The 57,671-nt window shown below is 70.9% G+C and carries 50 protein-coding genes and 1 pseudogene (2 of these 51 only partly in view); 15 read left to right on the plus strand and 36 right to left on the minus strand.

Annotated features, from left to right (window positions below; translation table 11 throughout):
* From ACIA47_RS08535 to ACIA47_RS08545, 3 genes are all read left to right on the plus strand, one after another.
* Positions 1 to 534 carry the end of an immune inhibitor A domain-containing protein gene (locus ACIA47_RS08535; protein WP_396706582.1) on the plus strand. It extends 2,262 nt beyond the left edge of the window, so 534 of the gene's 2,796 nt are visible here — the last part of the coding sequence; the start codon falls outside the window, past its left edge; the stop codon is at positions 532 to 534.
* Between the two features lie 332 nt (positions 535 to 866).
* Positions 867 to 3,320 carry an immune inhibitor A domain-containing protein gene (locus tag ACIA47_RS08540; RefSeq protein ID WP_396707330.1) on the plus strand — a complete coding sequence of 818 codons (2,454 nt, stop codon included), beginning with the start codon at positions 867 to 869 and terminating at the stop codon, positions 3,318 to 3,320.
* Positions 3,321 to 3,531: 211 nt separating this feature from the next.
* On the plus strand, positions 3,532 to 4,464 hold the full coding sequence (locus tag ACIA47_RS08545; RefSeq protein ID WP_112638703.1) for an alpha/beta fold hydrolase: 933 nt from the start codon (positions 3,532 to 3,534) through the stop codon (positions 4,462 to 4,464).
* A 4-nt stretch (positions 4,465 to 4,468) separates the two neighbouring features.
* On the opposite strand, the gene ACIA47_RS08550 is transcribed toward ACIA47_RS08545, so the two are convergent.
* Both ACIA47_RS08550 and ACIA47_RS08555 read right to left on the minus strand, forming a co-directional pair.
* On the minus strand, positions 4,469 to 4,834 hold the full coding sequence (locus ACIA47_RS08550) for a hypothetical protein (RefSeq protein ID WP_030334177.1): 366 nt from the start codon (positions 4,832 to 4,834) through the stop codon (positions 4,469 to 4,471).
* Positions 4,831 to 7,707 carry an SseB family protein gene (locus ACIA47_RS08555; protein ID WP_396706585.1) on the minus strand — a complete coding sequence of 959 codons (2,877 nt, stop codon included), beginning with the start codon at positions 7,705 to 7,707 and terminating at the stop codon, positions 4,831 to 4,833. The genes ACIA47_RS08550 and ACIA47_RS08555 overlap by 4 nt, the downstream gene beginning before the upstream one ends.
* 152 nt (positions 7,708 to 7,859) lie before the next feature.
* Here ACIA47_RS08555 and mycP point away from each other — a divergent pair, with 152 nt between their 5' ends.
* Positions 7,860 to 9,083, plus strand: coding sequence for a type VII secretion-associated serine protease mycosin (mycP, locus tag ACIA47_RS08560; protein WP_396706587.1), 1,224 nt, complete (start codon positions 7,860 to 7,862; stop codon positions 9,081 to 9,083).
* A gap of 190 nt (positions 9,084 to 9,273) precedes the next feature.
* Here mycP and ACIA47_RS08565 read toward each other — a convergent pair whose 3' ends face one another.
* Complete coding sequence (locus tag ACIA47_RS08565; protein WP_112585712.1) at positions 9,274 to 9,567, minus strand: WXG100 family type VII secretion target; 294 nt, start codon at positions 9,565 to 9,567, stop codon at positions 9,274 to 9,276.
* 21 nt (positions 9,568 to 9,588) lie between these two features.
* Positions 9,589 to 9,909 (minus strand): WXG100 family type VII secretion target, encoded by a 321-nt coding sequence (locus tag ACIA47_RS08570; protein WP_091395516.1) that lies wholly within the window; start codon positions 9,907 to 9,909, stop codon positions 9,589 to 9,591.
* Positions 9,910 to 10,200: 291 nt separating this feature from the next.
* Here ACIA47_RS08570 and eccE point away from each other — a divergent pair, with 291 nt between their 5' ends.
* The 4 genes from eccE (at position 10,201) to rarD (ending at position 14,159) form a co-directional block, all read left to right on the plus strand.
* Positions 10,201 to 12,162 carry a type VII secretion protein EccE gene (gene eccE / locus ACIA47_RS08575; protein ID WP_396706590.1) on the plus strand — a complete coding sequence of 654 codons (1,962 nt, stop codon included), beginning with the start codon at positions 10,201 to 10,203 and terminating at the stop codon, positions 12,160 to 12,162.
* A 61-nt stretch (positions 12,163 to 12,223) separates the two neighbouring features.
* Positions 12,224 to 12,610 carry a phage holin family protein gene (locus ACIA47_RS08580; protein ID WP_091395522.1) on the plus strand — a complete coding sequence of 129 codons (387 nt, stop codon included), beginning with the start codon at positions 12,224 to 12,226 and terminating at the stop codon, positions 12,608 to 12,610.
* 128 nt (positions 12,611 to 12,738) lie between these two features.
* Entirely contained in the window at positions 12,739 to 13,236 is a 498-nt protein-coding gene (locus tag ACIA47_RS08585; RefSeq protein ID WP_396706592.1) for a GNAT family N-acetyltransferase, read from the plus strand.
* Positions 13,233 to 14,159 (plus strand): EamA family transporter RarD, encoded by a 927-nt coding sequence (gene rarD / locus ACIA47_RS08590; RefSeq protein ID WP_396706594.1) that lies wholly within the window; start codon positions 13,233 to 13,235, stop codon positions 14,157 to 14,159. Before ACIA47_RS08585 ends, rarD begins: the two co-directional genes overlap by 4 nt.
* Positions 14,160 to 14,271: 112 nt before the next feature.
* Here the strand turns inward: rarD and ACIA47_RS08595 are convergent, their stop codons facing one another.
* Complete coding sequence (locus ACIA47_RS08595; RefSeq protein WP_396706596.1) at positions 14,272 to 14,988, minus strand: anti-sigma factor family protein; 717 nt, start codon at positions 14,986 to 14,988, stop codon at positions 14,272 to 14,274.
* A complete protein-coding gene (locus ACIA47_RS08600; RefSeq protein WP_091395533.1) occupies positions 14,985 to 15,500 on the minus strand; it encodes a sigma-70 family RNA polymerase sigma factor in 516 nt (171 codons plus the stop codon). The genes ACIA47_RS08595 and ACIA47_RS08600 overlap by 4 nt, the downstream gene beginning before the upstream one ends.
* A gap of 227 nt (positions 15,501 to 15,727) precedes the next feature.
* Here ACIA47_RS08600 and ACIA47_RS08605 point away from each other — a divergent pair, with 227 nt between their 5' ends.
* Complete coding sequence (locus tag ACIA47_RS08605) at positions 15,728 to 17,854, plus strand: PhoX family protein (RefSeq protein WP_396706598.1); 2,127 nt, start codon at positions 15,728 to 15,730, stop codon at positions 17,852 to 17,854.
* A 102-nt stretch (positions 17,855 to 17,956) separates the two neighbouring features.
* Here the strand turns inward: ACIA47_RS08605 and ACIA47_RS08610 are convergent, their stop codons facing one another.
* A complete protein-coding gene (locus tag ACIA47_RS08610; protein WP_203121609.1) occupies positions 17,957 to 18,739 on the minus strand; it encodes an IclR family transcriptional regulator C-terminal domain-containing protein in 783 nt (260 codons plus the stop codon).
* A gap of 154 nt (positions 18,740 to 18,893) precedes the next feature.
* Between ACIA47_RS08610 and ACIA47_RS08615 the strand changes: the two genes are divergently transcribed.
* A complete protein-coding gene (locus ACIA47_RS08615) occupies positions 18,894 to 20,123 on the plus strand; it encodes an MFS transporter (RefSeq protein WP_396706600.1) in 1,230 nt (409 codons plus the stop codon).
* On the opposite strand, the gene ACIA47_RS08620 is transcribed toward ACIA47_RS08615, so the two are convergent.
* The 26 genes and pseudogenes from ACIA47_RS08620 to paaA form a co-directional block, all read right to left on the minus strand.
* Entirely contained in the window at positions 20,099 to 21,184 is a 1,086-nt protein-coding gene (locus tag ACIA47_RS08620) for a polyprenyl synthetase family protein (RefSeq protein WP_203121613.1), read from the minus strand. The two genes, ACIA47_RS08615 and ACIA47_RS08620, sit on opposite strands and share 25 nt — an antisense overlap.
* A gap of 90 nt (positions 21,185 to 21,274) precedes the next feature.
* Entirely contained in the window at positions 21,275 to 22,828 is a 1,554-nt protein-coding gene (gene nuoN, locus ACIA47_RS08625) for an NADH-quinone oxidoreductase subunit NuoN (RefSeq protein WP_203121616.1), read from the minus strand.
* Positions 22,829 to 22,880: 52 nt separating this feature from the next.
* Positions 22,881 to 24,416 (minus strand): NADH-quinone oxidoreductase subunit M, encoded by a 1,536-nt coding sequence (locus ACIA47_RS08630; protein WP_145794932.1) that lies wholly within the window; start codon positions 24,414 to 24,416, stop codon positions 22,881 to 22,883.
* A gap of 64 nt (positions 24,417 to 24,480) precedes the next feature.
* Positions 24,481 to 26,406 (minus strand): NADH-quinone oxidoreductase subunit L, encoded by a 1,926-nt coding sequence (nuoL, locus tag ACIA47_RS08635; RefSeq protein WP_396706603.1) that lies wholly within the window; start codon positions 26,404 to 26,406, stop codon positions 24,481 to 24,483.
* Positions 26,407 to 26,418: 12 nt separating this feature from the next.
* Entirely contained in the window at positions 26,419 to 26,736 is a 318-nt protein-coding gene (nuoK, locus tag ACIA47_RS08640; RefSeq protein WP_203121620.1) for an NADH-quinone oxidoreductase subunit NuoK, read from the minus strand.
* Complete coding sequence (locus ACIA47_RS08645) at positions 26,736 to 27,506, minus strand: NADH-quinone oxidoreductase subunit J (RefSeq protein ID WP_203121622.1); 771 nt, start codon at positions 27,504 to 27,506, stop codon at positions 26,736 to 26,738. The genes nuoK and ACIA47_RS08645 overlap by 1 nt, the downstream gene beginning before the upstream one ends.
* Positions 27,503 to 28,144, minus strand: coding sequence for an NADH-quinone oxidoreductase subunit NuoI (gene nuoI / locus ACIA47_RS08650; RefSeq protein ID WP_203121624.1), 642 nt, complete (start codon positions 28,142 to 28,144; stop codon positions 27,503 to 27,505). The genes ACIA47_RS08645 and nuoI overlap by 4 nt, the downstream gene beginning before the upstream one ends.
* 1 nt (position 28,145) lies before the next feature.
* Entirely contained in the window at positions 28,146 to 29,498 is a 1,353-nt protein-coding gene (gene nuoH, locus ACIA47_RS08655; protein WP_203121626.1) for an NADH-quinone oxidoreductase subunit NuoH, read from the minus strand.
* Positions 29,495 to 31,996 (minus strand): NADH-quinone oxidoreductase subunit G, encoded by a 2,502-nt coding sequence (locus tag ACIA47_RS08660; protein ID WP_203121628.1) that lies wholly within the window; start codon positions 31,994 to 31,996, stop codon positions 29,495 to 29,497. Before ACIA47_RS08660 ends, nuoH begins: the two co-directional genes overlap by 4 nt.
* Complete coding sequence (gene nuoF, locus ACIA47_RS08665; protein ID WP_396706607.1) at positions 31,996 to 33,312, minus strand: NADH-quinone oxidoreductase subunit NuoF; 1,317 nt, start codon at positions 33,310 to 33,312, stop codon at positions 31,996 to 31,998. The genes ACIA47_RS08660 and nuoF overlap by 1 nt, the downstream gene beginning before the upstream one ends.
* On the minus strand, positions 33,309 to 34,499 hold the full coding sequence (gene nuoE / locus ACIA47_RS08670) for an NADH-quinone oxidoreductase subunit NuoE (RefSeq protein WP_396706609.1): 1,191 nt from the start codon (positions 34,497 to 34,499) through the stop codon (positions 33,309 to 33,311). The genes nuoF and nuoE overlap by 4 nt, the downstream gene beginning before the upstream one ends.
* 52 nt (positions 34,500 to 34,551) lie before the next feature.
* Positions 34,552 to 35,877, minus strand: a complete 1,326-nt coding sequence (locus ACIA47_RS08675; RefSeq protein WP_091395578.1) for an NADH-quinone oxidoreductase subunit D — start codon at positions 35,875 to 35,877, stop codon at positions 34,552 to 34,554.
* Entirely contained in the window at positions 35,874 to 36,611 is a 738-nt protein-coding gene (locus tag ACIA47_RS08680; protein ID WP_396706611.1) for an NADH-quinone oxidoreductase subunit C, read from the minus strand. Before ACIA47_RS08680 ends, ACIA47_RS08675 begins: the two co-directional genes overlap by 4 nt.
* Positions 36,608 to 37,285: an NADH-quinone oxidoreductase subunit B family protein gene (locus tag ACIA47_RS08685; protein ID WP_030486262.1), complete on the minus strand. Its 678-nt coding sequence runs from the start codon at positions 37,283 to 37,285 to the stop codon at positions 36,608 to 36,610. The genes ACIA47_RS08680 and ACIA47_RS08685 overlap by 4 nt, the downstream gene beginning before the upstream one ends.
* A 14-nt stretch (positions 37,286 to 37,299) precedes the next feature.
* Positions 37,300 to 37,665 (minus strand): NADH-quinone oxidoreductase subunit A, encoded by a 366-nt coding sequence (locus tag ACIA47_RS08690; RefSeq protein ID WP_007454588.1) that lies wholly within the window; start codon positions 37,663 to 37,665, stop codon positions 37,300 to 37,302.
* A 134-nt stretch (positions 37,666 to 37,799) separates the two neighbouring features.
* A complete protein-coding gene (locus ACIA47_RS08695) occupies positions 37,800 to 39,077 on the minus strand; it encodes a geranylgeranyl reductase family protein (protein ID WP_396706613.1) in 1,278 nt (425 codons plus the stop codon).
* Between the two features lie 139 nt (positions 39,078 to 39,216).
* The gene (locus tag ACIA47_RS08700; RefSeq protein WP_091395588.1) at positions 39,217 to 39,441 is read right to left on the minus strand and encodes a hypothetical protein; all 225 of its coding nucleotides are present in this window, start codon (positions 39,439 to 39,441) and stop codon (positions 39,217 to 39,219) included.
* Between the two features lie 86 nt (positions 39,442 to 39,527).
* A complete protein-coding gene (locus ACIA47_RS08705; RefSeq protein WP_396706615.1) occupies positions 39,528 to 40,238 on the minus strand; it encodes a demethylmenaquinone methyltransferase in 711 nt (236 codons plus the stop codon).
* Between the two features lie 759 nt (positions 40,239 to 40,997).
* Positions 40,998 to 42,062: pseudogene (locus tag ACIA47_RS08710) on the minus strand (cell wall anchor protein); the annotation flags it as partial.
* 374 nt (positions 42,063 to 42,436) lie between these two features.
* Entirely contained in the window at positions 42,437 to 43,627 is a 1,191-nt protein-coding gene (gene mqnC, locus ACIA47_RS08715) for a cyclic dehypoxanthinyl futalosine synthase (RefSeq protein ID WP_196920655.1), read from the minus strand.
* 74 nt (positions 43,628 to 43,701) lie between these two features.
* Positions 43,702 to 44,103 carry a hypothetical protein gene (locus ACIA47_RS08720; RefSeq protein WP_396706618.1) on the minus strand — a complete coding sequence of 134 codons (402 nt, stop codon included), beginning with the start codon at positions 44,101 to 44,103 and terminating at the stop codon, positions 43,702 to 43,704.
* The gene (paaE, locus tag ACIA47_RS08725) at positions 44,100 to 45,209 is read right to left on the minus strand and encodes a 1,2-phenylacetyl-CoA epoxidase subunit PaaE (RefSeq protein ID WP_396706620.1); all 1,110 of its coding nucleotides are present in this window, start codon (positions 45,207 to 45,209) and stop codon (positions 44,100 to 44,102) included. Before paaE ends, ACIA47_RS08720 begins: the two co-directional genes overlap by 4 nt.
* A complete protein-coding gene (gene paaD / locus ACIA47_RS08730) occupies positions 45,206 to 45,727 on the minus strand; it encodes a 1,2-phenylacetyl-CoA epoxidase subunit PaaD (protein ID WP_396706623.1) in 522 nt (173 codons plus the stop codon). The genes paaE and paaD overlap by 4 nt, the downstream gene beginning before the upstream one ends.
* Positions 45,724 to 46,449, minus strand: coding sequence for a 1,2-phenylacetyl-CoA epoxidase subunit PaaC (gene paaC, locus ACIA47_RS08735; RefSeq protein WP_396706626.1), 726 nt, complete (start codon positions 46,447 to 46,449; stop codon positions 45,724 to 45,726). Before paaC ends, paaD begins: the two co-directional genes overlap by 4 nt.
* A gap of 115 nt (positions 46,450 to 46,564) precedes the next feature.
* On the minus strand, positions 46,565 to 46,849 hold the full coding sequence (paaB, locus tag ACIA47_RS08740; RefSeq protein ID WP_091395615.1) for a 1,2-phenylacetyl-CoA epoxidase subunit PaaB: 285 nt from the start codon (positions 46,847 to 46,849) through the stop codon (positions 46,565 to 46,567).
* Positions 46,846 to 47,922 (minus strand): 1,2-phenylacetyl-CoA epoxidase subunit PaaA, encoded by a 1,077-nt coding sequence (paaA, locus tag ACIA47_RS08745; protein ID WP_112585670.1) that lies wholly within the window; start codon positions 47,920 to 47,922, stop codon positions 46,846 to 46,848. The genes paaB and paaA overlap by 4 nt, the downstream gene beginning before the upstream one ends.
* A 371-nt stretch (positions 47,923 to 48,293) precedes the next feature.
* On the opposite strand from paaA, the gene ACIA47_RS08750 reads away from it, so the two are divergent.
* Together ACIA47_RS08750 and ACIA47_RS08755 are read left to right on the plus strand one after the other, a co-directional pair.
* A complete protein-coding gene (locus tag ACIA47_RS08750; RefSeq protein ID WP_396706631.1) occupies positions 48,294 to 49,280 on the plus strand; it encodes a hypothetical protein in 987 nt (328 codons plus the stop codon).
* Positions 49,280 to 50,242 (plus strand): hypothetical protein, encoded by a 963-nt coding sequence (locus tag ACIA47_RS08755; RefSeq protein ID WP_396706633.1) that lies wholly within the window; start codon positions 49,280 to 49,282, stop codon positions 50,240 to 50,242. Before ACIA47_RS08750 ends, ACIA47_RS08755 begins: the two co-directional genes overlap by 1 nt.
* 101 nt (positions 50,243 to 50,343) lie before the next feature.
* Here ACIA47_RS08755 and ACIA47_RS08760 read toward each other — a convergent pair whose 3' ends face one another.
* The 3 genes from ACIA47_RS08760 to ACIA47_RS08770 are packed head-to-tail and all read right to left on the minus strand — an operon-like array spanning position 50,344 to position 53,594.
* Positions 50,344 to 51,195 carry a menaquinone biosynthetic enzyme MqnA/MqnD family protein gene (locus ACIA47_RS08760; protein ID WP_396706635.1) on the minus strand — a complete coding sequence of 284 codons (852 nt, stop codon included), beginning with the start codon at positions 51,193 to 51,195 and terminating at the stop codon, positions 50,344 to 50,346.
* On the minus strand, positions 51,147 to 52,613 hold the full coding sequence (locus tag ACIA47_RS08765; protein WP_396706637.1) for an MFS transporter: 1,467 nt from the start codon (positions 52,611 to 52,613) through the stop codon (positions 51,147 to 51,149). The genes ACIA47_RS08760 and ACIA47_RS08765 overlap by 49 nt, the downstream gene beginning before the upstream one ends.
* A 42-nt stretch (positions 52,614 to 52,655) precedes the next feature.
* Positions 52,656 to 53,594: a winged helix-turn-helix domain-containing protein gene (locus tag ACIA47_RS08770; protein WP_396706639.1), complete on the minus strand. Its 939-nt coding sequence runs from the start codon at positions 53,592 to 53,594 to the stop codon at positions 52,656 to 52,658.
* Between the two features lie 132 nt (positions 53,595 to 53,726).
* Here ACIA47_RS08770 and ACIA47_RS08775 point away from each other — a divergent pair, with 132 nt between their 5' ends.
* From ACIA47_RS08775 to ACIA47_RS08785, 3 genes are all read left to right on the plus strand, one after another.
* Positions 53,727 to 54,977 carry a DUF222 domain-containing protein gene (locus ACIA47_RS08775; RefSeq protein WP_396706641.1) on the plus strand — a complete coding sequence of 417 codons (1,251 nt, stop codon included), beginning with the start codon at positions 53,727 to 53,729 and terminating at the stop codon, positions 54,975 to 54,977.
* A complete protein-coding gene (locus ACIA47_RS08780) occupies positions 54,977 to 55,348 on the plus strand; it encodes a hypothetical protein (protein ID WP_396706643.1) in 372 nt (123 codons plus the stop codon). Before ACIA47_RS08775 ends, ACIA47_RS08780 begins: the two co-directional genes overlap by 1 nt.
* 239 nt (positions 55,349 to 55,587) lie before the next feature.
* On the plus strand, positions 55,588 to 57,671 hold the 5' portion of the coding sequence (locus ACIA47_RS08785) for a HelD family protein (protein ID WP_396706645.1). Its footprint extends 187 nt past the window's final position; the window shows 2,084 of its 2,271 coding nt (coding positions 1-2,084); the start codon lies at positions 55,588 to 55,590; its stop codon lies beyond the right edge, outside the window.

A 57,671-nucleotide genomic window follows, 5' to 3' on the forward strand; every position in this document is an offset into this window, starting at 1 on the left:
AAGGGCGGGTTGCTCATCGTCGACTCGCACTTCGACCCGTTGCGGCGCACCGGTGAGGCGGCCGTGAAGGACCCGTCGGTGACGGACAACCTGCCCAGCCGTCCGCAGTCGTCGAACGCGGCCTTCACGTTGCAGCGGACGTACCCGTTCACCGAGTGCCTGGAGGCGGCGGACGAGCCGTACAGCGCGTACTGCACGAAGTTCAAGGGGCTCCCGCCGGTGAAGGCGTTCACCGACGCCAAGGGCTACTACCCGGGCATCGAGATGCGTGATGGCGCTGCCTACGCCCGGGACAACGACGCGTCGGTGGTCCTGCCGTCGCGCGACAACGCGCCGTACACCACCCGGGTCACCAACCCGGACGGCAGCCCGGCGCCGGAGTTCTACGGCGTGACCCTGGGCGGTGGCGCGATCGTGCTGGGCACCGGCAACCCCGGCGACCAGGGCGTGAACTACGGCGTCTCGCTGACGATCAAGAAGGCTGCCGGGGACAACTCGTCGGCCATGATCTACGTGACCCCGGCCAAGAAGTAACGGTTTCACGGATCGGGAACTGACGGTGGGGCCGGTGGCGGAGACGCTGCCGGCCCCACTGTCGTATGTGCGATCGGCTTGATCGAGAAATGTCGTTGTATACGTTGGCGCCCGGTGCCGCGCTGGTCAGCGCGGCTGATGAACCGGCGGGGTGTGACGGTGAAAAGCATTCCCAACAAAATCTTGCAACAAATCGACGCGTTCGTCTTCCCACCCGTCCCGCCAGTAACTATGTTCACCAATGGTCCCACTAGTGGGATCGATCTCCCACCGGCCCGTACCCCGTTGGGCCGGTTCCCTCAAACCGGAGGTACCACGTGCGCAAAGTCGCAGTGGGTCTGCTCGGGCTCTCACTGACGGCGACAGGCCTGGCTTTCGGCCCGTCCGCCTCGGCGGCGCCTCAGCCCAAACTGCCGGCCGCAGCACCGGCCGCTGCCGAACCACAGGCGCTGAAGGATGAACTCCCCGACAAGCTCGAGGAGAAGCGCCGCGCACTGCGTGAGCAGGGGCTCAGCGACGTGCTGAGCGGTCGGAGCAAGCCGATCGAGCGCAACGGAAGCACTGTCGTCAAGGTCGGCGAGGTCGCCAAGGCGGCCGGACTGGGCGCCAACGCCCGCACCACCGCTGGCGCAAAGCAGACCAAGGACCAGTACGTCGAGCTCAAGCGCGAGCGGACCGACAAGATCTTCGTGATCCTGGCCGAGTTCGGGGACGAGCGGCACCCGTCCTACCCGGACAAGGACATGAACCCGGACATCGCCGGACCGACGACGTTCGAGGGTCCGCTGCACAACAAGATCCCCGAGCCCAACCGGGCCGTGGACAACTCCACCATCTGGCAGCCGGACTTCAGCCCGGAGCACTTCCGCCAGCTCTACTTCGGCACCAACCCGGGCGACGAGTCGCTCAAGCAGTACTACGAGGCCCAGTCCTCGGGTCGCTACACCGTCGACGGTGAGGTGACCGACTGGGTCAAGGTCCGGTACAACGAGGCCCGCTACGGTCGCTCCGACGACCCGATCCCGGACCCGGAGCCCGGCCAGGAGCCGGACCCGCAGGATGACCGGGCCGTCTGCGCCGACAACGTCTGCCCGAACACCTGGAACCTGATCGCCGACGCCGCCAACCAGTGGGTCGCCGACCAGAAGGCCAAGGGTCGGACGGACGCCCAGATCGCCACCGAGATGAAGTCCTTCGACCAGTGGGACCGGTTCGACTTCGACGGCGACGGCGACTTCAACGAGTCGGACGGCTACATCGACCACTTCCAGATCGTCCACTCCGGCGGCGACCAGGCCGACGGTGACCCGCAGCAGGGTGAGGACGCGATCTGGAGCCACCGCTGGTCGGCGTTCAACAGCTCGCCCGTCGGCCCGCCGAACTTCCCGATCGGCGGCACCCAGATCGGCAACACCGGCGTCTGGATCCGCGACTACACGATCCAGCCGGAAAACGGCGGCCGCAGCGTCTTCTACCACGAGTACGGGCACGACCTGGGCCTGCCGGACGACTACGGACCGGCGGACAACAGCAACGAGCACTGGACCCTGATGGCCCAGAGCCGGCTCGGCGCCAAGAACGACGTCGGCATCGGCGACCGGGGCGGCGACCTCGGCGCGTGGAACAAGCTCCAGCTCGGTTGGCTCGACTACGAGGTGATCGTGGCGGGGCAGAAGCGCTCGCTGGAGCTGGGGCCGCAGGAGTACAACTCGGACAAGGCTCAGGCCGCCGTGGTCGTGCTCCCACAGCGGGAGTACACGTTCAACTACGGCGCGCCGTTCGAGGGCGCCAAGCAGTACTTCTCCGGCAATGAGGACGACCTCGACAGCAAGATGACGAGGACGTTCGACCTCACCGGCAAGTCCGCAGCGGCGATGTCGCTCAAGGGCAAGTACAGCATCGAGGCCGGCTACGACTACCTCTACTTCGAGGCGTCCACTGACGGCGGTAAGACCTGGATCGACCTGGACGGCACCGTCAACGGCACGCCGATCGGCGTCGACGGCGCGGGCCGTCCGGCCCTCGCCGGCACCAGCAAGGGCACCTGGGCCGACATCAACATCCCGCTGACCTCGGTCGCCGGCAAGGTGGCCCAGGTTCGCCTGCACTACGTCACCGACGGTGGCGTCTCCGAGGGCGGCTTCTTCGGTGACGCGATCACCGTGACCGCCGACGGTCAGACCGTGCTCAGCGACGGCGCCGAGACCGACGCCGGCTGGGCGTTGGAGAAGTTCCAGGTGGTCGGGGCGACCTACACCCGGCTGTTCGACAACTTCTACATCGCCGGCAACCGGTCGTACGTCTCGTACGACAAGTACCTGAAGACCGGCCCGTACTTCTTCGGCTACGCGAACACCCGCCCGGACTGGGTGGACCACTACGCGTACCAGGAGGGCCTGCTCATCTCGTACTGGAACACCCGCTTCTCGGACAACAACACCGCCCCGGCGTCGGAGTCCAACCCGGGTGGTCACCCGGGTGAGGGTCGCAACCTGTACATCGACGCGCACCCGCGCCCGATCTACAACCTCACCGGGGATCCGTGGCGGGCCCGCGTCCAGGTGTACGACGCACCGTTCAGCCTGAAGAAGGCCGACTCGTTCACCCTGCACCTCAACAGCCAGCCGCAGTACATCCGTGGCCAGGCCGCTGAGCCGCTGTTCGACGACACCAAGAAGTACTTCTACGAGGAGCTGCCGAACCACGGCGTCAAGCTCCCCGCTACCGGTGTCAAGATCAAGGTTCTGGAGCAGGACGGCACCTCGATGAAGATCCGGGTCAGCTGACCACTGATCCCGCACCAACCAGCGACGCCCGGGCAGGTCATCTGCCCGGGCGTCGCGCTTTGTGCGCCACCTCCCGGATGCCCCGGAACGGCTTTCTCCACTGACAGTCCACCCGGTGCCCCTGGTCCTGGTCCGGGGCAACCCGGGGCTTTCCCCTGTTCAAAGCGACCGCCAGGGTCGCCTGCGGCAACCGGGTCCTAGGCTGTCTGCCATGACCGACCAGCGCGGCGGGGCCGTCGACGAGTCCTGTGTCCTCACCGAGGGGCCGTGGACGCACCGTTTCGTCGGCGCCAACGGCAGCCGGTTCCACGTGGTCGAGGGCGGCACCGGGCCGATGGTGCTCTTCCTGCACGGCTTCCCAGAGCACTGGTGGGCCTGGCACCAGATGCTGCCGGCGATCGCCGACGCCGGCTTCCGGGCGGTCGCCGTCGACCTACGCGGCTACGGCGCCAGCGACAAACCACCCCGGGGGTACGACGGCTACACCCTCGCCGCCGACATCGCCGGACTGATCCGCGCGCTCGGCGAACGATCCGCGACGATCGTCGGCAGCGGACTCGGTGGCATGGTGGCCTGGACGGTGGCCTCGTTCCACCCGTCCCTGGTTCGCCGGCTCGTCGTGCTGGGGGCGCCGCACCCGCTGCGACTGCGCGCCGCCATCTTCGCCGACCCGCGCGGACAGTTCACCGCCTCCACCCCGGCGTTGAAGTTCCAGCTACCCCGCTACGAGCACGTCCTGACCCGTGATGGGGCTGCGGCCGTCGGCGAGATCATGCGCCGCTGGGGCGGCCCACAGTGGGTGGCCGGGCCGGACTTCGAGGCGTACGCCGAGCGGTGCCGGGAGGCGATGTGCATCCCGCAGGCCGCGTTCTGCGCGCTGGAGGGTTACCGCTGGGCGTTCCGCTCGCTGCTGCGACTGCACGGCTACCGGTTCGTCCGGCTGATGCAGAAGCCGCTGTCCACTCCGACCCTGCAACTGCACGGCGCCCTGGACACCGCCTCCCTGCCCCGCACCGCGCTGGGCTCCGGCCGGTACGTCGTAGCCCCGTACGAGTGGCGACTGCTGGACGGGGTGGGGCACTTCCCGCACCTGGAGGCACCGGAGCTGGTGCTCGGTGAAATCCTGCGGTGGGCGAAGACCTGACCGGTCAGACCCGCTGCTCCCGTAGGTCGGTGACCTCCGCGGCCGGCGCCCAACCCTGGTAGACGCCGAAGTCGAAGACCTCCAGCCGCATCGCCTCGGCCACCGGCCAACGACCGCCCGTGTACTCCACCCGCAGCCAGGCGTCGTGCTCGCCGAGCACGATGAACGGCTGCCCCTTCCAGGTGCAGGTGGTCCGCACGTACGCCAGATCCTCGATCTCGCTCGCCGGCAGCACCCGGACGTAGCGGCCCGCGCGGACCTCCTCGAAGCCCTCGCCCGGCTCGGGCTGGTAGAGGCGGATGTCGTCGCCGTCCGGGCTGGCCTGGTATTCCCGGCCCTGCCAACGGGCCACGTAGCCGTCGCGCATCACGCCTCCCCGACCCGTCGCCAGGTGACCGAGTCGGTGTCCAGCTCCGCGACCACCCGCTCGCTGCCGTCCGCGCCGATGCGCCAGAGTTGGGCGCCGTGCGGCAGCCGTGCGCTGTCCACCTTGAACTCCGCCACCACGTCGCTGCTCTCACCCGGGGCGAAGCCGTTGCCCCGGAACGGCGGACGTTCGATGACCCAGCCCTCCATGGCCCGCATCGCCGGCTCGTTCTGGCCGCCGTACGGGATGCGGTAGAGGCTCGGCCGGTGCGCCGGCCAGCGCAGCACGTAGATCTCCTCGGCGTCCGGGGCGAACGGCGAGCCGGGGTAGCTGAGGCCCAGCGCCTCGTGCAGCTGTGCCGGTGTGGTCAGGTGGGACAGCTCACCGGCCCGGTGCACGAACCCGGACACCCGGTCGTACCCACGATCCAGGTAGTACGCGAGCTGGCTGGGGGCGATCGCTTTCTGCATGACCGTCGGCCGGGTCGGGTCGACCGCCGCGGGGGCGTACCGGGGACGGGCGGCGGGTTCGGCCACGGCGGGCGCTTCCACCTGGTCCACTTCCAGGTCGTCACCGAGCCCCACCTCGGCGGCCCAGTTGGCCAACGCGACGATCTGCTCGCCGGGCAACTTGGCACCCACCGGCGTGCCCGGGTTGACGGCGAACGACCAGTCCTCGTCGGGCCAGCGCCGGATCAGTTGGGCGAACTTCACCCGGACCGTGTCGACGTCGCCCTCGGCATGGTCGGCGAGGCGCTCCGACGAGGTGTAGACCACCACGTACGTCTCGCCGTCGAGCTGCCCCGTCCGCCAGACGAAGCCGGGATCTCCCGGGCGGCTTCCCGGCACCGACTCCGGTGCCGCCGGCAGCAGCACCCGGGCCAGCAGCAGGGTGGACAGGAAGGTGTCGGTGCTGCCGGAGCCGGCGGCGCTGAGCAGGTCCTCCTCGACCGTGTTGGCCGGCTCGAACTCGACCGGCGGCGGCTCGTCGGCCGGCGGGTGCGCAACGTCGTCCGCGATCACGCTCGCGCCGCTGCCCTCGCCGCTGGCCTGGTCCGTACCGGCCGGCCCGGCCGACGAAACAGCACTGTCGGCGCGGTCGTCACGGAGCGGGGCGTCGACGCGGCCGTCGATTCGGGTGTCGCCCAGGCCACCGCCGGCAGCGCCGGCCTCTGTCGGAATCACGGCGTGCGGGGCGGACGGGCTCGCGGCGGGCTGACCGGGGCTGAACGACGCGGGCCCGGATGGGGTGGAACCGAAGGACGACGGACCGAACAGGTCCGGGTCGGAGGGCGTCGAGCCGAACGGTGGCGGGGCGGCCTCGGCGGGGCTGGGTGACGACGGACCGAACAGGCCCGGACCGGGGGGTGGCGAGCCGAACGGTGGCGGGGCGGCCTCGGCGGGGCTGGGCCGCCGGGGCGCGTCGACCGGCGCGCTGCTCTCGACCGGGTCGGTGAGGTCGCGGGACTCGATGATGGTGCCCTCGATGACGATGGGCGTGAAGCCGCGGCGCGGCGCGGGCGGCCCGGAGACCGGTTCCGCGACGGACACCGGCAGATCCTCCGCCGGGTCGAACCGGCCCGCCCGGTCCTGGGGAATCGCCTGCGTCTCCTCCGCCGATGGCCGCCCAGGCGCACCGGCCAGGGGAGGCTCACCGGTCATCCGGAACGCGCGGGTGGGCTCCTCGGCCAGCGGGTTGTGCCGGCGCGGCGGCAGCGGCTGGGTGATCTCCTCGCCGGATGATGGCGGCGCGTCCATCCGGCGGGACGCGCCGAGGCCGCCCTCCGGCCGTCGTATCGGCTGGGTGGCTGCCGGGTCCGCCGCCATCGGAAAGGCCCGCGTCGCGGTCTCGTCGGACGGCGCGTCGGCCGGGCGGCGGCGAGGGAAGGGCTGGCTGCCTCGCCCGAACCGGGTCGGCGGGGCCGCCCGCTCACCGGGGCGTCCCCCGCTCGCGGCCGGGTCGCGGGCCGGGCTGGGGTCGAAGAAGGAACGCCGAGGCGCGGCCTGGGGGCCACCGTTGCCGTTACCCGGGGCGGGGCCGTCGACGTCGCCCGGCCGGGTCGCTGCCGGCCAGCCCACGCCCGGCCCGGCCTGGTCGGTGGTGGGGCCGGCGGTAGCCAACGGGGTGAACCGGGACGGACGGCCGGTGCGGGGCAGCGCTCCGTTGCCCGGCGCGGGCCGGGGCGGCTCGGTCGGGTGCCGCTGACCGGCGGCGGGCAGGCCCTCCTCGCCCCCTCGGCGCGGCGGCTCGGCGGGGACGGGTGGCCGGGGCGCCGGACCCGGCACCGGCGGGGCACCCACCCGAGGGGCCGGGCTCCGCGCCGGCCTTCGGGGTGTGAGCGGAGCACTCTCGGGCCCGGAAGAGGCCGCCGCCGTCACCGGAGGCGATCCAGCGGCTGGCGCGGCGTCCCGCGGCGGCACGCCGGGCCGGGTGCGAGCCAACGTCTCGGCCCGCTCGAGACGAGCGCGGGCACCCATGGCGCGGCCGGGCAGTCGCACGTCGCCTCGGGACAGCTGCGACACGAACCAGGCCGGCAGGTAACCCTCGACCGGCAGGCCCGGATTGACGGCGAGCCACCACTCGTGGTTGGGCCAACTGGCCGCGAGATCGGCGAAGGGGATGCGTCGATTGCTGCCGGCGTGATCGCCGAGGCAGGCCCGCAGGGCGGCGGCGGAGGTGAAGGCCAGCACGTGGGTCCGGCCGCCGGTGGTCCAGGTGCCCCATCCGGCCGGTGGCTGGCCGGGCTGCGTCGGCGCGGAGACCGGCAGCAGCACATCGGTGCGGGACAGAAGCCGGAAGTAGAGCTCCTGGTCGTTGGCGCGCAGCGCATCGCGCATCGCCACCTCGGCCTCCGTGGCCGGCTCCCATGCGGTCACGGCCACCTCCCCTTCCGAGAACAGGCCACAGGTATCGCGTACAACCTACAAGGTGGTACCAAGATCACAATGGCTGGCCGCCGGCGGTCAGCCAGGGCGTGGAGGAGGGGATAACATCCCGTTCCGGAGCCGACACGATACGGAGGGTGTCGATGTCCCGATCGCTCACGCGCCCGGTCCTCGCAGGTCTGGCCGCCAGCCTGTTGACCGTACCGGCCCTTCCGACCGTCGCCGCCACCGCCGGGCTCCGGGCGGCACCGGCCTGCGCGACAGCACTCGCCCCCGTCCGGCCGGTCGCGGCCAAGCCCTGGCCACAGCAACGGTACGACCCGGCGCGGCTCGCGCCGCTGGCCACCGGCGCCGGGGTGACCGTCGCGGTGGTCGACTCCGGGGTGGACCGGGTGCACCCGCAGTTGGTTGGGCGGGTGCTGGCCGGTGCCGACCTGCTCGACCCCGGCGGGGACGGCGGTCGGGACTGCGCCGGGCACGGCACGGGTGTGGCGAGCATCATCGTCGCGGCACCCCGCCCCGACGTCGCCTTCCGCGGCCTGGCACCGGGTGCCCGAATCCTGCCGGTGCGGGTGAGTGAGCAGCAGGTGGTGCAGGGGCGGGAGTCGGGGCGTACGGTCAGCGCCGACGAGTTCGCCCGGGCCATCCGGTGGGCCGTCGACCATGACGCCGACGTGGTGAACCTGTCCGTGGTGCTGTACGCGGACGACCCGGAGGTTCGTTCGGCCGTGCGGTACGCGGTCGACCGGGACGTGGTGCTGGTGGCCGCCGCCGGCAACCTGCACGGCAGCGGGGACCCCCGACCGTTCCCCGCCGGCTACGACGGGGTGCTCGGCGTTGGCGCGATCGGGGCGGACGGCGGGCGGGCGACGTTCTCGCAGACCGGCCCGTACGTCGACCTCGTGGCCCCGGGCAGCGAGGTGCTTACCGCCGCACCCGGTGCCGGCCACCATCGGGTCGAAGGCACCAGTTACGCGGCGCCCTTCGTGGCCGCCACCGCCGCGTTGCTGCGGGAATACCGGCCGGAGCTGACCGCCGCCCAGGTGGCGGAGCGGATCATCGCCACCGCCGATCCAGCTCCGGGCGCGGGCCGGGGCGGCGCATACGGCGCTGGAGTGTTGAACCCCTACCGGGCGGTCACCGAGACCAGCGGCGGCCGTGCGGCCGGCGCGCGGCCGGTCGCCGCGCTCGGCGACGATCGGGCCGACCCGGCGCAGCTCGCCCACCAGGCCCGCCGGGCCGCCGCACGGGACCGAGCCCTGCTGGTCGGCGCGGTGGCCGGCATCACGGCGGTCACCGTGGCGCTGTTCGCCCTGGTGGTGCCCCGCGGCGCCCGCCGACGCTGGCGCCCGGCCGGCCCTGCCTGACCCAGCCCGCGCCCGCGCACGGCCCGAGCTTGCCCGCGCACGGCCTGAGCTTGCCCGCACACGGCCCGAGCCCGCCCGCACACGGCCCGAGCCCGCCCGCACACGGCCTGAGCCCGCACGACCCCGACCTCCGGCCGGCTGCGGGCGGAGCGCTGACCCGGACACGGTCAGCGCTCCCGGCCCACATCGCTCACTGGAACAGCCCGGTGTTCTTCTTCTCGGTGTCCAGGTAATCGGTGGCGGAGTCGTTCACCGCCAACCTGATGTCACGCAGCATCCCCTGCAGGTCCTGCGAGGCCGAACGCCACCGCGCCTGCCGCTGCTCGTAGGCCTGCCGCGCCTCGCCCGTCCAGCTCGCCACCAGCGGGGCGGCGTCGCGTTCGAGTTGGCCGAGTTGCGCGTCGAGGGTGTTCAACGCCTTCTGAATGTCAGCGCCGGCCTGCTGCAGCGCGGCGAAGTTGACGACCAGCACACCATGGTCCATCGGATTCCCTCCCCAGCGGGATCAGAGCGGCAACTGGATGCCGCCGCGGTTGGTGCCGGCCACCCGGCTGGCGACCTCGTCGTCGGACGCGTGGTACTGCCGACCGGCGGTGCGGATCGCACCGGCGGTCTCGCGCAGCGCGCGGTGCAGCGCCGCCTGGTCCTGTGACCACTGCTGCTTGACCTGCTCGAACGATCGGCCACCAGCGCCACGCCAGGCCTGCTGCAACACCTCCAGCTCGGCCAGCAGGCCGGTCAGCATGGACTGCAACGACTGGTCCACCTGCTCGAACTTCGCGGCAGTCTGCTGCATCACCGCTGCTTCTGCCTTGGTTTGGGACATCCGGACGTCACCTCGTCTCTCGGATCGCACCTGGGCTTCGACGCGCCCACCCCCGGGGCGACGCGTCGTCGCTTGGCCCGGTCGTCGAGCACTGAGACACGGGTCAGCGAAGGACTTCGTGGCTGACGGTAGCGACCTCGTAGCGGTTCTGCTACCCCACCAGCTTCCCCTGTGGACAACCGAGGTCGCCATCGGTCGCTTACGATGTGCCGCAGCCACGTCGCGGCGCGTGACGGGCCGCCGGAGGGCGGCCGGCCGCCCGACCCGGTCCCCACTGGTCGAGGAGGCACGGTGCCGGCGATCACCACCGGAGGGCCGCACCCGCCGACCCCGGTCGGGTCCGAGGCAGGTGCCTCCCCACGGGTGGGCGGGCCGGGCCGACCCACCGACCGCGGCCCGGGGTCGGTCGATCAGCGCAGCCCCCGTCGCCGTTCGCCGGTGGCCCGCTGGGTCGCCCTCGGCCATCGTGCGGCTGCCGCAACGCGAGCCGGCCAACTGGTCACCGCGCAGGTCGCGGCGGCGCTCGTGCTCGTCGCCCTCGGCCGGCCCGCACCGGTCGTCGCGGCGGCCGTACTGGTGGCCGTGCTGCTGGTGGCCGCCGCCTGGGTGCCGGTGCGGGGGCGGTGGCTGTTCGAGTGGCTGGGCACCGCCATCGGGCACCTCACCCGCCGGCGGGGGTTGACCGGGCCGGCCGACGCGGCCGAACTGCTCGACCTGGTCGCCCCGGGCACAGTGGTTCGCTCGACCGAGTTGACCGGCGGGCCGGCGGCCGTCCTGGAGGACACCACCGGCATGGTCGCGCTTCTGGAGCTCGGCGACCCCGGCGACCTGCTGGGCGACGTGTCCCAGGCGATCCCCGCCCCGGCCGCGTTGCTCCCCCCGACCGGGCCGGACCAGCCCCCGCTGCTGATCCAACTGCTGCTCGCCGGTGCGCCGGCGCCGGTGCCGAGCGCCGGTGGCACTGTCGGCACGTCGTACCGGCAGCTCACCGACGGGCGGCTCGCCGGGCGCGAGCGGGCGGTGGTGGCGGTCCGGGTGCTGCGGGTGAACGGTTGGTCCGAGGAGGACCTGCGCCTGGTACTCGCCGGCACGGTCCGCCGGATCGTCCGCCGGCTCGGGCCGTTGGCCGCGCGGCCGCTCGGGGTGCCAGCGGCGCTACGTGTCCTGGGCGAGCTGGCCCACCACCACGGCGAACCGGTCCGGGAGTCCTGGCCGGCGATCCGGTCCGGCGCTCTCGTCCAGGCCACCTTCCGTCTGCTCCACTGGCCCGACGCGGGCGCTGCGGCCGGACGCCGGCTGGTGCCCCGCCTGCTCGCGCTGCCGGCGACGGCCACGACCGTGTCGATCTGCTCAGGCCCGTCGCCGACGATGTCGACGTCGTCGGGTCCGCCGGCGGCCAGCGAAGTGCCGACCGAGCTGACCGTACGCCTGGCCGCCGCGACGGCGGCCGAGTTGACGGCGGCCACCGAGGCGCTGGTGCGCCTGGTGACCGACCTGGGCGGAAAGCTGCGACGGCTCGACGGCGCCCACCTGAGCGGGCTGGCCGCCACGCTGCCGTTGGCGCTGACGGCACCCGGGGCGCAGCCCCGCCCACCGGCGCCCGGAGCGCGACCCGGCCCGGTGGCGGACGACTGGGAGCTGCCCCTGGGCGACGCGGGAATGATGGTCGGCACCAACCGGCACGGCCGAGCCGTCACCGTGCGACTGTTCCGGCCGGAGAGCACCCGTGTGTTGCTGGTCGGCGGGGTGCGGGCAGCCCAACTGGTGGCCCTGCGCGCCCTGGCACTCGGCGCCCTGGTGGTGGTGCAGACCGCCAGGCCACGCGCCTGGGAACCGTTCATCCGAGGGGTTGGCGCGCCGGGCGGCACGATCCCGTTACTCCCTCCCGGTCGGCCGGTCGCCGACGGGGTGGGCACCGCGCTGCGTCCGTTGCTGCTGATCGTCGACGCCGGGCCGGTGGCGGCCGAGGCCGTGCCGGGCCCGCCGTGGCGGGCCACCGTGGTCGTACGCGATGAGCTGACCCCGGCCGATGTGGACGCGTTGAGCCGCGCCGACCTGGCGTTGCTCCAGCCACTGACCTCAGCCGAGGCCACCCTGGCCGGAGCCGCGCTGGGGCTGGGCGGCTCGGCCGAGTGGCTGACCCGGATCCGGGAGGACATGGTGGCCGTGGTCAACCGCCGGGCGCTGCGCTGGGCACTGCTCTCCCCCACTCCGATCGAGGCGCAACTGATCGGACCGCCGACGCGCGGCTGATCCACCGGGACGGCCAGCCGGCGGGTTACGTCGGTGCGGTGTCCGTGGCACGATCCCCGCCATGGGTTTTCTAAAAGGTCTGCTGATTCGGCTGGCCAGCACAGCTCTGGCTTTCTGGCTGGCCACGCTCCTCATCCCGGGCATCTCCCTGGATTCGAACTCGGCCACCGAGACGGTGACCACGCTGCTCCTGGTGGCGGTGATCTTCGGCGTGGTCAACGCGGTTCTCCAGCCGATCATCAAGACCGTCGGTTGTGGCTTCTACCTGCTGACCCTGGGTCTCATCGCCCTGGTGGTGAACGGGCTGCTCTTCCTGCTCACCAGCTGGATCGCCGACCAGGCCGGGCTGCCGTTCTCGGTGGACGGTTTCTGGCCGGCAGCCGTGCTCGGCGCCCTCTTCGTGAGCATCGTGACCTGGATCCTCGGCGCCGTCCTCGACCGGGACTGACCGCCGACCAGCCAGCACCGACCCGGTCCGTCCGGGGCTCCGACCTCGGCCGGGGCCCCGGCCGGCCGATGACCAGAGTTCGGGAATTTGGCGGCCGGACCGCCCATCTCGGCGGTTAGCGTCGCGGCATGTTCTCGCTGACCTATCCCGACGGCCACCTGCTCAGCACCGATCCGGCGCGGATCGACCTGGACCTGGTGCACCACTGGTTGTCCACCGACGCGTACTGGGCGCTCGGACGAGACCGGGAGACCACCGAGCGGTCGTTCGCCGGCTCGCTGCCGTTCGGCATCTACCGGCCGGAGGACGGCCGCCAGGTCGCGGTGGCCCGGGTCGTCACGGACGGCGCCACCTTCGCCTGGCTCTGCGACGTGTACGTCGACCGCTCCGCCCGGGGTCGCGGGCTAGGCGGGTGGCTGGCCGGCGCGGTCCGCGACCACCTGGATGAGCTGGGCGTACGCCGGATCCTGCTCTGCACCAACGACGCCCACCAGGTGTACGCGGGGGTGGGCTTCACCCCGCTGGACGCGCCGCAGCGGTGGATGCAGCTGGACCGGCGGCCCCCGGTGACCCCGATCACCGGAAAGGAACAAAGCAGCACTACGCCCCTTACGGTGGAAGCGTGACGCCACTCCGCCTGAGATACCTCTACGGCCTCGGCGCGTACCTGCTCTGGGGTTTCTTTCCGCTCTACCTGAAGCTGCTGCGACCCGCCGGCCCGCTGGAGATCCTGGCCCACCGGATCGTCTGGTCGGTGGTCTTCGTGGCCCTGCTGCTGGCGGCGCTGCGCAACGTCGGTTTCCTGCGGGCGCTGCTGCGCCGCCCCTGGGCGGTGGCGGGGATCGTCGCCGCCGCCGCGCTGATCGCTGTCAACTGGGGCACCTACATCTACGGGGTCAACTCCGACCGGGTGGTGGAGACCGCGCTCGGCTACTTCATCAACCCGCTGGTCGTGGTGCTGCTCGGGGTGACGGTGCTGCGGGAGCGGCTGCGCCCGGCGCAGTGGGTGGCGCTGGGGATCGGCGCGTCGGCGGTGGCGGTGCTCGCCGTGGACTACGGCCGGCTGCCGTGGCTGGCGTTGACCCTGGCGTTCAGCTTCGCCGGCTACGGCCTGGTCAAGAAGCGGCTCGGGTTGCCCGCGGCGGAGGGGCTCTTCGTCGAGTCGGCGGTGCTGGCGTTACCGGCCCTGGGCTACCTGGCCTGGCTGACGGCGAAGGCCGACCTGACCTTCGGGCACGTCTCGGCCGGGCACACCGCGCTGCTGGTGCTGGCCGGCGCGGCCACGGCGATTCCCCTGCTGCTGTTCGCCGGGGCGGCCAACCGACTGCCCCTGAGCAGCCTCGGCATGATCCAGTACCTGGCGCCGATCCTTCAGCTCGGCTGCGGGGTGCTGATCTTCCACGAGCCGATGCCGCCGGCCCGGCTGGCCGGCTTCGCGCTGGTCTGGCTGGCCCTGATCGTCTTCACCGCCGACGCCGTCCGGACCTCCCGCCGCACCCGCCACCCCCACCAACCGACCTCCGTCCCCACCCCTGTCCCCACCCCCTGACCCCGCGATCTTGCAGTTTCGGTCGTCGATATGCCTGCCATGCCCCTTATGGAAGGGCAGAAAGTGCAAGATCGCGGATGACCGGGGGTGGGGTGGGGCGGGGCGGACCGGGTTAGGGGACGGCGTAGGTGAGGAGGGGGGTGCCGTCGGCCTTCTGCAGCTCCACGCTGACCAGCTCGGCGTCGGTGAACCTCGTCGCACCGGTGAAGCTGAGGTCGTCGCCGGGAGCCGCCAGCCAGGAGCCGATCTGCTCGGTGGCGCCGTTCGGACCACGCGCCACCAGCCGGAACGGGTACGCCTTGCCGTAGCTCGTCCGCGCGTCGTACCCGCAACGCATCGTCACCTCGGTGCCCCACTTGGTGCCGGTCAGCCCGAGGTCGGCGTGCACCGGCCCGGCGGCGGCCACCGGTCGCATGGCCACCATCGACACCCGCGGTGCCGGGTTGCCCTGCGCGCCGGGCGGCCCGGACTGGTCGACCGGTCGAGGCAGCGCCACTGCGGTGCCCACACCGACCAGCAGCGCCAGCCCGGCGGCGGCCAGTGTGGTCAGTGCGTACCGTCGCCGGTCCGCGGCGCGTTCCCGACGACGGCGCTGGCGGGCCTCGTCGAGCAGCGCGGGCACCCGAGGCGGGCCCGGCGGCGGCAGGATCTGCTCCAACCCCGCCGGGTCGAGGCGCCCGAGCAACCCGGGCAGGACGGCGATCTCGGCGACCGCCTCCCGACACGAGGCGCAGTCGCCCAGATGCCGCTCGTAGGCCGCCCGTTCGGCGGGGGCCAGGGCGCCCAGCACGTACGCGCCGTCGTCGTACGCGAACTCGCACCGGGTCATCCCGTCACCCCCATCTCGGCCAGGACCAACCGTAGAGACCGCAGCGCGTAGTGGGTGCGGGATTTCACGGTCCCTGGCGGTACGCCCAGGCGGGACGCCGCCTCGGCCACCGACCGCCCCTGGTAGAAGCACTCCACCAGCACCTCCCGGTGGGTCGGGCTGAGCCGGTTCAGGGCCTCGGCGACGGTCCACGCCTCCACCGCCCGTTCGGCCTCGTCGATCGCCTCGGGCGGTTCGGGCAGATCGTCGGTGAACACCTCGCCGACCCGGGTGGATCGCCGCCGCCAAGCGTCGATGGCCAGGTTGCGGGCGGTGGTGAACAGCCAGGACCGCACCGATCCGCGCGTCGGGTCGAGTGACTCCGGATGTCGCCAGGCCCGCAGCAGCGTCTCCTGCACCAGGTCCTCGGCCCGTTGCCGGTCCCCGTTGACCAGCCGCAGGGCATGGGCGTACAGCGCCTCCGCGTGCTCGTCGTGTAGCGCGCGGAGCAGTTGGGCGTCGTGGTCGCTGATGGCGGTCTCCTCGCTTCCGGCGCGCGTCCGGCGGTGCGTTCGCTCGGGAATACGTGCTGTCACGCCGATCGGTTCAGCCCGAGGTCAGACCGGTTGCGTGTCGGTTGCCACCGACGAAGGTGTTCATGCCCGGTTCACATCGCGTCTGACGAGCGCTCACCGCGTCCTCCTAGCGTCCGGCTGGTACGCCGCCTGTCGTGCCACCGACTTTTCTGGAGGCCTCCCCCATGAGCGACCGTCCCCGGCTGCTCCCCCTGTTGAACGGCACCCGCCATGGCACCCGTGATGCCATGACCTGCCTGTACCGGTGCGGAAACGCCTGTGACCACCCGGTCCCGAACACCTCCGACAACGCGTACTTCGGTGACGTGGTGAACGCCGAGGTGTCGCGGCGTGGCGTGGTCCGGGCCGGCGCGGTCGGCGCCCTGGTGCTCGGTTTCGGCGGCGCGGCAGCCGGCGCGCTCGCCGGGGCGGCCCCGGCCATGGCGGCCCCGACCGCCCCGGACGCTCCGGAGAACTTCGGGTTCGGTCGTCCCAGCACCGGGGTCGGCAGCGGCGCGCTGACCTTCAAGCCGATCCCACCGAACAAGCTGGACACCCTGGTCGTGCCGAACGGCTACGACCACGCCGTGGTGATCAAGTGGGGTGACCCGGTGCTGCCGGGTGCGCCGGAGTTCGACCTGCACCACCAGACCGCCGCCGCGCAGTCCAAGCAGTTCGGTTACAACAACGACTTCGTGGGCGTGCTGCCGCTGGACAAGCAGGGCAAGCGGGCGCTGCTCGTGGTCAACCACGAGTACACCAACGAGGACCTGATGTTCCCGGGCTTCCCCGGCCTGGACGGGCTCTCCGTGGAGCAACTGCGCACCGCCATGGCCGCGCACGGCATGTCAGTGGTGGAGCTTGAGCGGGTCGCGGGCACCGGGCAGTGGAAGCCGGTCGGCAAGGGCCCGCGGCCGTACAACCGGCGAGTCACCGCCCTGGGCACCAAGTTCGACCTGACCGGGCCGGCCGCCGGCTCGGCCTGGCTGAAGACCGCCGCCGACCCCAGGGGCCGCACTGTCGTCGGCACGCTGAACAACTGCGCCGGTGGGGTGACCCCGTGGGGCACGGTGCTCTCCGGCGAGGAGAACTTCAACCAGTACTTCGTGGGCGCCGACGCCGTTCCGGCCGAACTGAAGCCGAAGTTGGACCGTTACGGCATCAGCACCGCCAGCCGCTACCCCAGCGGCAGCCGCAAGTGGGAGCGCGCGGACGAGCGCTTCGACCTGGCGAAGCACCCCAACGAGGCACACCGGTTCGGCTGGGTCGTCGAGATCGATCCTTTCGACCCGGAGAGCCGTCCGCGCAAGCACACCGCGATGGGCCGGTTCAAGCACGAGGGCGCCAACGTGATCGTCGCGAAGGACGGGCACGTGGTCGCGTACATGGGCGACGACGAGCGGTTCGACTACCTCTACAAGTTCGTCTCGGACAAGAAGTTCATGAAGGGCAACTCCTGGGCCGCCCGCAAGCACAACCTGACCCTGCTGGAGTCCGGCACGCTCTACGTGGCGATGCTCGACCAGACCAGCGCCGCCGAGATCGACGGCTCGGGCAAGCTCCCCGCCGACGGCGCGTTCAACGGTCGGGGTCGCTGGATCAGGCTGGTCAGCGGCAACCGGTCGTTCGTCGACGGGATGACCGCCGCGGACGTGCTCACCTTCACCCGGCTCGCCGGCGACAAGGTCGGCGCGACCAAGATGGACCGCCCCGAGGACGTCGAGCCGAGTCTGCTCACCGGCAAGGTGTACGTGGCGCTGACCAACAACACCAACCGGGGCGTCGGCAGCAACCCGAAGGCGGACGAGGCCAACCCGCGCAACGCCAACAAGCACGGGCAGGTCCTGGAGCTGGTCGAGGACCGCAACGACAACACCTCGGAGACCTTCGCCTGGTCGCTGCCGATCGTCTGCGGCGACCCGACCGATCCGTCGACCTTCTTCGCCGGGTACGACAAGACCAAGGTCTCCCCGATCTCCTGCCCGGACAACGTCGCCTTCGACGCCACCGGCAACCTCTGGATCTCCACCGACGGCAACGCGCTGGGCAGCAACGACGGCCTGTTCGCCACGGCTGTGGAGGGTCCGGAGCGGGGTCACCTCAAGCAGTTCCTGACCGTGCCGCTCGGCGCGGAGACCTGCGGCCCGTTCATCACCGGCGACAACCGCTCGGTCTTCGTCGCCGTGCAACACCCGGGCGAGATCACCGGAGCCTCGGTGGAGAACCCGGCCTCGAACTGGCCGGACGGTGACTACGCCAAGCCGGGCGTGGTGGTCACCTGGCGCCTCGACGGCGGCCCGGTGGGCAGCTGACGTCGCACCCGCGGCCGAGCGGCCGCTGACGTTGCTCCGGCGGTTTGGCGCTGGACCGCCCCGAGAGGCCCTCTCCCAGCCCGGGAGAGGGCCTCTCGGCGGTCAGCTGTCGGTGGCGATGCCGTCGGCCACGCCGCGGGCCACGGTGAGCAGCTTGGCGCGTACCACCCGGGCAGAGGTCATCATCTCGCTGGCCGGCAACGCGCAGGCCAGCACGACCCGGCGTTCCATGTCCTTGTCCGGTGCGACGAGCACGGCGGCGCAAGCCACCCCCTGGCGGAACTGCCCCATCTCCAGTTGCATGCCGCGCCGGTCGCCCGCGGCCAGGTCGGCCTCGAAACTCTCGGTGGTGGTGAGCGTGGCGGTGGTGAACGGGCGCATGCCGTACTCGCGCAGATAGCGGTAGCGCTGGTCGGTCGTGAGGGTGGCGAGCAGCGACTTGCCGAGCGCCGTCGCGTGCGCCCCCTCGTCGAAGCCGGGGACCAGATCCTCCAGGTAGGGCGAGCGGTGCCCCTCGGCGACCGCGGTGAGGGCCACCTGACCGCCGACGAACCGACCGAGGTAGTGGCTGTAGCCGGTGTCCAGCGCGGCCCGCCGCAGCGTCTCACCGACCGCCGGCGGGCCCCGGAACGCCGTCACCAGCTCCCGGTACCGGTCGGCCACCTCCAACCCCACGATGTACGTGCCGTCCTCGCGACGGATCACGTAGCCCTCGTAGGCGAGCGTGCGGACCAGGTGGTAAGTGGTGGCCACTGTCAGCTCGCAGCGCCGGGCGATCTGCTTGACGGTCAGGCCCTTCGGGGCGCGACCGACCGACTCCAGCACCCGTAGCGCTCGGGACACGCTGCGAATCAGGTCCGAAGGTTCTGCCAAGGGGTCGCGCACAACCACCTCCGCCGCCGGGGACTTACACCATATGAAAAACAGGCCCGGTGCGAAATGCCTGTTCGGGTCGAGGATGCCAGATCACCATCCACAGCTTGTGCCCCGCCGGTCACCAGGAGTGCGGTGAGCGGGGCTCGCGTAGGTTTGCCGAACGATGACCGACACCTCCAATTTTCCCGATCCGGCCGTTGCCCAACCCCGTCCGGTACGGGCCAGCGTCGGCGCAGTCGTCACCACAGTGGCCTGCGTACTCCCCGTCTTCCTGCTCGGCGGTCTCGCCGTGCAGATGGGCACGGACCTCGGCTTCTCGCCGGCCGGCCTGGGCCTGGCCGTCTCCGTCTACTTCGGGGTCAGCGCGCTGGCCTCGGTGCCCTCCGGGCGGTTGGTCGAGCGGTACGGGCCGGCCCTGGTGGCCCGCTGCGGCATCCTGCTGGCCGCCGGGTCGATGCTGGCCGTGGCCGCCTTCGCCCGGTCGTACCCGGTGCTGGTCGGCCTGCTCGCGCTCAGCGCCGCCGCGAACGCGCTCGGCCAGTTGGCCAGCAACGCCGCGCTGGCCCAGCACGTGCCGGCCCGGCGGCAGGGGCTGTCGTTCGGTGTCAAACAGGCCGCTATCCCGGTCTCCACCCTGCTGGCCGGGGTGGCGGTGCCCACCATCGCGCTCACCGCCGGCTGGCGCTGGGCGTTCGTGGTCGCCGCCGTGGCCGCGCTGACGACGCTGGCCGCCGTACCCCGGCAGTTGCCCGGTTTCGCCCGGCGGGCCGGTGCCAGGCGCGCCGGTCGGGCGACGGCGGCGCTGGTGGTGGTCGGCGCTGCGGCGACGTTGGCCTCGGGCGCGGCCAACTCGTTGGGCACCTTCCTGGTGGACTCCGCCGCGGCTCGGGGTCTGTCGCCGGGCCTCGCCGGCCTCACCCTGACCCTGGGTAGTGCGGTCTGCGTGGCGGCTCGGGTGGGCGCCGGCTGGTGGGCCGACCGCCGCGAGACCGGCCACGTCGCCCTCATCGCCGCGATGCTGCTCGTCGGCGCGGTCGGGTTGGGCCTGCTCGCGTTGACCGGCTCGGTGCCGTTGGTGGTCGGCGTGGTGCTCGGCTTCGGCCTGGGCTGGGCCTGGCCCGGCCTGATGAACTTCGCGGTGGTCCGGCTCCACCCGCAGTCACCGGCCGCCGCCACCTCGATCACACAGACCGGGGTGTACGCGGGCGGCTGTCTCGGCCCGCTGAGCCTGGGCCCACTCGCCGCCCACCTCGGTTACCCGGCGATGTGGGCCATCGCGGCCATGGCGATGCTGCTCGCCGCCGCCCTCATGCTCGTCGGCAGCCGACTGTTGACCCGTGCCGCCGCCGCAGCGGGTCGGGGCGTGGATCAGCTGGTGCGGTCGGCGATGTAGTCGCAGAGCGACTCGAGCGCACTGCGGGACGGGCCGTGCGGCAGCGGGGCGAGTTGCGCGCGAGCCTCCTCGGCGTAGCTGCGCACGGTCTCCCGGGCCCGCTTGAGCGCCGGGCTCTCCCGCAGCAGCCCCAACGCCTCGGCGTGCAGCGCGTCGTCGGTCAACGGGCCGGTCGCCAGGATCTCCCTCAGCCGCACCGACGACGCGTCGGAGTCGTCCGCCTCGCGGGCGTAGAGCACCGGCAGCGTCGGGACGCCCTCGCGCAGGTCGGTGCCGGGGGTCTTGCCCGACTGCACCGACTCGGAGGCGATGTCCAGCAGGTCGTCGGAGAGTTGGAAGGCGACGCCGATCGTCTCGCCGTACCCGGCGAGGGCCTCCACGTGCTCGGGGGCGGCACCACCGAACATGCCGCCGAACCGGGCGGACGTGGCGATCAGCGAGCCGGTCTTCTCGGCGATCACGTGCAGGTAGTGGGCCACCGGGTCGTCGTCGGCGCGGGGCCCGACCGTCTCCGCGATCTGGCCGTGCACCAACCGGGCGAAGGTGCGCGCCTGCAACCGGACGGCCTCCGGGCCCAGATCGGCGGCGATGTCCGCCGCACGGGCGAAGAGGTAGTCGCCGACCAGGATGGCGACCGAGTTGGTCCACCGGGAGTTCGCGCTCGGCGCGCCCCGACGGACGGCGGCCTCGTCCATCACGTCGTCGTGGTAGAGGGTGGCGAGGTGGGTGAGCTCCATCACCACGGCGGCCGGGACCACCTGCGCACCGGTCGGGTCACCGAACTGGGCGCCCAGCGCCACCAGCAACGGCCGGAACCGCTTCCCGCCGGCCTCGACGAGGTGCCGGGCGGCCTCTGTGACGAACGGGTCGGCACTGGACACGCTGGCCCGCAACTCGGCCTCGACCGTGTCCAGCAGACCCAGCACGGACGCCTCGACACGGGGATCGGCGAGGTTGAGGCCAAGCGCGCCGAACTGACTCGTGCTCGCCCGACCCCGTCGACCGCCGGAGCCGGAGGCACCTGAACGCTCGCCCGCCGGTTTCACCACGCTATCAACCATGCCACACCCGTTCGACCTGCTCCGGGCCGGGGATACGCACCGGGGGCCGGCACGTGAACACGCGCCGACCCCCGGTGATCGATCCTTCGGTCATCGAACGAATTCGGCGGCTCCGGCAGCCAGATCGAGCAGCGGCGCCGGGGCGACACCCAACACCAGGGTCGCCAGCACACCGATCATCAGCGCGGCGGAGGTGAGCCCACCGGGCACCGTGACGGTCGGGGTGGACTCGCCCGGCTCGGAGAGCCACATCATCACCACGACCCGCAGGTACGGGAACGCGAGAATCATGCTGGTCAGCACACCGGCGATCACCAGCCAGGCCTGGCCACCCTCCAGCGCCGGCCCGAAGATGGCGAACTTGCTGGTGAAGCCGCTGGTCAGCGGAATACCGGCGAAGGCCAGCAGGATGAACGTGAACAGCGCGGCGAAGAACGGCGACCGACGGCCCAGCCCGGCCCAGCGGGACAGGTGGGTGGCCTCGCCGTCGTCGTCCCGTACCAGGGTCACCACCGCGAACGCGGCCAACACCGAGAAGCCGTACGCGACCAGGTAGAACATCGTGCCGGCCAACCCGTCGCGGCTCGGCGCCAACACACCGACCAGCAGGTAGCCGGCGTTGGCGATCGAGGAGTACGCGAGCAGCCGCTTGATGTCGGTCTGGGTGACAGCGAGGACCGCACCCACCAGCATGGTCAGCACCGCCACCGCGCCGAGGACCGGCGTGAAGTCCCAGTTGGCGTCGGCGAACGCGACCTGGAAGACGCGCAGCAGGGCACCGAACGCGGCGACCTTGGTGCAGGCCGCCATGAACCCGGTGACCGGAGTCGGAGCGCCCTGGTAGACGTCGGGGGTCCAGACGTGGAACGGGGCCGCCGCGGCCTTGAAGAGCAGACCGATGGCGAGCAGCGCCATGCCGGCGAAGAGCAGCACCGGGCTGGCCGGTGACTCGCCCACCGCCGCGTGGATGGTGGCGAAGTCGACGCCGGCCGGGCGGCCCGGGATGCCGGCCGTGAAGCCGTAGATCAGGGCCACGCCGAACAGGAAGAACGCCGAGGCGTAGGCGCCGAGCAGGAAGTACTTCATCGCCGCCTCCTGGCTCAGCAGACGCCGGCGACGGGCCAGCGCGCAGAGCAGGTAGAGCGGCAGGGAGAAGACCTCGAGTGCGATGAACATGGTCAGCAGGTCGTTCGCCGCCACGAAGATCAGCATGCCGCCGATCGCGAACGTGGTCAGCGGGTAGACCTCGGTGAGACCGTTGCGCCCCTCGGCCTGCCGCCGGTCGTCGGCCGACTCCGCGGTCACTGCGGCCTGGGCGACGAACGCCCCGCCCCGCTCGACCGAGCGGTCACCGATCAGCAGCAGCGCCATCGCGGCCAGCACCAGGATCGCGCCCTGGAGGAAGAGCGTCGGCCCGTCGATCGCGAGCGCCTGACCCGCGGTGATGATCCGCTCATCGGCGCTGAGGACCACCATGGTCAGTGCCGCGAGCACCGCGAGCAGCGCCAGCGTCAACTGCACCACGTGCCGCCAGCGACGAGGCACCAGGGCCTCGACCAGCACGCCGAGCAACGCCGTGCCCAGCATGATCAGGATCGGAGAGATCGCCGCGTAGTCGATCGACGGCAGTTTCAACTCGGTCACAGTGCCGGCCTTTCGTTCGCGACTGCGGGGCTCGCAAGCTCACTCCTCGCGCTCACCGGCCTGCCTCCTGCACGGTGCCGCCCACGGACGGCGCCGGGTCGGTTCTGCCGATGTCGTCCATGGTCGCCTGGACGGCGGGGTTGATCACGTCAGTGACCGGCTTGGGGAAGAAGCCGAGCAGCACGATCAGCGCGATCAGCGGGGCGACCACGACCTTCTCGCGCAGGTTGAGGTCCCGACGCATGCCGTCGACCTCGGTCAGCGCCGGGTTGAGGGTGCCCTGGGTGGTGCGCTGCACCATCCACAGCACGTACGCGGCGGCCAGGATGATGCCGAGCGTGGCGATGACCGCGACCGGCTTGTTCACAGTGAAGGTGCCGATCAGCACCAGGAACTCGGAGATGAACGGCGCCGTGCCGGGCAGCGCGAGCGAGGCGAGACCGGCGAAGAAGAGCACCCCGGCGAGCACCGGGACGAGCTTGCCGGCACCACCGAAGTCGCTGATCAGCGCCGAACCACGCCGGGAGATCAGCATGCCCACCACCAGGAAGAGCAGGCCGGTGGCCAGCCCGTGGTTGAGCATGTAGAGCACCGCGCCGGTGCCGGCCTGGGTGGTGAAGGCGAAGATGCCCACGCCGATGAAGCCGAAGTGCGCGATCGAGGTGTACGACACCAGCCGCTTGAGGTCGTTCTGGCCGACCGCCAGCAGCGCGGCGTAGACGATGCCGATCACGCCCAGGGCCAACGCCCACGGAGCGAACCACTTGGACGCCTCGGGGAACAGCGGCAGGCAGTAGCGCAGGATGCCGAAGGTGCCGACCTTGTCCAGCACGCCGACGAGCAGCGCCGCCGCGCCCGCCGGGGCGGCACCACCGGCATCGGGCAACCAGGTGTGGAACGGGAAGAACGGCGCCTTGATGGCGAACGCGAGGAAGAAGCCGAGGAACAGCCACCGCTCGGTGCCGGTGCTGATGTCGACCTGCGAGAGCGCCTGCCAGTCGAAGGTCTTCCCGCCGACCACCCACAGGCCGATCACCGCGGCCAGCATGAACAGACCGCCGACGAGCGAGTAGAGGAAGAACTTCACCGCCGCGTACTGCCGCTGGTGGCCGCCGTAGCTGCCGATGAGGAAATACATCGGCACCAGCATGACCTCGAAGAACACGTAGAACAGGAAGACGTCGGCAGCCGCGAAGACACCGATCATCGTGCACTCGAGGACCAGCAGCAGTGCGAAGTAGACGGGCACCGAACGCTTCGACGACTCGGCGTCGTGCCAGGACGCCAGGATCACCAGCGGCACCAGCACCGCGATCAGCATCAGCATCACCAGCGCGATGCCGTCGGCGGCGAAGGTGAAGCTGACCCCCCAATTCGGAATCCAGGAGTACGACTCACGGAACTGGAACCGGTCACCGCCGGCGTTGAAGCTGACCCACATCACCACCGAGAGCACCAGCACGAGCAGCGACCAGGCGAACGCCACCTGCTTGGCCAGCTCCGGGCGGTGGCGCGGCAGGAAGGCCACCACCAGGGCGCCCACCAGCGGCGCCACGGTGAGCACCGAGAGGAACGGGAAGTTGGACATTATGCGGCCTTACCTCCGTCGTCACTGCGTGGTCCGCCGGCGGGGGCGGGCGTATTGAGGTCGATCACGCCAACCACCCCGCCTGCACCGCCAGGAACGCCGCCATCACCAGCAGCGCACCGGCCAGGATCGAGGTGGCGTACGAGCGGACAAAGCCGGTCTGCATCCGACGGAGGCGACCCGAGCCCCCGCCGACCGCGGCGGCGAGCCCGTTGACGAGCCCGTCGATGCCCCGGTTGTCGAGGTACACCAGCGCCCGGGTGAGGAAGATGCCCGGCTTCTCGAAGACCGCCTCGTTGACGGTGTCGGTGTAGAGGTTGCGCCGGGCGGCGGTGACCAGCACCCCGGCCGGCTGCGGCGCGGTGGCCGTCCCGGCCCGGAACAGGAACCAGGCGAGCCCGGCACCGAGCACGGTGACCAGCAGCGACAGGATGGTGATCACGGTGTGCGAGAGGACCGCCGCGTGCTCCGCGTGCTCGCCGCCCAGCCCGGCGGTCTCCGTCAGCCAGTCCGGGACGGACGTGGCGAGCAGGAAGCCGGCGCCGACCGACCCGACCGCCAGCAGGATCAGCGGGATGGTCATCAGCTTCGGCGACTCGTGCGGGTGCTCGATGTCCTCGGTCCACCGCTGCGGCCCGTGGAAGGTGAGCACGAACAGCCGCGTCATGTAGAACGCGGTGAGCCCGGCGCCGAGCAGTGCCGCACCGCCGAAGAGCCAGGCGGTCCAGTCCTCCCGCTCGAAGGCGGCCACGATGATCGGCTCCTTGGAGAAGAAGCCGGAGAACGGGAACATGCCGATGATGGCCAGCCAGCCCATCATGAAGGTCAACCAGGTGATCTTCATGTACTTGGACAGCCCACCGAAGCGGCGGATGTCGACCTGGTCCTTCATTCCGTGCATGACCGAGCCGGCGCCCAGGAACATGTTGGCCTTGAAGAAGCCGTGCGCCAGCAGGTGCACGATGGCCAGCGCGTACGCCGCGCCGCCGAGGCCGACACCGAGGAACATGTAGCCGATCTGGCTCACCGTCGACCAGGCGAGTACCCGCTTGATGTCGTCCTTGGCCGCACCGATGATGCAGCCGATCAGCAGGGTGAGCGCGCCGACGCTGACCACCACGAGTTGCAGCGTCGAGTTGGCCGAGAAGATCGGGTTGGACCGGGCGATCAGGTAGACGCCCGCGGTGACCATGGTGGCGGCGTGGATGAGCGCCGACACCGGGGTCGGGCCCTCCATCGCGTCCGGCAACCACGCCTGGAGCGGGAACTGGCCGGACTTGCCGGCCGCCCCGAGCAGCAGCAACAGGCCGAGGACCAGCACTGTGGTGCCGGTCAGCGCGCCGACACCGTTGAACACCTCGTCGTACTGGGTGGTGCCCACTGTGGCGAACATGATGAAGATGCCGATGGCCAGGCCGGCGTCGCCGACCCGGTTCATCAGGAACGCCTTCTTGCCGGCGGTGGCCGCGCTCGGCCGCTCGGTCCAGAAGGAGATCAGCAGGTACGACGCCAGACCGACGCCCTCCCAGCCGAAGTACAGCATCACGTAGTTGTTGCCGAGCACCAGCAGCAGCATCGCCGCGACGAACAGGTTGAAGTACGCGAAGAACCGACGACGGCCCGGGTCGTGCGACATGTACTCCACCGCGTACAGGTGGATCAGGAAACCCACCCCGGTGATCAGCAGCACGAAGACCGCGGCCAGCGGGTCGAAGAGCAGGCCGAAGTCGACGCGCAGATCACCGACCGCGATGAAGTCCCAGAGGCTCAGCTCGACCGACTTGTTCTCCAGGCCACGCAGCTGGAAGAAGAAGCTCAGGCCGAGCACGAACGCGGCGCCGATGGCGGCGACGCCCAACCAGTGCCCCCAGCGGTCGGCCCGGCGGCCGAGCAGCAGCAGGATGGCCGCGCTGACCAGCGGGATCGCCACCAGCAGCCAGACGCCCCCAAGCAGCCCCGTGGCCTGGGCGTATTCCACAGTCTCTTCCACCGGTGGACCCCTCTAGTACTTGAGCAGGTTGGCGTCGTCGACACTCGCCGAGCGTCGCGTCCGGAAGATGGACATGATGATCGCGAGCCCGACCACGACCTCGGCCGCCGCCACCACCATCACGAAGAACGCCATGATCTGGCCGTTGAGGTCACCGTTGATCCGGCTGAAGGTGACCAGCGTCAGGTTGGCCGCGTTGAGCATCAGCTCCACGCACATGAACAGCACGATCGCGTTGCGCCGGACCAGCACCCCGGCGGCGCCGATGGTGAACAGCACCGCGGCGAGCACGAGGTAGTAGGTCGGCTCGACCGAGAAGAACGTTTCCATTACTTGTCCGTCCCCTTCAGCGAGGTCTCCTCGGCGGTCAGCTCGCGCTGCGGAAGGATCGCCGGGGTGCTGCGGTCGGTCAGGCGGCCGTCGGGCAGCCGTGCCGGGGTGGCCACCGAGGAGGAGGTCGCGAAGACGCCGGGGCCCGGCTTCGGGCCGGGGTAGTTGCCCGGGGCGAAGCGTGCCTTCATGGTCGACACCTGGTCGATCTTGTCCTGCTTACGCCGCTCGATGTGGGCCAGCACCATGGCACCGACCGCCGCGGTGATCAGCAGCGCCGAGGTCAGCTCGAACGCGAAGACGTACTTGGTGAACAGCAGCCGGGCGATGCCCTGCACGTTCCCCTCGGCGTTCACCTGCTCGAGACCGACCGTGTTGGTCCGGTCCAGTGCCTGGTAGAGCCCGGTGCCGACCAGGCCGGCGAAGCCCAGGCCGAGCACGATCGCGGCGACCCGCTGGCCGCGCAGCGTCTCGATCAGCGAGTCCGTGGAGTCCCGGCCGACCAGCATCAGCACGAACAGGAAGAGCATCATGATCGCGCCGGTGTAGACGATGATCTGCACCATGCCGATGAACGGACCGGCCTGGAGGACGTAGAACACGCCCAGGCAGAGCATGGTCAGCACCAGCCACAGCGCCGAGTGCACGGCGTTGCGCGCGGCCACCATCCCGATCCCGCCGATCAGCGCGAGCGGGGCGAGGATCCAGAAGGTGACCGCCTCGCCGGTGGAGACCGAACCCGCTGCGGCGAGCACCGTAGACGTGGTCATGCTCCCTCTCCCTTGCCGGCCGCCACCCGCTGGGCGGCCTGCTCGGCGCCCGGGAACGTCACGCCGGGGTGCTCCTCGACCTGGTAGCGGCCGGGGCCCATCGGGGACGTCTCCGCACCGGCGGAGGTGCCCGGGTTGTCCAGCGCGCCGACGTAGTAGTCCTTCTCGCTGTCACCCAGCCGCATCGGGTGCGGAGGCTGCTCCATGCCCTCCAGCAACGGCGCGAGCAACTGCTCCTTGGTGAAGATCAGGTCCTGCCGGTTGTCCCGGGCCAACTCGTACTCGTTGCTCATGGTGAGCGACCGGGTCGGGCAGGCCTCGATGCACAACCCGCAGAAGATGCAGCGGGCGTAGTTGATCTGGTAGATGCTGGCGTACCGCTCACCCGGCGAGAAGCGCTGCTCGTCGGTGTTGTCGCCACCCTCGACGTAGATCGCGTCCGCCGGGCAGGCCCAGGCGCACAGCTCGCAGCCGATGCACTTCTCCAGGCCGTCCGGGTGCCGGTTGAGGATGTGCCGCCCGTGGTAGCGCGGCGCCGACACCGGCGGCTTGAACGGGTAGTCGGTCGTGACGACCTTCCTGAACATGTGCGAGAAGGTGACACCGAATCCCTTGAACGTTCCGGTGATCGCGCCCACGTCACACCTCCCTGGAGTCCGAGCCGGCAACGATGTTGGCCGGCTCCCGCTCGGCGACCACGCGCGTGATGCGCGGGCTCGGTGGTACCTGAAGATCCATCGGTGGCAGCGGGAAGCTCCCGTGCGGCCGGTTGTCGACCTGTTCCTGCGTCGTCGGCTTCGGCTTCGGGCGCCGGCTGGGCCAGAAGATCGTGGCGATCAGCAGGATGCCGGCCGGGATGCCCACGGCGATCATCTTGCCTCGGGTGTCCCAGTCCTCGATGGAGCGCAGGCCCGACAGCACCAGGATCCAGGCCAGGTTGATCGGCAGCAGCACCTTCCAGCCGAGCCGCATGAACTGGTCGTACCGCAGCCGGGGCAGCGTGCCACGCAACCACACGAAGACGAAGACCAGGGCGATCACCTTGCCGAAGAACCAGAGCATCGGCCACCAACCGGAGTTGGCGCCCTCCCAGATGGTGATCGGCCAGGGGGCTCGCCAACCGCCCAGGAACAGCGTGGTGGTGACCGCGGACATGGTCACCATCGCGACGTACTCGCTGAGCATGAAGAGCGCGAACTTCAGCGAGCTGTACTCGGTCATGAAGCCGGCGACCAGCTCGGACTCGGCCTCGGGCAGGTCGAACGGCGCCCGGTTGGTCTCACCCACCGTGGCGATGAAGAAGATGATGAAGCTCGGCAGCAGCAGGATCGCGTACCAGCCCGGTGCCGGGATGGTCTGGCCGAAGACGGTCAGCTGCGTGCCGTCGCCCTGAGCGGCGACGATCCCGCTGGTGCTCATCGTGCCGGCGGTCATGAAGACCGCCACGATGCTGAGCCCCATGGCGACCTCGTAGGAGATCATCTGGGCGCTCGACCGGAGACCACCCAGCAGCGGGTACGTCGAGCCGGAGGCCCAGCCCCCCAGCACGATGCCGTAGACGCCCATCGAGGAGCAGGCGAGCAGCAGCAGCACCGCCACCGGCACATCGGTGACCTGCAACGGCGTGTGGTGACCGAAGATGCTCACCATCGGGCCGAACGGCACCACCGACAGGGCGGTGACCGCGCAGATCACCGAGATGGTCGGGGCGAAGAAGTAGACGACCTTGTCGGCCGCCTTCGGCAGGATGTCCTCCTTGAAGGCCATCTTCAGGCCGTCGGCGAGGGTCTGCAGCAGGCCGAACGGGCCGACCTGGTTGGGGCCGGGCCGCACCTGCATGTAACCGACCACGCGCCGTTCGAACCAGACGCCGAGCAGCGTGGCCAGCAGACCGAAGGCGAACGCGAAGACAATCTTGCCGAGAACCAGCCACCACGGATCCCGGCCGAAGTCGGCAAGCGTGGGGTCCTGGGCCAGGATTGACGGAGTCACTGTGCACCCCCGGAGTTGAGGAGCGGGAGACCGGTCTCGTCGGCCGCCACGCGTCCGGCCGGGATGGCCGTACTCGGTGCGGGGACGGAGATCCGGACGACCGCGCCGGACGTCGCCCCGAGGCTGCGCCGCACGGTCGAGCCGGGTGAGTTGGTCGGCAGCCAGACCACGCCGTCCGGCATCTCGGTGAGTTCCGCCGGCAGGGTCAGCGCCCCTCGGTCGGTGCCGACAGTGACCGCGTCACCGTCGACCACACCGAGCGCCTCGGCGGTGCCCTTACCCAGCCGGACCACCGGCGGACGGGCGGTCCCGGCGAGGTTCTCGTCGCCCTCGGTCAGGGTGCCGAGGTCCACCAGCTGGTGCCAGGTGGCCAGCACGGCCTCCCCGGCGTTCGGCTGCGGCACCCGGCCCGGTGCGACCGACGGCGCGGCCGGCCGAGACATCCGCGTCGCCGGCAGCGTGCCCAGCTCACGGCGCACGCTCAGCACGTCAGCAGTGCCGAGGCGTACGTCGAGCAGCGCGGCCAGCGCGTCGAGCACCCGACCGTCGGTCATCGCGGCGGTGTTCAGCACCGCCTCGAACGGGCGCAGCCGGCCCTCCCAGTCCAGGAAGCTTCCGGCCTTCTCGGCCACCGGGGCGACCGGCAGCACCACGTTCGCCCGCCGGGTCACCGCGCTGGCGCGCAGCTCGAGGCTGACCAGGAACGGCACCGCGTCCAGGGCGGACTCGGCCAGTCGCGGGTCGGCCAGGTCGGCAGGGTCGACACCGCCGACGACCAGCGCGCCGAGCTGCCCGTTGGCGGCCGCGGTCAGGATGCCGTCGGTGTCGCGCCCGGCCTGGCTCGGGATCACCCCGGCCGGAATGTCCCACGCCTCACCCAGCTCAGCCCGGGCGGCCGGCTCGGTGACCAGGCGTCCACCGGGAAGCAGGTTGGGCAGGCAGCCCGCGTCGACCGCGCCGCGGTCACCCGCGCGCCGCGGCACCCAGGCCAGCTTCGCGCCGGTACGCCGGGCCACGTCGGCCGCGGCGGAGAGCCCACCCGGCACTGTGGCCAACCGCTCGCCGACGATCAGGATCGCGCCCGGTGCGCTCAGCGCCTCGCTGACCGTGGCGTGCTCGGCGAGCACGCTGGCCTCCTCGCCCGGCACCACCCGGGCCAGCTTGGCACCGAGCTTCTCCAGGCCGCGGGTGGCGAAGGGCGCCAGCGCGTACACCGTCAGGGTCTTCTTCAGGTACGCCTTGCGAAGCCGCAGGAAGAGGATCGGGCACTCCTCCTCGGGCTCCAGGCCCACCAGCACCACCGCCGGCGCGTTCTCCACGTCGGTGTAGGTGACGTCGGTGACCCCGGCGACCGAGCTGGCCAGGAAGTCGGCCTCCTCGCGGGAGACCGGGCGGGCCCGGAAGTCGATGTCGTTGGTGTTCAACGCGACCCGGGCGAACTTGGCGTAGGCGTACGCGTCCTCGACGGTCAGCCGACCGCCGGTGAGCACCGCAGTGCCCTGCCCGCTCTCCCGAGCGATGTGCAGCCCCTCGGCGGCGACGGTGAGCGCCTCACTCCAGGACGCCTCGCGCAGCTCGCCGGTGTGCTCGTCCCGGACCAGCGGAGTGGTCAGCCGGTCGGCGGCCCGGGTGTACTGGAAGCCCCAACGACCCTTGTCGCAGTTCCACTCCTCGTTCACCGCCGGCTCGTCGCCGGCCAGCCGGCGCAGCACCTTGCCACGCCGCCAGTCGGTGCGCTGCCCGCAGCCGGCCGAGCAGTGCTCGCAGACGCTCGGGCTGGAGACCAGGTCGAACGGGCGGGCGCGGAAACGGTACTGGGCACCGGTCAGCGCGCCCACCGGGCAGATCTGCACGGTGTTACCGGAGAAGTAGGAGTTGAACGGGACATCCCCGGCGTCGCCCTCCTCGCCGTAGGCGTCGTCCCGGTAGATGTTGATCTCCTCGGCGGACGACCGGCCCATCAGGTCGATGAACTTGTCGCCGGCGATCTCCTCGGAGAACCGGGTGCACCGCTGGCAGAGCACGCAACGCTCGCGATCCAGCAGCACCTGGCTGCTGATCGCCATCGGCTTCTCGTACTCCCGCTTGTGCTCGTGGAAGCGCGAGTCGGTGCGGCCGGTGGACATCGCCTGGTTCTGGAGCGGGCACTCGCCGCCCTTGTCACACATCGGGCAGTCCAGCGGGTGGTTGAGCAGCAGCAGCTCCATCACCCCCTCCTGCGCCTTCTTGGCCACCGGGGAGGTGATCTGGGTACGCACGACCATGCCGTCGGCGACGGTCTGGGTGCAGGAGGCGACCGGCTTGCGCTGCCCCTCCACCTCGACCAGGCACTGCCGGCACGCGCCGGCCGGGGCCAGCAGCGGGTGGTCGCAGAACCGGGGGATCTCGGTGCCCATCTGCTCGGCGACCCGGATCAGCAGCGTCCCCTTGGGGGCGGTGACCTCGACGCCGTCGATGGTGAGGGTGACGGTCTCGGTCTGCTTGGCTACGTCGGTCATCAGTGCGCCCCTACCAGGGTCTTCTCCGACAGCTTGGGTGCGGTCCGACCCTCGATGTAGTCGAGGTAGTCCTGCTTGAAGTACTGCAGCGAGGAGGTCACCGAGCTGGTCGCGCCGTCACCCAGACCGCAGAACGAGCGGCCGAGGATGTTGTCGCAGGTGTCCAGCAGGGTGTCCAGGTCTTCGTGGGTGCCCTGACCGGCGAGGATCCGCCGGTAGACCCGGACCATCCAGTAGTTGCCCTCACGACACGGGGTGCACTTGCCGCACGACTCGTGGTGGTAGAACTCCAGCCATCGGTACGTCGCGTAGACCGGGCAGTCCTGGTCGGAGAAGATCTGGGTGGCCGTGGTGCCCAGGATCGAGCCGGCCGCCGCCACCCCTTCGAAGTCCAGTGTTACGTCCAGGTGCTCAGCGGCGAGCAGCGGGGTGGACGAGCCGCCCGGGGTCCAGAACCGCAGGCTGTGGCCGGGCTGCATGCCACCGGCCAGTTCCAGCAGCTCGCGCAGCGTGACACCCATCGAGCACTCGTACTGGCCAGGGTTGGCGACCCGGCCGGAGAGCGAGTAGATCATCGGCCCGGAGGACTTCTCGGTGCCCATGCTCTTCCACCAGTCGGCCCCACCGAGCACGATCGGCGGCACGCTGGCGATGGTGCCGACGTTGTTCACCACCGTCGGGCTCGCGTACAGGCCGTGGGTGGCCGGGAACGGCGGGCGCAGCCGGGGCTGACCCCGGAACCCCTCCAGGGAGTCCAGCAGCGCCGTCTCCTCGCCGCAGATGTACGCCCCGGCACCGGAGTGCACCACCAGCTCCAGGTCGTAGCCGCTGCGCAGGATGTTGCGGCCCAGGTAACCCTTGTCGTATGCCTCCTGGACCGCGTTGCGCAGCCGACGCGCGGCGTGCACCGCCTCGCCCCGGATGTAGATGTAGGCGCGGGCGGCCCGGATCGCGTACGACGCGATGATGACGCCCTCGACCAGCGCGTGCGGGTCGTGGGTCATCAGCGGCAGGTCCTTGCAGGTGCCCGGCTCGCCCTCGTCGGCGTTCACCACCAGGTAGTGCGGCTTGCCGTCGCCCTGCGGAATGAAGCCCCACTTGAGGCCGGTGGGGAAGCCGGCGCCGCCTCGGCCCCGCAGCCCGGAATCCTTGATCAGCTGGATCAGGTCGTCCGGGTGCGCCTTGAGCGCCTTGCGCAGCGCGGCGTAGCCGTCCAACTGCTCGTACGTGCCGATGCGCCAGGCGTCCGGCGACAGCCAGCGCTTGGTCAGCACCGGCGTCAGCTTGGCCAGCGTCTCCGGGCGGGGAGTGGTCACTTCTGGGCCCCCGTTTCGTTCGCGTCCGCCGGTCCGGCGCCGTCGGCGTCCGTCCCAGCCTTCGCTTCGGTGAGGTTGCGCTCCTGCGCCCCGGCCTCGTCGCCGGCGGGCTTGCCGTCGCCGGCCGGCGCGTTGGCCGCCACGCCGGCGGCCTCGGCCGCCCGCGCGTCGCCAGCCTCGGGCGCGGTGCCGGTGCGGTCCGCCGGGACCTTCGTGCCGGGGGCGTCCGCCACTGCGGTATCCGCGTCCGGCTGCCGGGTCTCGGCGGTACGCACCTGCGGCGACTTGTCATCCGGTGCCTTGACGTCCCGCGTGGTGCTGCCGGTGGCGTCGGCCGGCTTCGCCGGCTCGGTGGCGTCTGCCGGCTTCGCCGGTTCGGTGACTCCGGTCGGGGCGGACGCGCCGTCGCCACCCTTGACCGGCGCCGCGCTGGCCTCGACGGGCGCCGGCTTGGCGGCCTCCGCCTTCGCCTTCGCCTCGGCGGCGGCCTTGTCGGCCTCGGCCTTGCTGCGGATCGGGGTGTTCGGGTCGAAGCCCGGCACCGAGACGCCGTGCTGCTGGGCCAGCCGCAGCCCGCGCAGGGTGGGCTCGCCCGGCCCGCCGTCGGCGACCGCACCGTCGCGCTCGTCGGCGAAACCGGCGAGCTGCACCGCCATCTCCTTGAGGGTGCAGAGGCGGGCACCCCGGGTCGGCATCGGCCGACCGCCGGCCCGCAGCTCGTCGACCACACCGACAGCGGTGGAGGCGTCCACGCCGTCGAAGAAGTCGTAGTTGACAGTCATCACCGGGCCGTAGTCGCACGCCGCCAGGCACTCGGCGTGCTCCAGCGTGATCGTGCCGTCGGCGGTGGTCTCGTCGTGCCCGACGCCGAGGTGCTCGGCGAGGGTGTCGTAGACCTCCTGGCCACCGAGCACGTTGCACATCGTGTTGGTGCAGACGCTGACCAGGAAGTCACCGGTCGGCTTGCGCTTGTACATCGTGTAGAAGGTGGCCACCGCGCCGACCTGGGCCTTGTTCAGCCCCAGCACCTCGGCGCAGAACGCGACCCCGGCCGGGGAGACGTACCCCTCTTCGGCCTGCACCAGGTGCAGCAGCGGCAGCAACGCCGAGCGGGACCGGTCCGCCGGGTAACGGGCGATGATCTCGCGCGCCCGCTCCCGGGTCTCGTCAGTGAAAGTCGTCGTCATCAGAGCCGCCTTCCGTTCGCGACTGCGGGGCTCGCAAGCTCACTCCTCGCACTCACCTGTCACACCCGCCCATGACCGGGTCCAACGAGGCGCCGCCGGCGATCACGTCGGCGATCAGACCGCCCTCGGCCATCGCCGGGAGGGCCTGCAGGTTGACGAAACTCGGCTCCCGGTAGTGCACCCGGTAGGGCCGGGTGCCACCGTCGGAGACCGCGTGGACGCCCAGCTCGCCGCGGGGCGCCTCGATGGCGACGTACACCTGGCCGGGCGGAACCCGGAAGCCCTCGGTCACCAGCTTGAAGTGGTGGATCAGCGACTCCATCGACTGACCCATGATTTTCGCGACGTGCTCCAGCGAGTTGCCCATGCCGTCCACGCCGATGGCGAGCTGCGCCGGCCAGGCGATCTTGCGGTCGGCGACCATCACCGGGCCCGGACGGAGCCGGTCCAACGCCTGCTCGACCAGCTTCATCGACTCCCGGATCTCGGCGAGCCGGACCTGGTAGCGACCCCACACGTCGCCGTCGGGGTGGGTCGGCACGTCGAACTCGTACGTCTCGTAGCCGCAGTACGGCATGGTCTTGCGCAGGTCCCAGGCGAGGCCGGCGGAGCGCAGCACCGGGCCGGTGATGCCGAGGGCCACGCAGCCGGTGACGTCCAGCACCGCGACGTTCTTCGTCCGCTCGGTCCAGATCGGCTGGCCGGAGAGGAGGTCCTCGTACTCCTTGAGCTTCTTCGGCATCATCTTGAGGAACTCGCGGATCTTGACGATCGCCTCGTCCGGCACGTCCTGCGCCACACCGCCCGGCCGCACGTACGCGTGGTTCATCCGCAGACCGGTGATGGTCTCGAAGATGTCGAGGATGTACTCCCGCTCGCGGAAGCCGTACAGCATGATCGAGATCGCGCCCAGCTCCATGCCGGTGGTGGCCAACCAGACCAGGTGCGACGAGATCCGGTTGAGCTCCATCATCAGCACGCGGATCGTGGTGGCCCGCTCGGTGATGTCGTCGGTGATGCCGAGCAGCTTCTCGACCGCGAGGGCGTACGCCGTCTCGTTGAAGATCGGGGCGAGGTAGTCCATCCGGGTCACGAACGTCGAACCCTGGACCCAGTTGCGGTATTCGAGGTTCTTCTCGATGCCGGTGTGCAGGTAGCCGACGACCGAGCGGGCCTCGCGGACCGTCTCGCCCTCCAGCTCCAGGATCAGCCGCAGCACCCCGTGCGTGGACGGGTGCTGCGGACCCATGTTGACCACGATCCGCTCATCGTTGATCGGGTCGGTGCCCGAGACGATCGTGTCCCAGTCCCCACCGGTGACGGTGAAGACCCGACCCTCGTCGGTTTCGCGCTCGCTGGCGTAGTTCGACGTCGTCACTGGTACGACCTCCGCGTGTCCGGCGGCTGGATCTCCGCGCCCTTGTACTCGACGGGGACGCCGCCGAGCGGGTAGTCCTTGCGCTGCGGGTGGCCCTCCCAGTCGTCCGGCATGAGGATCCGGGTCAGGTTGGGGTGGCCGTCGAAGACGATGCCGAACATGTCGTACGCCTCGCGCTCCTGCCAGTCCGCCGTCGGGTAGATGGCGGTCACGCTGGGCAGGTGCGGGGCTTCGACGGAGACCGCGGCCTCCAGCCGGACCCGCCGCCGGTACGTCATCGAGGTGAGCAGGTAGACCACGTGCAACCGGCGCTCGTCGGCGCCCAGGTAGTCCACGCCGGACACCGAGGAGCACAGCTCGAACCGCAGCGCCAGGTCGTCCCGCATCACCTGGCACACCTCGGCGATCCGCTCCGGGCGTACGTGCAGGGTCAGCTCACCCCGGTCGACCACGACCTTCTCGATGGCGTCGTTGAAGGCCGGGTACGCCTCCTCCAGCGCGTCGCGGACCTCGTCGAAGTAGCCCCCGTACGGCCGGGACGCCTCCTCGATGGGCTGGCGCTGGCGGACCAGGCCGCCGTAGCCGGACACGTCGCCGGTGCCCTGGTTGCCGAACATCCCGCGACCCGCCGGGCTGGCCGGCGGGTACTCGGCCGGGGCGGTGCTGCTGGCGCCGACCGGCGTCACCGGGACCGGCACTCCGCCGTCGTTTGGCTTGTCGGTGGGTGACGTCATTTCGGGCCTGCCTGCGGGTGGAGGTGGTTCTGAGCGTTCATCCAGTTCTCGATGCGCAGCTGCTCCTCGCGGCCCTCGCGGACCGCCCGGGTCCACTCGGCGCGCCGGGCCTTGTCACTGCGGTACGAGGAGGGCATCGAGCCGTAGGGCACGACCGGAACGTCGCCGCGCTCCTGGCGGGCCGCCAGCATCTTGCGGCCGTTCGGGCCCAGCGGCTCATACATGATCTTCTCGCGGAGCTTGAGGATCGCGTCGATGAGCATCTCCGGCCGGGGCGGGCAGCCGGGCAGGTACATGTCGACCGGCACGACGTGGTCGACGCCCTGCACGATCGCGTAGTTGTTGAACATGCCGCCGCTGCTGGCGCAGACGCCCATCGAGAGCACCCAGCGTGGCTCAGCCATCTGGTCGTAGATCTGGCGCAGCACCGGGGCCATCTTCTGACTCACCCGGCCGGCCACGATCATCAGGTCGGCCTGCCGGGGCGACGCCCGGAAGACCTCCATGCCCCAGCGGCCCATGTCGTAGTGCGGACCACCGGCGGCCATCATCTCGATGGCGCAGCAGGCCAGGCCGAAGGTGGCGCCCCACACGGACGACTTCCGAGACCAGTTGACCAGCTTCTCCACCGAGGTGAGCAGGACGCCGGCGGGAAGCTTCTCCTCGATGCCCATCTGACGTTCCTTCCTCAGTCCCAGTCCAGGCCGCCGCGCCGCCACACGTAGGCGTACGCAACGAAGACCGCGACGATGAACAGGACCATCTCCACGAAGCCGAAGATCGGCAGAGCGTCGAACGAGACCGCCCAGGGGTAGAGGAAGATGATCTCAATGTCGAAGACGATGAAGAGCATCGCCGTCAGGTAGAACTTGATCGGGAACCGCCCGCCGCCGACCGGCTGCGGGCTGGGCTCGATGCCGCACTCGTAAGCCTCGAGTTTGGCCTTGTTGTAGCGACGGGGACCGGCGAAGCGGGCGGCGCCGACGGAAAACAGCGAGAACGCCGCGGCGAGGGCGAACAGCCCGATGATCGGTGCGTAAGGCGAGAGCGACATCGTTTTCTCCTGCTCGTCCTTCCCTGCCTCGGTGCTTGACGAAAATCACACTATTCACGTCCCTCGCAGTGGCAGTCGGCGGGGGTCGATCTTTGTCGGCATCGGCGCCGTGACCAGGGCCGATGCCGTCCTACTTATACGGCTGGGGCGGCCTTCGTCATCGCGTTGATGACCCGATCCATCGCGTCCCCGCCACGCGGGTCGGTCAGGTTGGCCAACAGCTTGAGCACGAAACGCATCAGCGTCGGGTGCGGCATGCCGTGTTTGGTGGCGATCCGCATGATCTCGGGGCGGCCGATCAGTTTCACGAAGATGCCGCCCAGTCGGTAGTAGCCGCCGAGCCGGGCCTTCAGCTCGTTCGGGTACGCCAGCAGGGCGCGCTCGCGTTCCGGGCCGGCCGGGCGGGCGAGGGCCTGGACCATGACCTCCGCGGCCAGTTCGCCGGACTCCATCGCGTACGCGATGCCCTCACCGTTGAACGGGTTGACCATGCCGCCGGAGTCGCCGACCAGCAGCACGCCCCGGGTGTAGTGGGGCACCCGGTTGAAGCCCATCGGCAGCGCGGCACCGAGGATCGGGCCGTCGGCGTTGGTCTCGTCGGTCATCCCCCAGTCCTCCGGGGTGTTGGCGAGCCAGTCGGTGAGCAGCCGGCGGTAGTTGGTCTTGCCGAACGCCGAGGACGAGTTGAGCACGCCAAGCCCGACGTTGACCCGCCCGTCACCGAGGCCGAAGATCCAGCCGTACCCGGGCAGCAGGTTGTCGCCGCTGTCCTTGCTGCGCAGCTCCAGCCAGGACTCCAGGTAGTTGTCCTCGTGCTTGGCCGGCGAGCGGTAGTAGCGGCGGACTGCCACACCGATCGGCCGGTCCTCCCGCTTGGCCAGCCCGAGCGCGAGCGGGAACCGGCCGGAGACGCCGTCCGCCGCGACGACCAGCGGGGCGTGGAAGGTGGTGGGCTCCTTGCCCGGCCCGACCTCCGCCTCGACGCCGGTGACGCGGCCGTCGCCGTCGAGCACCGGGCCCAGCACGTTGACGCTGGTCCGCAGTTTCGCGCCGGCGGCCACCGCCCGCTGGGCGAGCAGGTCGTCGAAGTCCAGGCGCGTGCGCACCAGACCGTAGTTGGGGAAGCTGGCCAGCTCCGGCCAGTCCAGTTCGAGGCGCACCCCGCCGCCGATGACCCGCAGGCCGCGGTTGTGCAGCCAGCCCGCCTCGGGTGAGGTGTCCACACCCATCCGGATGAGCTGGCGCACCGCGCGCGGGGTCAACCCGTCGCCGCAGACCTTCTCCCGGGGGAAGTCGGTCTTCTCCAACAACAGCACCCGTACGCCGTGCCGGGCCAGGTGGTACGCAGTCGCTGACCCACCGGGACCGGCGCCCACGACAATGACGTCGGCGTCGTGTTCCACCGCAGTCATTCGCGCCTCCTCCCGCACGCTCGTGAAATGCTTCACAAGCCAGACGGGACGAGTGTATGACCGGCGTCATACCAGCGCAGGATCAGGGGTACCTAACTCGCCGATGTGACACCAGACCACGGTCCACAGCGGTCAGGTGTCAGGCCGGGCTGGAGGCGTCCAGGCCCGCGTCGACCCGAATTGTCTCCGGTAGATGCTCGCGGAGCGCTCCACCCGCCGCCCGGTCCAGTGCCGCCAGCACCTCGGCGACCACCTGCCGAACCTCCACCGGGTCGGCCCCGGCCAACTCGCGCAACTGAGAGATGAGTTCGGCCGCGTCGTCGTCGGTGGCGGCCACCGGGTCCGCCGGGTCTGCTCCGGTCATGCGATCGAGCGTACGGGGCAAAGTGGACTAAAGACCGATATTCACGAAATCTGAATAATGTCCGCGCTGTCCGTACCGGTCGCCCACTACTCGCGGATCCCCCGGTGCAGGGCCACCACGCCACCGGTCAGGTTGCGCCACGTCACGCGCCCCCACCCGGCCGCGGCCACCCTGCCGGCCAGCGCGGACTGCGCCGGCCAGGCCCGGACCGACTCGGCGAGATAGACGTACGCCTCGGGATTGCTCGACACCGTGCGGGCCACCGCCGGCAGCGACCGCATCAGGTACGACAGGTAGACCGTCCGGAAGACCGGGTTGACCGGGGTGCTGAACTCGCAGACCACCAGCCGGCCGCCCGGCCGGGTCACCCGGGCCAACTCACGCAACGCCGCGTCGGTGTCGTTGACGTTGCGCAGCGCAAAGGAGATGGTCACCGCGTCGAAGCTGGCGTCGGCGAACGGCAGTCGCAGCGCGTCTCCCGCCAGCAGCGGCACCTCGGGCCGCGCCCGCTTGCCGGTGTGCAGCATGCCGAGTGACAAATCGGCCCCGACCGCGTACGCCCCGGACTGAGCCAGCTCGCGCGTCGAGACGCCGGTGCCCGCACCCACGTCCAGCACCCGCTCGCCCGGCCGCAGCCCGAGCGCCGCCCGGGTGGACCGGCGCCAGGAGCGATCCTGGCCCAGCGAGATCACCGTGTTGGTCAGGTCGTAACGCTCTGCCACACCGTCGAACATCGCGGCGACCTCGTGCGGCTGCTTGTCCAGACTGGCGCGCTGGCCCTGCGGGGTACGGCTCACCCCTTCACTCTGCCAGCCGCCCGCCAACCGACGTTCGCTGGGTGGGCGGCACGCACCCCCGTACGCGAAAGGGCGGGGTGGTCGCCCACCCCGCCCTCACGTCGTGCCTGCGTTCGTGACACCTCGGTCCGAACGCGGGTTGCCATCGCACCCGTCGCGATCGCGCCTCTTCTGCGCGCGCCGGTCAGGGCGTCGGTGTCAGTCGGTCGACTTCTCGTCGGCCGGCGAGACCAGAACCACCTTGCGGCGACGGGTGAGCACCAGCAGCGCCCCACCCACCAGCAGGATGATCACGCCGATGCCGCCGATCAGGCCGACCTGCACACCGGTCACCGGCAGGCCGCCGCCGCCCGTGCCGCCACCGCCGGAGCCGCCACCGGCACCCGGCGAGACGGTAGTGCCCGGCGTCGGCGTACCGCTGGGGATCGGCGTCGGAGTGGCCGTCGCGGTCGGCGTGACAGTCGGCGTCGCGGTCGGCGTGACCGTCGCGGTCGGGGTGACCGTCGCGGTCGGCGTGACCGTCGGGGTCTCCGTTGCGGTCGGGGTCGGCGTAACCGTGGGCGTCTCCGTCGGAGTGACCGTCGGCGTCGGGGTCGGCGTCTCGGTCGGGGTCGGCGTCTCCGTCGGGGTCGGCGTCTCCGTCGGCGTCGGCGTCTCCGTCGGCGTCGGCGTCGGCGTCGGGGTCGGCGTCTCGGTCGGGGTGACCGTCGGCGTCGGGGTCGGCGACTCCGTCGGGGTGACCGTCGGCGTCGGGGTCGGCGACCCCGTCGGGGTGACCGTCGGCGTCGGCGTCGGCGACCCCGTCGGGGTGGCCGTCGGCGTGGGCGTGGGCGTCGGATCGACGGCCAGGTCGACGAAGACGTCGAAGATCGCCTGGTTGTCGCCCTCGTCGATCTCGGTGAAGGCCTTCCGCTGGGCGGTGCTGGCCCGCCGCGGCTGCTCCTCGGGCTTGCCGGCTGCCACGTCCAGGCCGTGCGCCACCAGCTCGCCGACCCGCAGCACCGGCTCGGTGACGTCCTTGCCGACGGTCACCTTGATGTCCGCCGTGTAGTAGTCACCGGGCCGGATCACCGCGCCGTCGTCCTGGCAGAGCGCCTGAGCGACGCCGAAGGTCTGCGTGGTGCAGGTGTCCGGCAGGGTGTCGAAGGTGACGCCCGCCGGGAGGGTGAGCACGTAGGCGAGGCCGGTGGCCTTGCGGCTGCCGTCGTTGTAGACCGCCCAGTCGACCGGCACCGTCTCGCCCGGCCGCACCGGCCGCAGGTCGGGGTCGTCGCCGTTGACGCCGTTCAGCACGACGTTCGCGTTGACGTCCTGCACCCAGCTGGTCAGGTCGTACCCCGGCTCGGTGACGGTGATGTCGTGCTCGACCCTGTTGTCTTCCTCGTTGGGGTCCTCGGTGTCGGAGCGGATGGTGACCACCAGGGTGCCGGCGGCGCCCTTACCACCGGTGGAGAAGATCGGAATACCGAAGTCCTCGCTGGTGCCGGCGGCCAGGTCGCCGAGGCGGCAGGTGAACTTCTTGCCGTTCACCCGGCAGCCGTCGGGCACCACGACCCGGACCTTGTTCGTCTTCAGCTTGCTGGTGTCCACCGTGTAACTGACACCCTTGGCGTCTTCCTCGCTCCGGGTGTTGTCGACAGTGAACTTGAACGGCTTGCTCTTGGCCTCCGTGACACCCTTGGCCAGGTTGTAGCTGAGCGGCACCAGGGCCAGATCGGCCTCCTCGGCGGCCAGCACCGGAGCGGCCACGGCGGCGATGCCGCCGGCCGCGAGCAGCGCCACGACACTGGCGCGAACCAGGGTCGAGCGGTGGAACGCTGTCATCAGTCCCCCGGGGGTAGGGAAGAAAGAATGGTTGCGGAACGAGCGGACGCTATCGGAGGCCGATCTTCCACGCCAGCAGGCGGAGCTGTTTTCAGCCGTCCGGTCCGAGCTGGGCAGACAGTACGGGCGGGATGGTCACCCATCCCGCCCGTACTGCCGTGCGTTATATGAACGACCCGCAGCGGGCCGATGGAGGACTGCCCCATCCGTCGACGGTGGTGACGGATATGAGCCGGGACGCTAGCCGCAGACGATCACCTCCACCAGCCCCGCACCGGACAGCCTGACGCTGCGGCGGCCGGGACCACCCGTACCGCCGGGGTGATCCGGCGGGAGCATGAGCGTCGATCAGCCGAACGGTCGGGCGTCGACCGTCAGCTGACGTCCACCAGGGGCAGGGACTTCCCGGCGCCACCGCCGGGCAGCGCGATCGAGGAGAAGTGCGAGACCACTCGCTCATCGGTCGGGTCGTCGGCCGGCGTGTGGTGCACGGCCAGCCGGTTGTAGAGGGTGTCGCGCTGCGCCGGGATCCGGTCCGCCGAGCGGATCATGCCGATCAGCTCGTGCAGGTTGGAGCGGTGCCGGGCACCGGCGGAGGAGATGACGTTCTCTTCCAGCATGATCGAGCCGAGGTCGTCAACGCCCATGTGCAACGCGAGCTGCCCGACATCCTTGCCGGTGGTCAACCAGGACGCCTGCAGGTGCGGCACGGTCTCGAAGAAGAGCCGGGCCACCGCGACCAGGCGCAGGTATTCCAAGGTGGTCGCCTGGGTGCGGCCCTTCAGGTGGTTGTTCTCCGGCTGGTACGTCCACGGGATGAAGGACCGGAAACCGCGGGTGCGGTCCTGCACGTCACGGATCATGCGCAGGTGCTCGATCCGTTCGGCGTGCGTCTCGCCGGTGCCCATCATCATGGTGGCGGTCGACTCGATGCCCTGCCGGTGGGCCAGCTCCATGACCTCCAGCCAGCGCTCGCCCGACTCCTTGAGAGGGGCGATCGCCTTGCGGGGCCGCTCGGGCAGCATCTCCGCGCCGGCGCCGGCGATCGAGTCCAGGCCGGCGGTCTTGATCCGGGCGATGGCCTCGTCCAGGCTCACCCCGGAGACCTTGGCCATGTGCAGGATCTCGCTGGGACCGATCGAGTGGATGACCAGCTGCGGGTACGCCTGCTTGACCGAGGAGAACAGCTCCTCGTAGTACTCCACGCCGTAGTCCGGGTGGTGCCCGCCCTGGAGCATCACCTGGGTGGCGCCCAGCTCGACCGCCTCGCCGCACCGGCGCAGGATCTCCTCGGTCGGGTGGGTCCACCCTTCCTTGTGCTTGGGCGCCCGGTAGAACGCGCAGAACTTGCACGCCGTCACGCAGACGTTCGTGTAGTTGATGTTGCGGTCGATCAGGTAGGTGACGACGTTGTCCGGGTAGCGCCGCCGACGCACCGCGTCCGCCGCCTCGCCCAACGCGTGGAAGGGCGCCTCGGTGTAGAGCAGCAGCGCCTCCTCGGGCGTGATCCGCCCGCCGTCCGCGCCGCGCTGCAGGATGTCGTCGATCTCCCGGCTCACCGTCACACCCCGAGCCTACGTCGGCCCACCCGACTCGACCGCCGGACCCCGGCGGGGTGCGGCACGTCCCACAGCCGCCGTCAGCTCTCGCGTACCTCGACGTGGATGCCGTAGGTGTCCCGCAGCTCCGCCGCGAACTCCGGCCCCGCCCACGCCGGCACGTACGCCTGCCACCACGACTGCTCGGAGCCCCACGGCATCGGCTGCTCGGAGAGCACCGCCCGGAACCGCTCGTCCGCCGCCTCCGTCCGCTCCCGGACCCACCCCATCTGCGGAAAGCCGAACAACCGTTCGTCGGTCAGCACCCTCTCGATGGCTTCCCGGATGCTGAGGTCGAACCAGTACTCGTCGAGGTTGTCGTGATAGCCCTCCGCACAGAACTCGACGAACTGCTCCCACCCCTCCACGTAGCTGGTCGGACGCCGCCCACCGGTGACCTCGGCGAACCGCTCGACGAACTCCCTGTCGTTCGGCGTCGTCATGCGTCGTAGTCGACAGTGAGCTTGTCAGTGGTCGGGCTGGACTGGCACGTCAGCACGTAGCCGGCGGCCAGCTCGTCGGGCTCCAACGCGTAGTTGCGGGCCATCGTGACCGCGCCGTCGACGACCTTCGCCTTGCAGGTCGAGCAGACGCCACCCTTGCAGGCGTACGGCAGCTCACCGCGCACCTTCAGCGCGGCGTCCAGCACCCGTTCCTCGCGACCCATGGTGAAGCTCGACGACCGGCCGTCCAGCACGATGGTCACCTCGGCCCCGGCGCCCGCCTGGTCGACGGGTCGGCGCACCGGCTCCGGTGGCGTGTCGACGTGGAACAGCTCGGTGTGCACCGCCGACTCGGGCAGCCCGCGTGCGGTCAGCACGTCCCGGACGTCGACCACCATGCCGTACGGGCCGCAGAGGAACCACTCCTCGATCAGGTCGCCCGGCACGATGGTGCCCAGCAACCGGCCCAGCCGCTCGGCGTCGATCCGACCGGAGAGCAGCGGCGACTCGCCCTGTTCCCGGGAGAGGACGTGCACCAGGTGCAGCCGGGTGGGGTGACGGTCCTTCAGGTCGGCCAACTCCTCGGCGAACATCACCGTGTTCGCCGTGCGGTTGCCGTACACCAGTGTGAAGGTGCTGGCCGGCTCGACGGCCAGGGCGGTCGCGACCAGCCCGAGCACCGGCGTGATGCCGGAGCCGGCGACGACCGCGCCGTAGTGCCGCACCCGGTCCGGCGCGAACGCCGTGGTGAAGGTGCCCAGCGGCGGCAGCACCTCGACGGTGTCGCCACCGCGCAGCGCCCCGCAGGCGAACGCCGAGAAGGCGCCGCCGGGGATCTCCCGCACCCCGATCCGCAACCGGCCGTGCCGGGCCAGGTCCTCCGGGGTGGAGCAGATCGAGTACGACCGGCGCACGTCCGTGCCGTCCTCCGCAGCTCGCCGCACGGTGAGGTGCTGGCCGGCGCGGAACGCGAAAGCCTCCCGCAGTTCCTCGGGTACGGCGAAGGTGACCGCCACGGAGTCGTCGGTGAGCCGGTCGACGGCGGCGACGGACAACGGGTGGAAGACCGGCCGGCGGCGAACCGGGCGGGTGATGGTGACAGTCACAGCGCCTTCAGGTGGTCGAAGGGTTCGGAGCAGGAACGGCACCGCCACAGCGCCTTGCACGTTGTGGAGCCGAACCGGCTGACCTGCTCGGTCTCCGGTGAACCGCACTGCGGGCACCGGACCGCGAGCGTCAGCGACACGACGCCGGCGGTGGGCACCGGGGCCGGCGGGGCGATCCCGGCGGCGGCGAGCTTGGCCCGCCCAGCCTCGGAGATCCAGTCGGTGCTCCACGGTGGGCTGTAGACGGTCTGGACCTCCGCGTCCGGGTGGCCGGCAGCGGTGAGCGCGCGGCGGATGTCGGCCCGGATCACGTCCATCGCCGGGCAGCCGGTGTAGGTCGGGGTGATGGTGACGGTGACCCGGCCGCTGGCCGGATCCTCCTCGACCGCCCGCAGGATGCCCAGCTCGTCGATGGTGATGACCCGGATCTCCGGGTCCACCACGCTCGCGGCGGCTTCCCGTGCGCTCGCCCTGCCGGTGCCGTTCGCGGTCGTGGGGCTCGCGCTCCTCGCGCTCACCACTTCGCTCCGGGGTGGGCGCGGTGCAGCACCTGCATCTCGGCGAGCAGATAGGCCAGGTGCTCGGTGTGCACACCGGCCCGCCCACCGGCCGGGGCCCAGGCACTGTCCGGCTGGGTGAGCGTCGCCTCGGCCAGCACCGGGCCGACGACCTCGTCGAACGCCGGCCGCAGGGTGGCCGGGTCGACCGGCGCCGCCGGGTCCGCGGCGAACAACTCGTGGGTGTACGGCCACACCTGGTCGACGGCCGCCTGCATCCGACGATGCGACTCCTCAGTGCCGTCACCGAGCCGCTTCACCCACAGCGCGCCATGGTCCAGGTGGTACGCCGACTCCTTGCGCGCCTTGGCGCCGATCGCGGCCAACCGCTCGTCCGCGCATCCGGCCAGCGCCGTGTACAACGGCAGTTGGTACGCCGCCAGGAAGAACAGCTTCGCCATCGTCACCGCGAAGTCGTCGTTGGGCAGCTCGACCACTAGCGCGTTGCGGAACTGGCGGTCGTCGCGCAGGTACGCCAGCGCGTCCTCGTCGCGGCCGGCGCCCTCCAGCTCGCCCGCGTACGACAGCAGCAGGCGCGCAGCGCCGAGCTGGTCGAGGGCGATGTTGGCCAGCGCGATGTCCTCTTCCATCTCCGGCGCGCGGGTGGTCCACTCGGCCAGCCGCTGGGCCGCGATCAACGCGTCGTCGGCGAGAGCGAGGGTGAAGTCGAAGGGTCCGTTCACGCCGTCACCTCGCTGCGCTGACTGGTTCGTTCGCTCCGCGCAACCACCTCGCTTCGCTCGGCGGTGGCGCGGAGCGCCCCGCTGCTGAGCTGACTGGTTCGCTCGCTCCGCTCGCTCACAGGTGGGCCACCCCGTCCGGCACCTCGTAGAAGGTGGGATGGCGGTAGACCTTGTCGGCGGCCGGGTCGAAGAAGGCGTCCTTCTCGTCCGGGCTGGACGCGGTGATCGCACCGGCCGGCACCACCCAGATCGACACGCCCTCCTGGCGACGGGTGTAGAGGTCGCGGGCGTTGCGCAGGGCAAGCTCGGCGTCGGGGGCGTGCAGGCTGCCGACGTGCGTGTGCGACAGCCCGCGCCGAGCCCGGACGAAGACCTCCCAGAGCGGGGTGTGTTGCGTCATGCTGCGACCGTCTCCTTCTGTCCCGCCCGCTTCGCGGCGTATGCCGCGGCGGCCTCGCGTACCCAGGTGCCGTCGGCGTGCGCGGCCCGGCGGTGGGCCATCCGCTCCCGGTTGCACGGCCCGTTGCCGGAGATCACCTGCATCAGCTCGTCATAGTCCGGCTGGGTGTAGTCGTACGCCTGCCGCTCGTCGTTCCAGCGCAGGTCCGCGTCGGGGATGCGCAGCCCGAGGATCTCGGCCTGCTGGACGCACATGTCGACGAAGCGTTGGCGCAGATCGTCGTTCGAGAAGCGCTTGATCTTCCAGGCCATCGACTGGGCGGAGTGCGTGGAGTCGCCGTCCGGCGGACCGAACATGGCCAGCGACGGGTACCACCAGCGGTCCACCGCGTCCTGGGCCATCGCCTGCTGCGCGGGGGTGCCGTGCGCCAGGGTGTGCAGGATCTCGTAGCCCTGCCGCTGGTGGAACGACTCCTCCTTGCAGACCCGGATCATCGCGCGGGCGTACGGGCCGTACGAGCAGCGGCAGAGCGGGACCTGGTTGACGATCGCCGCGCCGTCCACCAACCACCCGATGGCGCCCACGTCGGCCCAGCTGAGGGTGGGGTAGTTGAAGATCGAGCTGTACTTCTGGCGTCCGTCGAGCAGCAGTTGGACCAGCTCGTCGCGGCTGATGCCGAGGGTCTCGGCGGCGGCGTAGAGGTAGAGGCCGTGACCCGCCTCGTCCTGCACCTTGGCCAGCAGGATCGCCTTGCGCTTGAGCGACGGCGCCCGACTGATCCAGTTGCCCTCCGGCTGCATGCCGATGATCTCGGAGTGGGCGTGCTGGGCGATCTGCCGGATCAGCGTCCGCCGGTACGCGTCGGGCATCCAGTCGCGGGGCTCGATCTTCTGCTCGGCGTCGACCACCTCGGCGAAGTACGCCGCCAGGTCCTCGTCCGGCGCGGGCCCGCCACGCCGCCCGCGCGCCGCCGCTGCCCGCAGCTCGGCCTCGGCGGCCTCGACCTCGCCCAGCAGGCCGCCGGGCGCCTCGTCGGTGGCGCCGTCCGGGGCGGAGAAGTCGTTGCCATACATGAGGCTAAGTGTTACAGCTTGCGCCACGTTGCACCAGGGGGTGTAACAGGAATCCGTGCATCCCATCGGTGAGCGGATGAGTGCTTTGCGCTACTTGGACATCGCCATATCGCCGTGACCTAGGCCACGAAACAAAGGTGAATCCCTGCAAAAACCTCATACCGGCCCCATATCCCGCCTTTATCGCAGGTTGCCTAGTGTCGAACCCTGGCGGTCTGCCGGTCCGGACGTAGACTTCTGCCGGACAACCGATCGGCTGCCGACATCGACATCTCCACAGAGGCCACCTCCCCCGGCCTCGGCGATCGCACCCGATTCGTCCCGACGACAAGCCGGTCCCCCCGGCCCTGACACCTGGAGTTCACCCACTCATGCGATCTCGCGTGACCCTGGTGCTCGCCATCACGGCGGTCGTGCTCGGCGGCGTCCTGCTGGTCCCCACCGCGTACGCCCGGCTCGCCAGTGACGGCGGCGGAGGCGGCGGAGGCGGTACGTCGAGCGTCGCCGCGCCCGCGCCCACCCCACCACCGCCGCCCACCCTGGCGGCCGGCCCGGTGTCGGTGAGCTTCAAGGGTGAGTTCTTCTCGTGGGCTCTGCTGGACCGGAAGACGGGCAAGATCTCCGGGTCGCCGAACATGACAGCGACCAGCTCCACCGAATCGATGATCAAGGCGTGGATCGTCTCCGACTACCTGCGGCAGCTCGGCGACAAGGAGCCGCCCGCAGCGATGAAGGAGATGGCTCGACTCGCCATCGTCGACAGCAACGACGGAGCGGCCAACAAGGTCCACGCCGCTGCGGGTGGCTCCTACAAGCCTTCGACGAGCAGCATTCCCGACGCGGTGATCCAGCGGGCGATCAAGATCTGCGGGCTGACCGACACCAAGCGCGGCAACGTCAAGCCGTACACCGGCTACTGGAGCTTCACCCGGATGTCCCCCCGCGACGCGGCCCGGGTCGGCGACTGCATCGCCGACGGTAAGGCCGCCGGCCCGAAATGGACCAAGTGGGTGTTGGACCAGATGAGCAAGGTCAAGGGCACCACCGCGGCCAAGGACCAGCGGGTCTCGTCCGGTGGAGGCCGCTGGGGGATCATCGACGGTCTGCCCAAGTCGATCACCGCTCAGGGGCCGGTCAGCATCAAGAACGGCTGGACCCCCATCTACGACGACGGCAACTGGCACGTCAACTGCCTCGCCGTCACCAGCAAATGGAGTCTCGCGGTGATGCTGCGCTACCCGATCAGGACCGGTCTGGACTACGGCGCGAAGGTCTGCGCCAGTGTGGCCACCCAACTGGTCACCCCGCAGCCGGGCGCCGCTCTCAAGGTGCCGCAGCAGCCGGTCGGAAAGCTCTGATGGCCGGCAACCGTCGGGGCGACCGCCGCAACGGCGGCGAGGCCTCCCCGATTCGGCTGATCGCCGTCGCGGTCATCCTGATCGGGCTGGTCCTGGTGTCGCTGCGGCTGCTGCCCGGCTCGCCGTTCGAGTCGTCCGCCGCGGCCAAGTGGGGCGACGCGGGCTCCGGCACCAACGACCGCCCCACTGGCGCCGGCACCGACCGCAGCGCCCGCCAGCCGTCCGCACCGTCACCGAGCCCCAGCCCGTCGCTGGAGCCGCTGCCCTTCGTGGCCAAGAACCTCGATCTGGACATCGAGGGCTGGTATTCCTGGAGCGTCCTCGACCGTCGAACCGGAAAGATCATCGGTTCGAAGAACATGGGCGAGACCAGCACGACCGCCTCGATGATCAAGGCCTGGATCGTGGCCGACTACCTGCGTCGCGCCGCCGACGCCGGCCAGACCCCGAGCGACGCCAAGCTCGCCGACGCGACACGGATCATCCGGGACAGCGACAACACCCGGGCCGAACAGTTCTACAACCAGGTCGACCGGGACGCCTCGATCAAGCGGCTCATCTCGATGTGCAAGCTGACCGACAGCAGCGTCGCCCCCGACGGCGGCTGGAGCCGGACGGCGCTCTCCCCCCGGGACACCGCCCGCATGGGCAACTGCATCGTCACCGGCACCGCCGCCGGGCCGAAGTGGACCAAGTGGCTGCTCAACGAGATGAAGCTTGTTCGCGGTGCCGGCGACTTCGGTATCCGCAAGGCCTTCCCGGCGGCCGAGCAGAAGAAAATCGCCATCAAGAACGGGTGGATCGACCGGACCAGGGAGCAGGAGATGCACATCAACTGCCTGGCCATCGGTGACACCTGGACGATGGGCGTGATGGTCAAGTACCCGATAAACATGGGCTACGACTACGGCATGAAGAACTGCGAGAAGATCACCGAGGCACTGCTCCGCCCCGGCACCTGAGCCCTCAGGCTGACGCCGCTCTGACCCGAGGTTTTGGCGGGCCTGGATCGTGCCGGCCCGGCACACTGACGGGCCCGGCACACCGACGGGCCCGGCGGCGGTCAGCCGGCGAAGAACTCCGGGCCGCCTTCCGGCAGCGCCGGGGCCTCGCCGATAGCCGCGGCCCGTCGGGCCCACTCGCGCAGCCCGGCGACCTGCCGGTCGCCAAGGGAGAAGTCGAGGGTCCGGAAGTACGTGGCCAGCGTCGCCGCGTCGAAGGTCTCCCAGCGGGCAGCCGCCTCGGCGACCTGGTCCAACTCCGCCAGGCAGAGATCCCGCGAGCGCAGGAAGGCCTCGTGCACCTCCTTCACCAGGCCCGGGTGGGCGGCGGCGAAGTCGCGGCGGACCGCCCAGACGGCGAAGACCATCGGCAGCCCGGTCCACTCCCGCCACGCCTGCCCGAGGTCGGTGACCGTGAGGCCCTTCTGCGGTGCCTCGTAGTACGCCCGCAGCGCCACGTCCCCGATCAGCACGGCGGCGTCAGCTTCCAGCAGCATCTGGGTCAGATCCGGCGGGCAGCGGAAGTACTCGGGCCGCACGTTGTACTGCTCGGCGAGCAGCAGCTGAGCCAGCATGACCCCGGTCCGCGAGGTCGAGCCGAGCGCCACCCGGGCGCCGTCCAACTCGGCGAGCGGCCGGGTGGAGACCATGTTGACCGAGAGCACCGGCCCGTCGCTGCCCACCGCCAGGTCCGGCAGGAGCAGCAGCTCGTCGGCGTGCTTCAGATACTCCAACAGAGTGATCGGGCCGATGTCGAGGTCACCGGCGACCAGCGCCGCGCTCAACCGGTCCGGTGAGTCCTTGTGCAGGTCGACGTCGAGCAGGGCACCGGAGCGCATCAGACCCCAGTAGATCGGCAGGCAGTTCAGGAACTGGATGTGCCCGACCCGCGGGCGTGCGATGCGCTCAGCCATGGCCCGACCGTATCCCCGGCGGCTGGCTCCGGCTCGGCGGGCCGGCCCGGAGTGGCCAAGCCCGCACTTGACGACCGTCGTACCGCGCGGGTCACGACCGGCACGAAGACCAGCACCACCAGCAATCCGACCACACCGGCACCGGCGATCAGCGGCCGAGGAGGGACGACCGCGAGCAACGCCCCGCCGAGCAGAAAGCCCGCCATCGAGCCACCCTGCACCGCCGCGCCGTAGCTGGCGTACGCCCGGGCACGCATCGCCTCCGGTGCCCGCCGAGCGGTGAGCAGGTTGGCGAAGACGTTCTCGCCACCGTTGGCCGCACCACCCACCAGCCAGAGCGGCACCAACACACCTGCCGCCGGCACCGTCGACGCGAGCAACACCATCAGGCTGCACACGGCCAGAGTGGCCAGCACCCCGCGTACCAACCCGGCGTCGTCGTCGAGATTCCTGGCAAGTCGTACGGCGAGCCAGGTCCCCGGCAGCATGCCGGCCATCCATGCGGCACTGACCAGGCCGTACGTGGTCGCCGAACCCTCCAACGTCTCCCGGATGAAGAAGACCTCGATCACGTTGATGCCGCCGATCGCCGCGATCACCACGGCAGTGCTCACCACCATGACGAGCATCAACGGATCGCGGCGCAGCCGCCAGCCAAGTTCCGTACCCCCGGGGGTTGCCACGCCGCCCGAGACGGCCGAGCCGTTCGCGGCGGCGGCCGGACTGGCGGCGGCCTCGCTGCCCACTGCGGTTTGGCTGGCGGCGGCCTCGCTGCCCACTGCGGTTTGGCTGGCGGCGGCCTCGCTGCCCAGGGCGGCCTCGCTGCTCACGGTGGCGGGCGGCCGGCCGCCGCGTCGGGTCCGCAGCAGCAGGCCCGCGACCACGAGCGCCAGGTAGGTCGCGGCATCGAGAAGCAGCGGTACGCGGGTGCCGAACTGCCCCACCAGCAGGCCGGCCAGCACCGGGCCGCCGAGCGCACCGAGCGAGACGGCGGTCTGGCTGATCGCGCTGGCTCGCGGCAGGTCGGCCGGGCGGACCATCGCCGGCAGCAACGCGGCGAGGCAGGGTTGTGTCACCGCGAGCCCGCAGGCCAGCAGGGCGACGAGCCCTACCACCAGGACCGGGTGCTCGACGACGGCGAGGAGCGCGCAGATTGCGGCCTGCCCGAACCCGATGGTCACCAGCAGGGTACGGCTGTCCGTCCGGTCGGCGAGTCGGCCTGCGAGTGGGGCGAGTACCACCAGGGGCAGGGTCGCGGCCAGCAGCAGCCCCGACACGGCCAGCCCGCCGGCACCGGCCCCCTGTAGCGCCAGCGCCAGCGCGGTCGCGGCGAGGAAGTCGCCACAGATCGTGGTGCCTCGGGCGGTGGCGGCGAGCCAGACGTCCGACCAGCGCGACTCGTCAGTTGTGAAGGACATACTTCGAAAATAATCCTTCACAACTGATTCATGCAAGCCTGGCTATGTCAGCGGGACCGCCCGGTACTGCACCGCAACCGTGCGCGCCCCCGGCGGTGGGTCACCCTGCCGCCGCCGCGGCTGATACGGCCGGAGCAGCGCCAGCACCGCCTCGTTCAACTCGGCCAACTCGTCGGCGGTGAGCAGCAACAGCGTGTCGGTGAACAGGGCCGTGTCGTACCACTCGGCCGGCTCGTCCCCGGCGCGCCGCAACCAGTCCCGGGTCCGCTCCATGGCCCGGACCGCATGCGCCTCCACCAGCGCCTGCTCGGCCGCACGCGCCTCAGGCCCGGCATCACGCCCCGCCTCGACCAGCACGCTCACACTCGGCACACGCCACAGCCGCTCGCGCGCATCCCCCCGGCTCGGCGCCTGCTCGACCAGGCCGAACTTCGCCAGCGCCCGCAGGTGGTAACTGGTTGCGCTCGGCGACAGTCCGACGATCTCGGCACACTCGGTGGCAGTCCCGCCACTCTCGCGACTGTTCAGGTACTCCATGATCGCGATCCGGGCCGGATGGGCCATCGCCCGCATCACCTGGGGGTCGCTGATCGTCATACGGCGCGAATCGGAGCGGGCCTCGGTCATAGGCCCATGATCCCGGCAGGCCCGCCAACCTGCCATCACCCCCGCGTCCCGCTCAGGCCACCGCGCGTCGGCCACTGCTTTTACCGACGGCAGCGAGCGGGCGAATTTGACGGCGGGCACGGCTTGGCTGGGTGGCCTGAATGGCGAGCGCGGCGGCGCGGCGCGGCGGCGCGGCTTGGCGGCGGCCAGCGCGGTTTGGCAGCGCGGCGGCCAGAGCGGCTCAGCGGCGAGCGCGGCTTCCGGCGTGGCGAGCGCCGCTTCCGGCGTGGCGAGCGCCGCTTCCGGCGCGGCTTCACGACGCGGCGAGCGCGGCTTCGCGGGCGGCTTCGGCGGCCGCGCAAGCCGGCGCGGCAAGCGGGCAGCGGGCAGCGGGCAGCGGGCAGCGGGCAGCGGGCAGCGGGCAGCTCACGATGATCGACGAAGGTTAGTTCCGCTAATTGATCAAGACGAATAGAAAGTGTCGTACACCAGTTCTATTCTGCTTTTATGTTGGAGGTGTTGGCGCAGGTGGGCGGGGCAGTTGACGACTGCGCCGAGACCACGCTCTGGGCGCTCTCCGATGACGATTTGCTTGCTTCTCTCGACGCGACTCAGGTGTTGGCGCAGCGGTTGGCCGCCGTTCAGCTCGGTCTGGTCCGCGAGTTGGACGGTCGCGGGGTGGCGGTGGCCCAGGGCGCCTCGTCCACTGCCGTCTGGCTTCGGGAGCGGCTGCGGCTCTCGGGTCGCAGCGCCCGCCAGCTGGTCCAGCTCGCCGCCACCATCGACGCCGCCCCGCCAGCGGTGCGCGACGCGCTGCTCAGCGGTGCCATGACCGTCGAGCAGGGTCGGGTGGTGGCCGAGACGATCGCCGCCCTCCCGGTCGAAGCCGGTCCCAAGGTGGCGGACAAGGCCACCCAACTACTGGTCGCCTGGGCCGACCGTTTCGATCCGACAAGCCTGAGCCGGCTCGGGGAGCGCGTCCTCGCGCACGTCGCCCCGGAGTTGGCCGACGAGGCCGAGTTGAAGGCTCTGGAGCGGGCCACCGAGCGGGCCGAGGCCCGCCGGCACGTCACGCTCTCCGAGCAACGAAACGGCCAGGTACGCCTCAGCGGCAACCTCGACACCGAAACCGCGAGCCTGCTGCGCGAGGCGATCGATCCGCTCTGCGCCCCAGCCGGTGAGCATGATGACCGCAGTCCTGGTCAACGCCGCGCCGACGCGTTGGGTGAGATCTGCCGACTGGCGCTACGCACCGGTCAGCTGCCCGACAACGGCGGCGACCGTCCTCAGCTGGTGGTGACCGTTTCGCTGGAGGAACTGGTCAACGGCGTACGCGCCGGAACACTGGAAACCGGCACGCCTCTCACCCCCGGCGCGGTCCGCCGCCTGGCCTGCGATGCGGGCGTGCTGCCGGTCGTGCTGGACGGCAACAGTCAGGTCCTGGACGTCGGCCGGCAGCGTCGGCTCTTCACCGGCCCGTTGCGGCGCGCGCTGGTCCTGCGGGACGGCGGTTGCGCCTTCCCTGGTTGTGATCGACCGCCGAGATGGTGCGACGGTCACCACATCCGACACTGGTCCGACGGTGGGGTGACGGCGCTGGGCAATGCGGTGCTGCTCTGCGGCTACCACCACCGTTTCATCCACCGCGGCGACTGGACGGTCCGTCTCGCGGCGGACGGTCGACCTGAATTCCTCCCGCCCAGCTGGCTCGACCCGCTGCGCACCCCGCGGCGCAACCTCTACCACCTGCGCTGCTGATGCCGCCCACCACGCCCACTCCGCCCGCGACCGCACCTTGCGACCGCCACCGCGACCGGCACCGCGACCGGCACCGCGACCGCGACCTCAACCTCAACGGCACCGGCACCCCGATCGCGACCGGCACCGCCACCCCGACCGCGACCGCGACCGCCACCGGCACCGCGACAGGCACCGCGACCGGCACCGGCACCGCGACAGGCACCGCCACCGCGACCGCCACCGCGACAACCCTGCTGTCCCTGCCGCACCAAGCCGCGCCTCCCGGTGATCGACTCGGCTTCCTGGAAACCGGGGCGTCGCATCGGCCCAGACACCGCGACTTCCTGAAAGCCGAGTCGATCACCGGCGTCGCGGCGGTCGCGGCATGAGAAAGTACGGCGCGAGGCGGGGCGTGATCGCCCAGCGACACCCGGGCGGGCAACACGCCGTCTCGGATGGGTGGTCGCGTCGGTAATTCGCTGGATGCGTCGGGTTGGGGAGCGTAAGGTGGCAGGCCGCTTGACGGCCAAGGTGAGCTGCACCGGAACGGACGTCTTCGCGCCGGGCGGCCGGCCATCCGCCCCCGGACACGCGAGCGCGCAGCAGATGTGAACGATGGGACGTCAGCATGCCCGCACTTGACCTCGACACCCAGCTCGACACCGACACCGACACCGACACCGACAGCGACCTCGACCTCGACGCGGACCTGGCCGCCGAACGCGCACACCTCACCACCTCGCGGGCGGCGCTGGGTCGGATGCGGGAGCGGGCCGAGTCTCTCTTCGCCACCGGTGACCAGGTGGCCGGCGACGCGTACGCGGCCGAGACGCTCGGCCGTACCCTGGCCCGCCGGGTCGCCGAGCTGGCCGACGACCCGACCACTCCGCTCTTCTTCGGCCGCCTCGACTTCGCCGACGCCCCGAACAACAGCACCACCGACAGCAGGACCACGAACAACGGGACCGTCGAGGGCAGGATCACCGACAACGGGACTACGGACAACGGCACCACGAGCAACGGCACCACGAGCAACGGCACCGCGAGCGACAGGCTTACAGCCAGCGGGCCCACCAACGACCCGACCGCGCCCGACGCCAGCGGCGATCATCACGGTCGGCGGTATCACGTGGGGCGGCGGCATGTCACCGATGAGCGTGGCGAGCCGTTGGTACTGGACTGGCGGGCGCCGGTCTCCCGCTCGTTCTACCGGGCCAGCGTGCGGGATCCGCAGGGGGTGGCGGTTCGGCGGCGGTTCGGGTTCAGCAATGGTGTGCTGACCAGCTTCGAGGATGAGCGGCTGGATCGGGGCGAAGAGCTCGGTACGACCAGTCGGATCCTCACCGCCGAGATCGAGCGTCCGCGCGTCGGGCCGATGCGGGACATCGTCGCCACGATCCAGCCGGAGCAGGACGAACTGGTCCGGGCTGACCTCGCTGACTCGATCTGTGTGCAGGGCGCGCCGGGTACGGGGAAGACGGCGGTGGGTCTGCACCGGGCCGCGTACCTGCTCTATCTGCACCGGGAGCGGTTGCGGCGGGCGGGTGTGCTGATCGTCGGGCCGAACCGGGCGTTCCTGTCGTACATCGCGGCGGTGCTGCCGGCGCTCGGTGAGGTCGAGGTCGAGCAGGCCACGGTGGAGGAGTTGATCTCCCGGGTGGCGGTTCGGGCGGTCGAGGCGCCGGCGGTGGCCGCGCTCAAACACGACGTACGGATGGCGAGCGTGCTGCGGCGCGCGGTGCAGGGGCAGATCGGCACCCCAACCGACTCGATCACCGTGTCGGACGGCTCGTTCCGCTGGCGGATCGGGGTGGAGCCGTTGCACCGGATCGTCGAGGAGACCCGACGGGAGGGGCTGCCGTACGGCACGGGTCGGGATCGTGTCCAGGCGCGGGTGGTGAGCCTGCTGCAACGGCAGGCCGAGGCGCGGCGCGCGGAGTCGCCCAGCGATGCCTGGCTGCGCCGGATGGGCCGCTGCCGGCCGGTGCTCGACTTCCTGGACGCGGTCTGGCCGGCGCTCACCCCGGAAGGGCTGGTGCACGGCCTGTTCTCCGACCCGACCCGGCTCGCCGCCGCGGCGGACGGCCTGCTCAGCGACGCCGAGCAGGCGCAGCTGACCTGGGCGAAGCCGGCCCGCACGCCGAAGGCGACCCGCTGGACCGCTGCCGACGCGGTGCTGATCGACGAGGCGACCGGGCTGCTGGAACGGCTCTCCGGGTTCGGGCACGTGGTGGTGGACGAGGCGCAGGACCTCTCCCCGATGCAGTGCCGGGCCATCGCCCGGCGCAGCGAGCACGGCTCGGTCACGCTCCTCGGTGACCTCGCCCAGGGCACCGCGCCGTGGGCGGCGACGGACTGGAGGGAATCCCTCGCCCATCTGGGCAAGCCGAACGCGGTGGTGGTTCCGTTGACCGTCGGTTTCCGGGTGCCCGCCGCAGTCGTCGCATTCGCGAACCTGCTGCTCCCGGCGCTCGCGGTGAACGTACCGCCGGCCGAGTCGCTGCGCCATGACGGCGGCCTGGACGTGCGTAAGGTGACCGACCTGACCTCGGCGACGGTGGCCGAGGTGCGCGCGGCGCTCGCGCACGACGGCTCGGTCGGGGTGATCGCCGCGGACGACGCGGTCGAGGGCCTGCGCGCGGCGCTGGCCGAGGCCGGTGTGCAGACCGCGACCGCCGATGACGTGGCGGCCGCGGCGCGGGTCACAGTGGT

It is taken from the genome of Micromonospora sp. NPDC051227, assembly GCF_044455385.1.
GTDB lineage: Bacteria > Actinomycetota > Actinomycetes > Mycobacteriales > Micromonosporaceae > Micromonospora.

Coding starts and splice junctions, on each gene's coding strand:
- ACIA47_RS08775 (WP_396706641.1), top strand. CDS start 53,727: ATGTTGGAGGTGTTGGCGCAGGTGGGCGGGGCAGTTGACGACTGCGCC.
- mycP (WP_396706587.1), top strand. CDS start 7,860: ATGTCCCGATCGCTCACGCGCCCGGTCCTCGCAGGTCTGGCCGCCAGC.
- nuoK (WP_203121620.1), bottom strand. CDS start 26,736: ATGGAAACGTTCTTCTCGGTCGAGCCGACCTACTACCTCGTGCTCGCC.
- ACIA47_RS08780 (WP_396706643.1), top strand. CDS start 54,977: ATGCCGCCCACCACGCCCACTCCGCCCGCGACCGCACCTTGCGACCGC.
- ACIA47_RS08570 (WP_091395516.1), bottom strand. CDS start 9,909: ATGTCCCAAACCAAGGCAGAAGCAGCGGTGATGCAGCAGACTGCCGCG.
- ACIA47_RS08685 (WP_030486262.1), bottom strand. CDS start 37,285: ATGGGCATCGAGGAGAAGCTTCCCGCCGGCGTCCTGCTCACCTCGGTG.
- ACIA47_RS08585 (WP_396706592.1), top strand. CDS start 12,739: ATGTTCTCGCTGACCTATCCCGACGGCCACCTGCTCAGCACCGATCCG.
- nuoE (WP_396706609.1), bottom strand. CDS start 34,499: ATGACGACGACTTTCACTGACGAGACCCGGGAGCGGGCGCGCGAGATC.
- ACIA47_RS08545 (WP_112638703.1), top strand. CDS start 3,532: ATGACCGACCAGCGCGGCGGGGCCGTCGACGAGTCCTGTGTCCTCACC.
- ACIA47_RS08700 (WP_091395588.1), bottom strand. CDS start 39,441: ATGACCGGAGCAGACCCGGCGGACCCGGTGGCCGCCACCGACGACGAC.
- ACIA47_RS08690 (WP_007454588.1), bottom strand. CDS start 37,665: ATGTCGCTCTCGCCTTACGCACCGATCATCGGGCTGTTCGCCCTCGCC.
- ACIA47_RS08720 (WP_396706618.1), bottom strand. CDS start 44,103: ATGACGACGCCGAACGACAGGGAGTTCGTCGAGCGGTTCGCCGAGGTC.
- ACIA47_RS08695 (WP_396706613.1), bottom strand. CDS start 39,077: ATGACTGCGGTGGAACACGACGCCGACGTCATTGTCGTGGGCGCCGGT.
- paaA (WP_112585670.1), bottom strand. CDS start 47,922: ATGTATGGCAACGACTTCTCCGCCCCGGACGGCGCCACCGACGAGGCG.
- ACIA47_RS08580 (WP_091395522.1), top strand. CDS start 12,224: ATGGGTTTTCTAAAAGGTCTGCTGATTCGGCTGGCCAGCACAGCTCTG.
- ACIA47_RS08620 (WP_203121613.1), bottom strand. CDS start 21,184: ATGGTTGATAGCGTGGTGAAACCGGCGGGCGAGCGTTCAGGTGCCTCC.
- ACIA47_RS08680 (WP_396706611.1), bottom strand. CDS start 36,611: ATGACGTCACCCACCGACAAGCCAAACGACGGCGGAGTGCCGGTCCCG.
- ACIA47_RS08765 (WP_396706637.1), bottom strand. CDS start 52,613: ATGTCCTTCACAACTGACGAGTCGCGCTGGTCGGACGTCTGGCTCGCC.
- ACIA47_RS08750 (WP_396706631.1), top strand. CDS start 48,294: ATGCGATCTCGCGTGACCCTGGTGCTCGCCATCACGGCGGTCGTGCTC.
- ACIA47_RS08615 (WP_396706600.1), top strand. CDS start 18,894: ATGACCGACACCTCCAATTTTCCCGATCCGGCCGTTGCCCAACCCCGT.
- ACIA47_RS08565 (WP_112585712.1), bottom strand. CDS start 9,567: ATGGACCATGGTGTGCTGGTCGTCAACTTCGCCGCGCTGCAGCAGGCC.
- ACIA47_RS08605 (WP_396706598.1), top strand. CDS start 15,728: ATGAGCGACCGTCCCCGGCTGCTCCCCCTGTTGAACGGCACCCGCCAT.
- ACIA47_RS08595 (WP_396706596.1), bottom strand. CDS start 14,988: ATGACCCGGTGCGAGTTCGCGTACGACGACGGCGCGTACGTGCTGGGC.
- ACIA47_RS08755 (WP_396706633.1), top strand. CDS start 49,280: ATGGCCGGCAACCGTCGGGGCGACCGCCGCAACGGCGGCGAGGCCTCC.
- paaB (WP_091395615.1), bottom strand. CDS start 46,849: ATGACGCAACACACCCCGCTCTGGGAGGTCTTCGTCCGGGCTCGGCGC.
- ACIA47_RS08760 (WP_396706635.1), bottom strand. CDS start 51,195: ATGGCTGAGCGCATCGCACGCCCGCGGGTCGGGCACATCCAGTTCCTG.
- ACIA47_RS08630 (WP_145794932.1), bottom strand. CDS start 24,416: ATGTCCAACTTCCCGTTCCTCTCGGTGCTCACCGTGGCGCCGCTGGTG.
- ACIA47_RS08645 (WP_203121622.1), bottom strand. CDS start 27,506: ATGACCACGTCTACGGTGCTCGCCGCAGCGGGTTCGGTCTCCACCGGC.
- ACIA47_RS08660 (WP_203121628.1), bottom strand. CDS start 31,996: ATGACCGACGTAGCCAAGCAGACCGAGACCGTCACCCTCACCATCGAC.